Genomic DNA, 55,576 nt, shown 5'->3' on the forward strand with positions numbered 1-55,576 from the left:
TCTTCATCGTGCAGCGCTCCTTCTACGCGCTCTCCGACACGCGTACGCCCTTCATCTTCACGACGGTGCAGCAGGGCCTCTTCGTGGTGCTCGCCGTGGGCTGTCTGTTCGTGCCCGTTGAGGTGCGCGGCGCAGCTGTGACGATCGCGTACTCGGTCGCGACGACGGTGCAGGCCCTCGTCGCCACGATCCTCCTCCGCCGCAAGATCGGCCGCATCGACGGCCAGCGCGTGCTGGGCAGCCTGACCCGCTTCGTGCTCGCGATCATCCCGGCGATCATGGCGGGTCTCGTGACGAGCCTGCTGCTGCAGATGTGGGCGCCCGGCTACGGCGTGCTGCAGGCCTTCCTCTTCGCAATCGTCGTCGGCTGCGCCGTGGGCGTGGTCTACCTGCTCGCGCTCCTCGCGATGCGCTCGCCCGAGGTCGGCGAGGTGCTGGGCGTGCTCCGCAGGAAGCTCGGCAGGGGCTAGTTCGCGGGGTGGTTCCTGGTATTGGAGCCCAGCTGCCTGGCTGCCTCACGCCCCTCGCCCCTGGCCCCTCGCCCCTCGAACTTTGTGTGAGTTTGCCCCGGTTTGGGTGGCCGGATCCGGATCAAACTCGAACTTAGTTTGAGGCCGCATCGCTCGTCCCCGCGGAGTGCGGGATCAGGCGTGCGTCGGTGCGGGATTGCCTGCCTTTGCGCCCCCGGTTTGCGCCTAGGAGCAGATCGGGGCGAGTTTGATCCGCTATGAGGTGCTGATTCCGGATCAAAGTCGACCGAATCTGCCCAGGGGTGCAGGGGACCGGGTGGCTCGGTGCCCCGTGGGTCTCGCGCTGCCGGGTGTGCCTGTATTTGGGTGAGTTTGATCCGGTATGGGGTGCCGAATCCGGATCAAAGTCGAACAAATCTGCCGATGGGTGCGAGGGGACCAGGCGCGATGGGTCAAGGCACCAGGGGAGCCCAGCCCCGGCCCCAGCGCACCCGGCCTAGTACAGGCCGATGTCCTGGTACTTCGAGCGGTGCAGCTTCGCCACCACGCGCTCGCCGATGCGCTGCCAGATCCGGTACGCCCCGGAGCGCAGCGGCAGGTCGAAGGCGCCGATGTAGTCGGTGCGCTCGCGCGCGAACGAGAGCTTGAAGAGGCCCAGCCCGTAGGACGGGTGGTCCGCAGTGCTCGTGGCCCAGGCGGGGGCGATCCCGACGAGATCGATCTCGGTTGCACCGGCCTCGCGGGCGTCGAGCATCATCTGCCAGATCAGCAGGTTCGACATGCCGGGGGAGACGCGGTCGCGCTCGGAGCCGCCGTCCTTGTAGAAGGCGCGCTTGCCGATCACGATCATGTAGCTCATCACCGCGGGCGTGCCGTCGACGTCGATCGCGTAGAACCGGCCCTGCCCGGCGTCGGCGAAGCCGCGCCACAGCGATTCCGTGTACGCGCGGGGGCGCAGCGCGAGGTTCGCCGTGCCGCCGCCCACGAGCCGCATGAGCCGGTGCATGTGGCCGAACGTCTCCTCGTTCGCGGGGAGGGTGTGCACCGAGGCGCCGTCGCGCTGGGCGCGGCGGATCATGTTGCGGCACTTCTTGTCGAAGCTTGCGATGAGCTCGTCCTCGCTGCGCTCGAGCGAGACGATCGCGGTGCTGGCGCTGCCCTGGATCGCGGGGCGCCGCACGGCGCCGAGCGCGGCCAGGGGAGCGGGGGCGGGGCCCTCGAGCTCGCTCGGGTCGCTCGCGGCGATCGGCGGTTCGAACGTGATCGCGAAGACGCTGCGCGCGGTGTCGCGGGCGAGGTCGCGGAGGGCCGCGAGGTGCTCGGCGAGGCCGTCGAGCTCGGTGGCCGCGGGCCCGCGGGTCACGTACCAGAGCCGGCCGAGCAGCGGGATCCGTCGCTCGAGCACGAGCGTGACGCTCACGCGGGCGTCGCCGCGCTCGAACACGACGTAGCGGGGGTGCCAGGCGACGGTGCGCTTGGTCTCGGCGAGGGTGGTGGAGACGAGGAAGTCACCCCCGTCGGGGTTCTCTCCGAGCAGAAGGTCCCAGGAATCGATTTCTTGAGGCGTCGCGTAACGGGCGCGAAGCGCGGGTGCACTCATGACGATCGATTCTAGCCGCACCCGCGCTCCGGGGCCTCGGAACCCGCGATTCCGGGCCGGTCGGAGCGTCATCTCGCGAATGTCGGCGGTCGATCGTACCCTGAATGCATGGCCAGTAAAGCTTCGTCGCGCTCGAAATCGGAGAGCACCGGCTCGCGGGGATCCCGCGGGCAGGCTTCTCGGGCGACCGCGAAGACGAAGGTGCTCGCCGAGCCGGTCCACACGGACGGGGTCGTGGTGCGCGCCTGGAACGGGCTCGCGCACGCGGTCGGCGGCGCTGCCCGGGCGTTCCGCGTCGAGCCGCTTGCACCCGAGGATCGCCGCGACGGCGTCCCGCTGCTTCTCGTGCTCCTCGCGGTCGTCGGCGCCGTGATCGAGTGGTTCCTCATCGGCAACCCCGTCGCGGTGCAGCTGGACGCGTGGTCGTTCGGCGGTCTGCTCGGCCGCGTGGCCTTCGGCCTCCCGATCATCATGGCGGGCTTCGCGCTCTGGCTCTTCAACCACCCCTCCAGCGTGACGGACAACCGGCGGATCGCAATCGGCCTGTTCCTCGCGGTCACCGCGGTGGCGGGCCTCACGCACATCTACGGCGGCCAGCCGCACCCCCGCCAGGGGATGGCCGCGCTCGCCGAGGCCGGCGGCCTGCTGGGCTGGATGGTCGGCACGCCGCTCCTCGCGCTCACCGTCTGGGTCGCGACTCCGTTCTTCTCGCTCCTCCTTCTTTTCTCGGTGCTGATCGTCACGAAGACGCCGCCCGGGCGGATCGTGCGCCGGCTCCGCGAGGCGTACGTGTTCCTGTTCGGCGTCGTCGAGCCGGAGCCCGGCGCCGAGCCCGAGCCGCAGCCGCAGCCCAAGGGCAAGGCGAAGAAGGATCGCAGCATCGAGCAGACGCTCTTCGACATCGAGGATCAGGATCCCGAGCCGGGCGCCCTGCCCTGGTGGCGGCGCAACGCCTCCGGTCGCGAGGAGGATCCGGCGTACGCGGGGGACCAAGCGGGCCTTGACGCCGCACTCGACGGCGGCGCATCTGAGCCGGAGGTTGCCGAGACGCCGGCCCGCGCGGTCGCCTTCGACTCTGCGCTCGCGCCCGAGCCGGAACCGGCGACGGACGTCTTCGCCGACGGACTCTTCGACGAGCTCGATCAGGCCGAGGCCGCCGTCGAGCAGCTCGGCGCGGGCCCCGCGTCCGGGCTGGGCGATGACTCGTGGGACGATTTCGCGCCCGCTGCCCAGGCCTCCGACGCCGCGGCTGCCGCGCCCGCGGCCCCCGCCGCGCCGTTCGCCGTCGCGCCCGCGCACGATCCCGCGCAGCAGCTCGAGTACCGGCTGCCCGACCAGGGGGCGCTCTCCGCGGGTGACGCCCCGAAGACGCACACGGAGGCGAACGACGCGATCATGGCCGCGATCGCGCGCGTGTTCGAGGAGTTCAAGGTCGACGCGCGGGTCTCCGGCTTCTCCCGCGGACCGACGGTCACGCAGTACGAGGTCGAGCTCGGCCCGGGCGTGAAGGTGGAGAAGGTCACGGCACTGTCGAAGAACCTCTCGTACGCGGTCGCGTCGAACGAGGTCCGCATCCTCTCGCCCATCCCCGGCAAGAGCGCGATCGGCATCGAGATCCCGAACAAGGACCGCGAGAACGTCGCGCTCGGCGACGTGCTCCGCTCCAGCCGCGCGCAGCGCAGCACCCACCCGATGACGATCGGCGTGGGCAAGGACGTGAAGGGCGGCTTCGTCGTCGCGAACCTCGCGAAGATGCCCCACCTGCTGGTGGCGGGCGCCACGGGATCGGGAAAGTCGAGCTTCATCAACTCGATGATCACGAGCATCCTCATGCGCGCGACCCCGGCCGAGGTGCGCATGGTGCTCGTCGACCCGAAGCGTGTCGAGCTCACGGTCTACCAGGGCGTGCCCCACCTCATCACCCCCATCATCACGAACGCCAAGAAAGCCGCCGAGGCGCTGCAGTGGGTCGTGAAAGAGATGGACATGCGCTACGACGATCTGGCGAGCTTCGGCTTCCGCCACATCGACGACTTCAATGAGGCGGTCCGTTCCGGGAGCATTGTGCTCCCCGCGGGCAGCCAGCGCGTGCTCAAGCCCTACCCCTACCTCCTCGTCGTGGTCGACGAGCTCGCGGACCTCATGCTCATCGCCCCGCGCGATGTCGAGGACTCGATTCAGCGCATCACGCAGCTCGCCCGCGCGGCGGGCATCCACCTCGTCCTCGCGACCCAGCGCCCCTCGGTGAACGTCGTGACGGGCGTCATCAAGTCCAACGTTCCGAGCCGGTACGCGTTCGCGGTCGCCTCCGGAACGGATTCCCGCGTGATCCTGGACGAGGTGGGCGCCGAGCGCCTCATCGGCCAGGGCGACGGCCTGCTCCTGCTGAACGGCGAGTCCACGCCCATGCGCGTGCAGGGCGCGTGGGTGAACGAGTCCGAGATCGCCCAGGTGGTGGCCCACGTCAAGGCGCAGGCGCAGCCCGAGTACCGGGCCGACGTCGCGCAGGAGGCCGAGAAGAAGGAGATCGACGAGGACATCGGCGACGACCTCGAGGTGCTCCTCGCGGCGGTCGAGCTCGTCGTGACCTCGCAGTTCGGCTCCACCTCCATGCTGCAGCGCAAGCTCCGCGTGGGCTTCGCGAAGGCGGGGCGGCTCATGGACCTCATGGAGTCGCGCGACATCGTCGGCCCCTCGGAGGGCTCGAAGGCGCGAGACGTGCTCGTCACCCCCGAGCAGCTGCCCGAGGTGCTCGCCCGGCTGAAGGGCGGCGGTCCCGCACCGGCCCAGGCCGCACCGGCCCAGGTGGCACCGCCCCAGGCGGCCCCCGCGCAGTTCGCGCCCGGAGCGCCCGGAGGGCCCGGAGTGCCCGGAGCGCCGGTTCCCGGGCCCGGCCCGGCGGCCCCGGTGCACCCGGCGGCGGATCCCGCGTCCGCGTCGATGTCGCCCGCGAGCCCAGCGCCCGGAGACGGGACGGGAAGCGAAGACGGGCCGGAACAGCCCTCCGCATCCGACCCGGCGACCGCAGTGCTCGAGCCGCTCACCGATCGCGCGACGACCGCGCTCGACATCGTGGACGACCGCTACGACGATCCCATCGGGAAGTACCAGGCCGGCCTCGAAGAGGTCGACGGCGATGACGATGAAGACGCATGGCAGCTGACGGGACGGGACTGAGCGATGACTGAGCAGCGGGCGGCCGAGCGGCCGAGCAACTGGAACGCGCCGAACATCATCACGGGCGTGCGGATCCTCGCGACGCCGTTCTTCATCTGGATGCTGCTCGCCGACGGCGGCCAGCACGACGGGCTGCGGTGGGCGGCCGCCGCGTTCTTCGTTCTCGCCATCGCGACCGACGCCTGGGACGGCCACATCGCGCGCTCCCGGGGACTCATCACCGACCTCGGCAAGCTGCTCGACCCCATCGCCGACAAGTTCCTCACCGGGGCCGCCCTCGTCGGGCTGTCGATCCTGGGCGAGCTGCCCTGGTGGGTCACGATCCTCGTCCTCATCCGCGAGATCGGGATCACGATCCACCGCCTGATGATCGCGAGCGATGTCGTCGTCGCCGCCGCATGGATGGGCAAGCTCAAGACCGTCGCGCAGTCCGTGGCGATCACGCTCGCGCTGCTTCCGCTGAGCGACGTGCTCGGCTCGGCCGCCCCGATCGCGATCTGGGCGAACATCATCACGATGACGATCGCGGTCGTGCTGACCGTCGCGAGCGGCATCGACTACGTGCTCGCGTTCGTGCGCGCCCAGCGGGGCGGCGGTGCGCGCGCCTGAGAGCCCCCCGGACGGGGGAGCCCGGATCGCTGCGGCGAACGTCGTCGCGCGCGCCACGGGCGCGGGGGTGCGGATCGCGGTCGCGGAGTCGCTCACCGGCGGCGCGCTCGCGGCGGCGATCGTCTCGGTTCCCGGTGCGTCCCGCGTGCTCTCCGGGGGCATCGTTGCCTACGACACCGCGCTCAAGGCCTCGCTGCTCGGGGTGGATCGCGCGCTGCTCGCGCGGCGGGGACCCGTCGATGCGGAGGTAGCGCGGCAGATGGCGCTCGGGGTCCGCACGGCCTGCGCGGTCCCCGGCCCGGACGGGGCGCTCCGGCCCGCGGAAGTGGGGATTGCGACGACGGGAGTCGCCGGGCCGGATCCGGATCCCCAGACCGGGCAGGCGCCCGGCACCGTGTGGCTCGGCGTGAGCGCGGGGGAGCGCACGGCCGCGATTCCGCTCCGGCTCACGGGGGACCGCGCCACGATTCGGATCGCCACGGTCCATGCGGCGCTCGACGCCCTGGACGGCGTCCTCGAACGGGGCGTGAACGGCCGCATTCAGGAATACTTGAGTGCACTCGACTCAAGTTCAGGGAAGTTTCAGGAATAGTCGGGGTAGTGTCGGGGTTGTTCCCAGTGACGCCACCCAGACTGGGTGGAGTTCCCGCGAAGACGAGAAGCGTGTCAGCGGGTAGGGTGGATGCACAACCCGCAGGGAAGTGCAGTGAAGGAGGTTCCACATGGTGCTGATGCGTCAGGAGATCGGCGACGTGCTCCGTGACTTCCGCCAGCAGAAGGGCCGCACGCTGCGTCAGGTCGCCGGCGACGCGAGCGTCGCGCTCGGCTACCTGAGCGAGGTCGAGCGCGGCCAGAAGGAGGCCTCGAGCGAGATCCTCGCCGCGGTCGCCGATGCGCTCGATACGCCGCTGTCCGTGATCATGGGCGAGGTGAGTGAGCGACTCGCGATCGTCGAGGGGCTCTCGCTGCCGCTCGCGAACCGCGTACCGGACACGGTTCCCGCGGAACTCGTCTCGGGCTTCGCGCCCGAGCTCGTGTCCTAGCGCGTGCCGCAGGTAGGCTTCCGCGCGCGCGTCGCGCGGCCAGAGCGCCCGATCCCTCCGGGGTCGGGCGCTTCGCCGTTCCCGTGCGCTCTCGCGCGCCTGTGCGAGGCGGGTGCGGGATGCGGCTGAGCGAGTTTCGCCGCGCCTGCGCCGAGGAGTTCGGTGCGGAGTACGCGGGCGTCCTGCTGCGCGATCACTGGCTCGCGCCCCTCGGTGGGACGCCCGACGAGGCGCTCGAGCGCGGCGTGCCCGCGCGCGAGGTGTGGGCTGTGCTGTGCGCGGATCTCGGCGTGCCCGTCGAGCGCCGGCACGGGCGCGGCCTGATCGACCCGCGCGACTGAGCGGCGGATCGCAGCGACGTCGATCTGCCGCAACACGCCGAGGCCGTGTTCGAACATGTGTTCGATCGGTGCTACCTTCGTCCCCAGGTGAGCTTCGTGCAATTCGCTCCCCAGGATGCCGCCGCCCGGCGCGAATGTCGGAGGGTGCTTCTAGGGTGTGAAACACGAACACACCACATGCCTTGTCTGCCCCACGCGGGGCCGAGACAGTCGGTAGGCAGCACCGTAGCGGAGCGATCCGCCCACACAGAAGGAGCACGAAGATGGCAGCACCCAAGGACCGCGAGAAGGCACTCGAGGTCGCACTCGCCCAGATCGACAAGAACTTCGGCAAGGGCGCGATCATGCGCATGGGCAGCCAGGAGCGCGCCCCCGTCGAGGTCATCCCCACCGGCTCGGTCGCGCTGGATGTCGCGCTCGGCATTGGCGGGCTCCCGCGCGGGCGCATCGTCGAGATCTACGGCCCCGAGTCCTCGGGCAAGACCACGCTCACGCTGCACGCGATCGCCAACGCGCAGCGCGCGGGCGGTATCGCGGCGTTCATCGACGCCGAGCACGCACTCGACCCCGAGTACGCGAAGAAGCTCGGCGTGGACATCGATGCGCTGCTCGTCGCCCAGCCCGACACGGGCGAGCAGGCGCTCGAGATCGCGGACATGCTGATCCGTTCCGGTTCGGTCGACCTCGTCGTGATCGACTCGGTCGCGGCGCTCGTGCCGAAGGCCGAGATCGACGGCGAGATGGGCGACAGCCACGTCGGCCTGCAGGCCCGCCTCATGTCGCAGGCGCTCCGCAAGATCACGGGCAGCCTGAACGCGACGAAGACCACGTGCATCTTCATCAACCAGCTCCGCGAGAAGGTTGGGGTGTTCTTCGGCAGCCCCGAGACCACCTCGGGCGGAAAGGCGCTGAAGTTCTACGCCTCGGTGCGCCTCGATATCCGGCGCATTCAGACGCTGAAGGACGGCACGGAGGCCGTGGGCAACCGGACCCGCGTCAAGGTCGTGAAGAACAAGATGGCCCCGCCCTTTAAGCAGGCCGAGTTCGACATCCTCTACGGCATCGGGATCTCGCGAGAGGGCTCCCTGATCGACTACGGCGTGGAGCAGGGGCTCATCAAGAAGAGCGGCGCGTGGTTCACCTACGACGGGGATCAGCTGGGCCAGGGCATGGAGAACGCCCGCCGCTTCCTCATCCAGCACGCAGACATCGCGGCGGAGATCGAGGAGAAGATCCTCACGAAGCTCGGCGTCAACGGACGGGGCGAGGAGCCCGCAGCGGACTCGAAGGCGACGCCCGCGGAGGGCGCCGCGGCCGAGGCGCCGGCGAAGGCACCCGCCGCGGCGAAGGCCGCAGAGCGCGCGAGCGCGTAGCCGATGGCCGTCCGTTTCCTCCCGCCCCCCGGCGAGCCCGATGCGGGGGCGGGAGTGGACCGCGGTGACCTCGCCGAGGTGATCGAGCTGCGCGGACTGCTGCGGCAGCGGGCGTGGGCCGAACCGGCCGCCCCAGCGGAGGCTCCGGAAACATCGGCGGCCTCGGCCGCCCCCGCGGAGTCGGAGCGGATCACTGAGGTTTCGGAGGCCGCTGAGGTTTCGGAGGCTGCTGAGGCGACCAAGGCCGCTGACACCACGGAGGCTTTCGTGGCCACCGAGGCCGCTGAGGTCGACCCCGAGGTGTCCGCAGCCCCCGCCGCGGCTCGGTCCGCCGTCATCACGGCGCTCGGCGATCATCTCACCCGGGCGAGCGAGCTCACCCGGGCCGGGGGCCTGGGGCCGGCCGCGGCCGCAGGCCGGGGCGCCGAGCCGGTCCGTGACGCGGCCGCCGAGGACGTGGCGATGCCGGTCGAGGCACTGGACGCGGGCGAACCGGAGGGCGCGGAGGACGGCCTGCAGGCGGCCACGGACGACGGGGTGCGGCTGCTCGCCCGCCGTGCCCGTTCGAGCGGCGAGCTCCGCGAGGAGCTGCTGCGGCTCGAGCACGCCGCACTGGACGTCGACGCGGTCATCGCCGACTTCGAGGAGCGCCTCTACCTGGACGACGCGGGGCTCGCACGCGCCGTCACCGAGAAGCTCCGCGACACGAAGCGATCGAGCCGCTCGCAGATCCGGATGAAGCTCCGCGAGCGGCGCCTGCCGGACGCGGTGATCGAGGCCGCGCTCGGCGAGCTCGACGACGATGAGGAGTTCACGCTCCTCCGCGAGGCCGCGGTTGCCCGCGCCGGGAAACTCGGTGGGCTCGACCGCGCCGTTGCGGAGCGGCGCCTCCTCGGGTTCCTTGCCCGGCGGGGGTGGTCAGGCGAACCCGCCAGCCGCGCCGTGCGCGAGGCCCTCGATGGCGTCGGCGGCGGCTCGCGCCGGGGCCGCGGCGCGAGCGGCGTCCGCTTCGAATAGGGGAGCGGTTCTCCGCTGGGCCCCGGTGCAGGCGGCCCTGGAGAGCCTCGGTACACTGAGAATATGAGTCTCCCCTCGGCAGAACCCACCGTGATCGCTCCGTCGCCCGCGGCGCTCCGCGCTGACGGCAGCCCGCGCAGCTACACCGTGCGCACGCTCGGCTGCCAGATGAACGTTCACGATTCCGAGCGACTCTCCGGCTCCCTCGACGCCGCCGGCTATGTCGCCGCGGAAGACCCCGCCGCGGCCGACGTCATCGTCATCAACACCTGTGCGGTGCGCGAGAACGCGGCCAACAAGCTCTACGGGCAGCTCGGCCACCTCGCGGGCGTGAAGCGCGGTCGTGAGGGCATGCAGATCGCCGTTGGCGGGTGCCTCGCGCAGAAGGACCAGGGCACCATCGTGGAGAAGGCGCCCTGGGTCGACGTCGTCTTCGGCACCCACAACATGGGCTCGCTCCCGGCCATGCTCGAGCGCGCCCGGCACAACGCCGAGGCACAGGTCGAGATCCTCGAATCGCTCGAGGTGTTCCCGTCCACGCTGCCCACGAAGCGCGACTCCGCGTCGAGCGGGTGGGTCTCCATCTCCGTCGGCTGCAACAACACCTGCACCTTCTGCATCGTGCCTGCACTTCGCGGCAAGGAGAAGGACCGCCGTCCCGGCGACATCCTCGCCGAAGTGCAGGCACTCGTCGACGATGGCGCGATCGAGGTCACCCTGCTCGGGCAGAACGTCAACACCTACGGCGTCGAGTTCGGCGACCGGCAGGCCTTCGGCAAGCTCCTCCGTGCGATGGGCGAGATCGAGGGGCTCGAGCGCGTGCGCTTCACGAGCCCGCACCCCGCGGCCTTCACCGACGACGTGATCGCCGCGATGGCGGAGACCCACAACGTCATGCCGTCGCTTCACATGCCACTGCAGTCCGGCTCCGACGCGGTGCTGAAGGCCATGCGCCGCTCGTACCGCTCGAAGAAGTTCCTCGGCATCCTCGACTCGGTGCGGGAACAGATCCCGAACGCGGCGATCACCACCGACATCATCGTCGGCTTCCCGGGGGAGACCGAGGAGGACTTCGCCGAGACGCTCCGCGTGGTCGAGGCTTCCCGCTTCTCCAGCGCCTTCACGTTCCAGTACTCGATCCGCCCCGGGACCCCGGCTGCGACGATGGAGGGCCAGCTCCCGAAGGACGTCGTACAGGAGCGCTACGAGCGGCTCATGGCGCTCCAGGAGCGCCTCTCGCTCGAGGAGAACCAGGCCCAGATCGGGCGCACGGTCGAGGTGCTCGTCTCCGTCGGCGAGGGCAAGAAGGACGCCGCGACCCGGCGCCTCTCCGGCCGCGCCGAAGACAACCGCCTGGTCCACTTCGCCGTCCCCGAGGGGGCCGCGGAGCCGCGCCCCGGCGACGTCGTCACCGTGCAGATCACGGCCGCGGCGCCGCACTTCATCATCGCCGACGAGGTTCCCGGCGTCTACGCGGTGCGCCGCACCCGTGCGGGCGACGCCTGGGATCGCCGCCAGGCCGAGAGCTGCGGCGTGCCCGCCCCGACCGGTGACGCAGCGCCGCGCGCGGTGAGCCTCGGGCTCCCCGCGATCCGCACGCGATGAGCGCCCCCGGCCCGGCGGTCTGGGCCGTCGTCGGAGCGACGGGCACGGGGAAGTCCGCGCTGTCGCTCGACCTCGCCGAAGCGCTCCGCGAGCGCGGGCGCGCCGCCGAGATCATCAACGCCGACGCGATGCAGTTCTACCGGGGCATGGACATCGGCACCGCCAAGCTGCCCGTTGCGGAGCGGCGGGGCATCCCGCACCACCTCTTCGACGTGCTGGATCCGGCCGACGAGGCCACCGTCGCCTGGTACCAGCCCGCCGCCCGGGCCGCGATCGCCGCGATCCACGCGCGCGGCGCCGACGCGATTCTCGTCGGCGGATCGGGGCTCTACGTCTCGAGCGCGATTTTCGACTTCCAGTTCCCGCCGCGCGACGAAGAGATCCGCGCCGAGCTCGAGGCGGAGCTCGCCGCAGCCGGTGTGGCGCCGCTCCTCGCCCGGCTCGCGGAGCTCTCCCCGGAGACCGCGGCGAGCGTCGACGTGCAGAACCCCCGCCGCGTGGTGCGCGCCCTGGAGGTCGCCCTGCTCGGCGGCGACGCGCGCACGACGCTGCCCGCGGATCCCGAGCTCTGGCACCCCGCCACTCGGATCCTCGGCGTGCACCTCGACCGCGCCGAGCTCGTCGCGCGCCTGGACGCCCGCGTCGAGGGCATGTGGGCCGCGGGACTCCTCGACGAGGTGCGCGCCCTCGTGCCGCGCGGAATCGAGCGCGGGCCCACGGCCTCGCGCGCCATCGGCTACGCCCAGGCGCTCGCGGAGCTCGGAGGAACCCTCTCCACGGCTGACGCGATCGCCGAGACCCAGGCCCTCACGCGCCGCTACGCGCGCCGCCAGGTGAGCTGGTTCAAGCGCTACCCGGGGATCGAGTGGCTCGCGCCCGGGGAGCTGCCGGATCTCGGCGGACGACCGGAGTAGCCCCCCGTCCGGAGGGGCGCCCGGCTGGAGGAGCGCCCGCTCGGCGGACGGCCCGCTCGGCGGAGCGCCTGATGACACAGCGCCGGTGCGGCCTCAGCCGGTCGGGAGCGCGATCCCGCGAGCGCGCGCGTGCAGCGCTCGGATCTCCGCCGTGAGCTCCGGCGCGGGGCCCGCGACCGGCACTCCGGGCGCCACCTCCTGCACGGGCAGCGGGGCGACCGGGCCGGCGGCGACGCCCCACTCGGCCAGCCAGGCGCTCAACTGCGCGGTGCTCGCCGCGTAGACGATCCGGCCGAGCCCGACCCAGCCGTGGGCGGCGGCGCACATGGGGCAGTGCTCGCCGGAGGTGTAGACCGTGCTCGCCGCGCGCGCCTCCGGGCTCAGGTGCGCGGCGGCCCAGCGGGCGATCTCGAACTCGGGGTGCCGCGTGGCGTCCCCGTCGCGCACGCGGTTGCGGTCGGCGAAGCGGACCTCGCCCGCGGGATCGACGAGCAGGGAACCGAACGGTTCATCGCCGGCGTCGAGCGCCTCCCGCGCAAGCTCTACGCAGCGGCGCAGGAACGGCAGGTCCGCTGCGGTGGGCGCGGCCGCTCGGGGACGTGGGGGCTGCGAGGTGGACATGGCCCCACGGTAGCAGCGCGGCCAGGCGCTCGATAGGGTGAGAGCTCCGCGCGCTGCGCGCGGCCGAGAGGAGCTCGTCGTGCCGTTCACGATCCGCCCGTTCGCCGAGCGCGACACCGCCGCCGTCATCGCGCTGTGGGAGGCGCGCGGCCTCACGCGCCCGTGGAACGATCCGGCGGCCGACATCGCGGCCAAGCTCCGGGTGCAGCCCGAGCTGTTCCTCGTCGCGGAGGAGGGCGACGCGATCCTCGGCTCCGTGATGGCGGGCACCGATGGGCACCGCGGCTGGCTCTACTACCTCGCCAGCGCGGCCAGCCGTGCGGGCGAGGGGATCGGGCGCGCGCTCGTCGCGGAGGCTGAGGCGCGCCTCGTGGAGCTCGGCTGCCCGAAGGTGCAGCTCATGGTGCGATCGGAGAACGCGGAGGTCATCGGCTACTACCGCGCGCTCGGCTACGCGGACTCCGATGTCGTCGTGCTCGGCAAACGGCTCGACGCAGCCCCGTAGACTGAGAGGCATGACGACCCTCGCGTTCACCAAGGGCCACGGCACGGGCAACGACTTCGTGCTCTTCACCGATCCCGACGGAGAGACCACCCTGTCGCCCGAGCAGATCCGCTTTCTCTGCGACCGGAACTTCGGGATCGGGGCCGATGGCGTCATCCGCGCGGTGCGCTCGCGCGCGCTGCCCGAGGGGGCGGCGAGCCTCGCGGAGGAGCCTGAGGCGGAGTGGTTCATGGACTACTGGAACGCTGACGGGACGCCCGCCGAGATGTGCGGCAACGGGATCCGTGTCTACGCCCACTACCTGATCTCGGAGGGCCTCGTCGCCCCCGAGCGCCGGGACACGCTGCCGATCGGCACGCGCGCCGGTGTGAAGGACGTGCTCGCCGGGGTCTCGGGCTACACCGTGGATCTGGGGCGCTGGCGCCTCGCACCTGAGCGCCTCGTCGCGGCGCACGGCCTGCCCGTCGCGCGCCCGGGGCTCGGGATCGATCTCGGGAACCCGCACCTCGTCGCCGCGCTCGCCCATGTGGACGAGCTGGAGGGCCTCGACCTCACCCGCGCCCCGGCGCTGGAGCCCGCGCCTGCGGACGGCGCGAACGTCGAGTTCGTGGTGCCCGAGGACCCGCTCGTCGTGGACGGAGTCGCGCGCATCCGCATGCGCGTGCACGAGCGCGGCGTCGGCGAGACGCTCTCCTGCGGCACGGGTACGGCTGCCGCAGCGCTCGCGTTCCGGCACTGGGGCGGCGCCGGGATGCCGAACCACTGGCGCGTCGATGTGCCCGGTGGGCGCCTGGCCGTGCGCATGTTCCCCACGGAGGAGGGCGAACACGTCTCGCTCAACGGGCCGGCGGAGCTCGTCTACTCGGGCGTGATCGAGCTGCCCGCGGCGTAACGCCGCCGAGCTGCCCGCGGCGGAGCGCCGCCAAGGTGCCCGGGCGGAGGGTTAGTCCCGCTCCGCCCGGATCACGTGGAACCCCTTGTCGCGGGCCGCGCGGTCGACCGCGAGCTCCGGGAACTCGGTCGCGATCCAGCGCTGCAGCGAGTCCGCGCCGAGGTGCTTCGCCACCACGAGGTGCGCCGCGCCGCCGGGCGCGAGCCGCGGCAGCCAGAGCTGCAGCATGCCGTGCAGCACCTCCTTGCCGACGCGGATCGGCGGGTTCGAGCGGATCTCCCCGAACGTGAGCTCGGCTGGCACGTCCTCCGGGGCGGCGACACGCACCCCGGGCAGGCCGAGCCGCGCGGCGTTCGCGCGGGTGAGCTCGCGCGAGCGCTCGTTCACGTCGACCGCCCAGACCTCGCGCTCGGGATCCTCGAGCGCCGCGGCCAGCGCGATCGGGCCCCAGCCGCAGCCGAGGTCGAGCACGGCGCCAGGGCGGGGATCCTCGGCCCGCTCGAGCGTGCGCAGGAGCACCTCGGTGCCGCGGTCGAGGTGCTCGGGGCTGAAGACGCCCCCGGCGGTGTGCACCTGGCGGGGGGCGCCCGCGAGCACCACCTCGATGTCGCGCGGGCGGAAATCGCCCGTGGGGGCCTCGGAGAAGTAGTGCTCGGTCACCCACCCAGTATCGCAGCCCGCGCGCGCTGCGGTCCGCCGTGCCTGCGCCGTCGGCGAACGACCCGTGCGGTGCGGACGCGCCCGACGTACACTGGAGGCCAGATGACGAAACGTGTTCCCGCAGATGCCGACCAGGAATTCACCGACGAGCCTGCGATCGACGACGCCCCCGAGACCGCCTCGGATCCGCTCGCGCGGCTGCTGAGCCGCGCCGAGCGCGCCGAGTCGGCGACGGTGATCCGCGACCTCACGGGCGGCGCGCAGGCGCTTGGCGATGCCGAGCACGACGAGCTCGGCGCCGACGTCGATGCGATCCGGATGGAGCGCGAGGATCGCGCCTCCCTGAAGCGCGTGGTGGGGCTCTCCACTGAACTCGAAGACGTCACCGAGGTCGAGTACCGGCAGCTGCGTCTTGAGAATGTCGTGCTGATCGGCATCTACTCGGAGAAGTCGGCCGAGAACGCCGAGAACTCCCTGCGTGAGCTCGCGGCGCTCGCCGAGACCGCGGGCGCGAACGTGCTCGACGGGCTCCTCCAGCGCCGGCAGAACCCCGATCCCGCCACCTACCTCGGCAAGGGCAAGGCTCAGGAGCTCGCCGAGCTCGTGGCCGCCGTCGGCGCCGACACCGTCGTGGCCGACACCGAGCTCGCTCCCTCCCAGCGCCGTGCGCTCGAGGACGTCGTGAAAGTGAAGGTGATCGACCGCACTGCCGTGATCCTCGACATCTTCAGCCAGCACGCGAAGAGCCGCGAGGGCAAGGCCCAGGTCGAGCTCGCGCAGCTCCAGTACCTGCTGCCGCGCCTGCGCGGCTGGGGCGAGTCGATGTCCCGCCAGGCGGGCGGCCAGGTCGGCTCGGGCGGCGCGGGCATGGGCTCGCGCGGTCCCGGCGAGACGAAGATGGAGCTCGACCGCCGGAAGATCCACACCCGGATGGCGAAGCTGCGCAAGCAGATCGCGGGCTTCGCTCCCGCGCGCGAGGCCAAGCGGGCCAACCGCAAGCGCGGCGAGGTGCCCTCGGTCGCGATCGCGGGCTACACGAACGCCGGCAAGTCGAGCCTGCTGAACCGTCTCACCGGTACGCAGGAGTTCGTGCAGAACCAGCTCTTCGCGACCCTCGACACGGCGGTGCGGCACGCGGAGACCGAGGACGGCCGCAGCTTCACCTACGCCGACACCGTCGGCTTCGTGCGCGCCCTGCCGCACCAGCTCGTGGAGGCGTTCCGCTCGACGTTCGAGGAGGTGGGCGAGGCCGACGTGATCCTGCACGTGGTCGACGGCTCGCACCCCGATCCCGAGGCGCAGCTCCGCACCGTCCGCGAGGTGATCGCGGAGGTGGACGCGCAGGGGATCCCCGAGATTGTGGCCTTCAACAAGTCGGACCTCATCGACGACTCGCAGCGCCTCGTGCTGCACGGGCTCGTGCCCGACGCGGTCTTCGTGTCCGCGCGCACGGGCGAGGGGCTCGACGAGCTCGCACGCCGAGTGGACGCGGCGCTCCCGGTTCCGGATCGCGAAGTGACCGTCGTGGTGCCCTACGACCGCGGCGAGCTCGTCGCCGAGCTGCACGAGCGCAATCGCGTCCTCGAGACCGAGTACGTCGAGACGGGCACCCGCGTGCGCGCCTACGTGACGCCGGAGATGCTCGCGAAGCTTGAGCCGTACCTCGGGGCGCCCGAGGGTGCGGCCTCGGCGTAGCCGCGCCGTCACGCGGCGTAGCACGCCGTAACACGGCGTAGTTCATACGCCGAAACATGCGCGCGGTGCGGGGCCGCCCGAGGTTAGCGTGTGAGAGCCCGGGGCACCCGCCGGGCCTCGCCCCGCACGTTCCCGGAGGATCCCATGACCGCTCCCGCCCACCCCACCGCGCCCGCCGGCGTCACCCCGCTGCCGCAGGCCACGATCCTCGGCTACCCCCGGATCGGCCGGCGCCGCGAGCTCAAGCGCGCCGTCGAGTCGTTCTGGAAGGGGAACCTCTCGAAGGACGAGCTCCTCGCCGCGGCCCGCGAGCTCCGCGCCACGACCCGGAGCCGCCTCGTCGAGCTCGGCCTCCCCGCGGCGGGCGGCGCGGTGCCCGAGAGCTTCAGCTTCTACGACCAGGTGCTCGACGCGACGCTCGCGCTCGGCGCGATCCCGCAGCGCTTCGCCGACATCGCCGAGCAGGGCGACGACCTCGCGAGCTACTTCGCGCTCGCCCGCGGCGACGAGGCGCACCAGCCGCTCGAGATGACGAAGTGGTTCGACACGAACTACCACTACAGCGTGCCCGAGATCTCCGCGACGACCCCGCTCGCGGCGAACCCCGCAGCGCTGCTCGCGCAGCACGTCGAGGCGGCGGAGCAGGGGATCGAGTCCCGCCCCGTGCTCGTCGGCCCCGTGACCTACCTGCTCCTCGCGAAGCCCGCCCACGACGCGGGCGAGGGCTTCGCACCGATCGACCGGCTGGACGAGGTCGTCGCCGTCTACGCCGAGCTGCTCCGTGCGCTCGCCGAGGCGGGCACCGCGTGGGTGCAGCTCGACGAGCCCGCCCTCGTCTCGGATTCCCTGTCCGTGCCGCGTGAAGAGGTGCTCCAGCTCGTGGAGCGCGCCTACGCCGTCCTCGGCGCGGCCGAGGCGGGCGCCGAGCGGCCCGCGATCCTGATCACGGCCCCGTACGGCGACTCGTCGGCAGCGCTCGCGCGCCTGGGTGCGCTCCCCGTCGAGGCGGTGCAGGCCGACCTCGTGCGCGGCACGCTGCCCGAGGCGGCGCTCGCCGACGGCTCGCTCGCCCGCGCCTTCGCCGGGACGCAGCTCGTCGCCGGCGTGATCGACGGCCGCAACATCTGGCGCACCGACCTGCGCGCGGCGCTCGCGACCGCGGCCCGCATCGCGGACGCGGGAATCGCGACCGTAATCGGCACGTCGAACTCTCTGCAGCACGTGCCCCACGACGTCGCCGACGAGACTCAGCTCGACGCGCGCCTCGCATCCTGGCTCGCCTTCGCCGACCAGAAGGTGGAGGCGGTCGGCGTGCTCGCGCGCGGCCTCGCCGAGGGCGCCGCGGCGGTCGAGACCGAGCTGGCCGCCACCGAGGCGGCTCTCGCCGACCGCGCCGCAGCGCCCGGCGTGCGCGTGGACGGGGTCCGCTCCCGCGCGGCCGCGGTCACCGCAGCCGACCGCAGCCGGGCCGACGAGGCGGATCGCCGCGCAGCCCAGGAGGGCATCGGCGTACCCGAGCTCGCCACCACCACGATCGGCTCGTTCCCCCAGACGACCGAGATCCGCAAGGCCCGCGCCGCCTTCGGCCGCGGCGAGATCGACCAGGCCGCGTACGATGGCTTCCTCCGCGAGGAGATCGCCCGCGTGATCCGCCTCCAGGAGGAGATCGGCCTCGACGTCCTCGTGCACGGCGAAGCCGAGCGCAACGACATGGTCCAGTACTTCGCCGAGCTGCTCGACGGCTTCGCGGTGACCGAGCACGGCTGGGTGCAGTCGTACGGCACCCGCGCGACGCGGCCCTCGATCCTGTGGGGCGACGTCTCGCGCCCCGCGCCCATGACCGTCGCGTGGTCGGCCTACGCGCAGTCGCTCACCGAGAAGCCGGTGAAGGGCATGCTCACGGGCCCCGTGACGATCCTCGCCTGGTCGTTCGTGCGCGACGATCAGCCCCTCGCGGACACCGCCGAGCAGGTGGCGCTTGCGCTCCGCGACGAGATCGACGACCTCGTCGAGGCGGGCATCAAGATCGTGCAGGTCGACGAGCCCGCTCTGCGCGAGCTGCTCCCGCTCGATGCGGACCGTCAGGCCGCGTACCTCGACTGGTCGGTCGGCGCGTTCCGCCTCGCGACGAGCGGTGCCGCGAGCGACGTGCAGATCCACACGCACCTCTGTTACTCGGAGTTCGGGGAGATCATCGGCGCCGTCGACGGTCTCGACGCCGACGTGACGAGCATCGAGGCGGCCCGCAGCCGCATGGACGTCGTGGACCCGCTGGGCGACCACGGCTACTCGCGCGGGATCGGCCCCGGCGTCTACGACATCCACTCGCCCCGCGTGCCGAGCGCCGCGGAGCAGGAGGAACTGATCCGGATCGCCGCCGCGCGGATCCCGGGCCAGCAGCTCTGGGTGAACCCCGACTGCGGCCTCAAGACCCGCGGCTACGACGAGACGGTCGCGAGCCTCACGAACCTCGTGCAGGCCGCCCGCGCCGTGCGCGGAGCGTAGCGCCGTGGCCCAGGGTTCCTTCGCGCCCTGGCCTGCCGACGGCCTCCCCACGGAGGCCGTCGGCTCCCTGCCGCGCCCGGCCCGCCTGCAGCGGGCCGTGCTCGACGCGGACACGGGACTGGCCACGGCCGCGGAGCTCCGCGCGGAGCAGGATCGCGCCGTCGCCGACACCATCGAGCGCTTCGCCGCGACCGGCTCCCCGATCGTGGGAGACGGCGAGCAGCGGCGCGAGAGCTTCGCGAGCTACCCGCTCGGCACCGAGGACCTCTCGGCCGGGCCGGTGTTCGCCGTGTTCGCCGACGGTCACCACCGGGTGATCCCGAGCCTCGCGAGCGCGCCCTTCCGCTTCCAGGCCTGGGCTGCGGAGGACGTGGCCGCCGCGCGCGCCCTCACCGAGCTGCCGCTCAAGCAGGCCGTGATCTCCCCGTCGATGCTCTCGCTCATGGTGCCCGAGGGCGGCGTGGGCGAGTACCGGCGCGAGGACTTCCTGGAGGACGTCGTCGCGGGCTGCGCCGAGGACATCCGCCGCTCCTTCGCGGCGGGCGCCTCGCGCGTCTCGATCGACTTCACCGAGGGGCGCCTCGCGCTCCGGCGCGACCTCCGCGCCCCCTGGGCGGGGCCGCAGGCGCTCGGGGGCTTCATCGAGCTCATCAACCGGGTGCTGGATCGCCTCACCCCGGAGGAGCGGAGCGCCGTCGGCGTGCACACCTGCCCGGGCAACGACAACGACTCGGCCCACAGTGCGGACATCGACTACGCCGAGCTGCTGCCGGAGCTGTTCCAGATCGAGGCCGGCTACTTCCTCGTGCAGGCCGCGGGGGAGAAGGAGCCGGATCGCGTGGCTCGGCTCGTGGGCAGGCAGCTGCGCGGGCGCACGCGCGCCGCCGCCGAAGCCGGCACGGGCGGCGCGGTGCCGCGCGTGCTCCTCGGCGTGACAAACCCCACGAACCCGAAGCTCGAAACCGCCGAGCAGGTGCGGGATCAGCTGGTGCGCGCCGCCCGCTTCATCCCGGCCGAACTGCTCGGCTCGACCGACGACTGCGGTTTCTCGCCCTACCTGATCGATGAGAAGCCGCGGCACGGCTCGCCCGATTTCGCGCGCGACGTGGCGTTCGCCAAGATCGCCGCCCGTGTGCGGGGCACGGCGCTCGCCGCAGAGGAGCTCGCGGGAAGCCCGGGTCTCGCTGGGGCGGGGATCTCCTACGCCGGGTACGGCGCGACGGGGAAGCCCGCCGCCGGAGCGGCCGATGAGGGTGCGGGTGCCGCTGGCGCGCCCGGTGCAGGCGGTGACGGCGGTGACGGCGGGGCCGATCCGGCACCCGCGGTTCCCGCCGCTGCGCGCGAGGGGGCCGGCGCATGAGCCCCGATCTCCTGACCGGGAGCGCGCCCACCCGGGCGCGCTTCTCCTTCGAGGTGTTCCCCGCGCGGAGCGGCGCCGCCGCGCTCGCGCTCGGGCACGCTGTGCAGCACCTGTCCGCGGCGGGCCCCGACTTCATCTCGGTCACCTACGGCGCGAACGGCTCCAACCGGGACGCCTCGGTCGACCTGCTGAAGTACCTCCGTGATCACACCGACGCGCTGCCGCTCGCCCACCTCACTACGGTGGGGGAGTCGCGCGAGGCCGTGCGGCGGGCGATCCACGGCATCATGGACGCCGGCGTGCACGACTTCCTCGCGCTGCGCGGGGACCCGCCCCGCGGCCGCACCGAGGCCGATCCGGAGGTGTCCGGCTCGCTCTCGGCGCTCGAACTCGTCGAGCTCGTTGCCGAGGCGCGCGCCGAGCGCCCCGCCCTCACGAGCGTGGGCCGCACGGCGGTTGCGGCGTACCCGAACGGGCACCCGCTGTCCCGCTCGCGAGCGGAAGACATCGAGTGGCTCATCGCCAAGCAGGAAGCGGGCGCGCAGTTCGCCATCACGCAGCTGTTCTTCGAGGCGGACGAGTACCTGTCGTTCGTCGCCGATGCTCGCTCCGCCGGCCTGCGGATCCCGGTGCTGCCCGGGCTCATGCCGGTGTCGACGAGCGCGCAGCTGCGCAAGGTGGCCCAGCTCGCGGGCCGGCCCGCGCCGGGGCTGCTCGCGGCCGAGCTCGCCGAGGCGGGCGGCTACGCCCCCGAGCTCGGCGTGGAGCACACGGTCGAGCTCGCGCGGCAGCTCCTCGCTGGCGGGGCGCCCTCCGTGCACCTGTACACCTTCAACCGGCACGAGCAGGTGCTGGCGGTCCTGCGGGAGCTTGACCTGCTCACCCCGTCCCCGCTGGGGTAGGGCGGGAGGCTCGGCGCAGCCGCAGCCCCGCCCCGAGGCGCCTCTGTTCTCGGAGAAATCTCAAATCTCGGAGCCTGCCCCGTGAAAAGCTCCGAGATATCGGATTTCTCCGAGGAATCGGGGAGCCGCGGAATCAAGGAGCCGCGGACCCAAGAACCCGCGGGAACCCGAGCGCTCGCTCACACCGCCTGGGGGAAGTCGGCGGCCGCGCGCTCGGCGAGGTGCTGCAGATGCTCGGGCACCTCGCGCCCCGTGCGCAGCATGGTCTCGGCCCAGAGCCGACCCGCGCGGTACGAGGACCGCACGAGCGGGCCCGCGAGCACGCCCGAGAAACCGAGTTCCTCGGCCTCGGCCTTCAGTTCCACGAACTCCTCGGGACGCACCCAGCGGTCGATCGGGTGGTGGAGCGTCGTGGGCCGGAGGTACTGCGTGAGCGTGAGGATGTGGCAGCCGGAGTCGCGCAGCTCGCGCATGGTCTCGGAGATCTCGGCGCGAGTCTCGCCCATCCCGAGGATGAGGTTCGACTTCGTGATCATGCCTGCCGCGCGGCCCTCGGCGATCACCTCGAGCGAGCGCTCGTAGCGGAAGCCGGGGCGGATCCGCCGGAAGATCCGGGGCACGGTCTCGAGATTGTGCGCGAACACCTCGGGCTCCGCGGCGAAGACCTGCGCGAGCCCGTCGGAGCGGCCGCCGAGGTCGTCGACGAGCACCTCGACGCCGGATCCCGGGTTGAGCTCGTGGATCTGCCGGATCGTCTCGGCGTAGAGCCAGGCCCCGGTGTCGGGCAGATCGTCGCGGGTCACGCCCGTGATGGTCGCGTAGCGCAGCCCCATGGTGCGCACGGATTCCGCGACCCGGCGCGGCTCATCGCGGTCGAGGGGCAGGGGTTTTCCCGAGGTGATCATGCAGAAGTCGCAGCGGCGCGTGCAGATCGACCCGCCGATCAGGAACGTGGCCTCGCGGTCCTCCCAGCACTCGTAGATGTTGGGGCAGCCCGCCTCCTGGCAGACGGTGTGCAGCCCCTCCGATTTCACAAGGTCGCGCACATCGCGGTATTCGGGACCGGTGCGGGCGCGGGTCTTGATCCACTCCGGCTTGCGCTCGATGGGCGTCTGCGCGTTGCGCGCCTCGACGCGGAGCAGCTTCCTGCCCTCGGGCTCGGGGCGCGTGCCGGTCGAGGGCAGGATCCGGGCGCTCATGCGGTGATCCCCTCGAGCGCGCGGAGGAGGGCGGAACGCAGGTGGGGCGCCGCGTCCGCGGGGGTGATGGTGCGGCCGGCGAGCTCGCTCAGTGTGCTCACGCCGGCGTCGGTGATCCCGCAGGGCACGAAGTTCGCGAAGGGGTCGAGCGAGTTGCTGCAGTTGAGTGCGACACCGTGCGTAATGATCCCCGCGCTCGCGTGGATCCCCACCTGGCCGAACTTGACGGGAGCGATTCCGGGAGCGGGCGCTGCCCAGGCCCCCGCGCGGCCGTCGATCCGGATCCCGGTCACCCCGAAGGCGGCGGCGGTTTCGAGCAGCGCGCCCTCGAGTACGCGCACGCAGTCGACGACGCCCACGCCGGTGGCGAGCCGCACCACGGGGTAGCCGACGAGCTGGCCGGGACCGTGCCAGGTGACTTTCCCTCCGCGGTTGACGGGCACGACCGGTGTGCCGTCGACGGGGAAGTCGGAGGGATCGGATCGCCGCCCGGCGGTGTAGACCGCCTCATGCTCGAGCAGGATCAGCGTGCCGTGATCCGTGCCTGCCACGAGCCGGTCCGCCGCCGACTCCTGGAGGAGCAGCCCGTCCGCGTAGGGCACGGGCGTCGCGAGGCGCTCGGTGACCCTGATGGCCGGGGGCGCGGGGCGCACGGATTGGGGCGGGATCGAGGTCCCGTGCGGCGGATGCGCGGCGAGCGCGGCGCGGGCGCGCTGGGGCGGGGTGGCGGTGTGAACGGCGTGTGCGATCATGGCGCCATATTAGATGTACCCGGTTCAACAAATCAACATCGCACAAAAAAGGGCCCCTCCGTGGAGGGGCCCTGAGGGGCGCGGGCGGACGTGCCGCCGCGGCTCAGACCGAGCGGAAGACCGCGACGACTTTGCCGAGCACCTCGGCGTGATCGCCGACGATCGGCTCGAACGCGCTGTTGCGGGGGAGGAGCCAGGTGTGGCCGTCGCGCCGGCGGAACACCTTGACCGTAGCCTCGCCGTCGAGCATGGCGGCCACGATGTCGCCGTTCTCCGCTTCGCGCTGCTGGCGCACCACCACGAAGTCGCCGTCGCAGATCGCGGCGTCGATCATCGACTCGCCCACAACGCGGAGCATGAAGAGCTGGCCGTCGCCGACGAGCTGGCGGGGGAGCGGCACGATCTCCTCGACCTGCTGATCCGCGGTGATCGGCACGCCCGCGGCGATCTGCCCGACGAGCGGGACATAGGCGGCCTCCTCGGGCTGGGGGCCTGCGCCGTCCCCGAGGGCCTCGCTCGTGCTCGCGAGCTCGACCAGGATCTCGAGTGCGCGCGGCCGGTTCGGATCGCGGCGGATGTAGCCGCCCAGCTCCAGCCGGCTGAGCTGGTGGGTGACGCTGGACAGGGAGGAGAGGCCGACGGCGTCGCCAATCTCGCGCATGCTCGGCGGGTAGCCGCGGGTCTCCACCGAGCGTGCGATGAACTCCAGGATGGCCTGCTGCTTCTCGCTCAACGGCTTCCTGGGACGGGCTGCTGCGACGTCGCTCATGGCGGTCCTTTCGCGCCCGGAGGGGCGGGGCTCGTGGCGGGGATCGATGAATGTCTGAGGTGCCTGATTCAGTGATCTCGTTGTCGAAACCCTAGCCCCGCCCTCGCGGCGGGGGCAAACATCTGTTCGAGTGTCGTTCGAAAAGATCGAAACTGATCTTCGAAGCAGGGCTTGCGGTTTCGAATACTCGAAGATATATTCGAAACAGATGTTCGCATGGCGCCAGCCCGCGGGCGTCGCGACGAAAGGAAGTCCCATGAGTGCCGCAACTCTCACCGGATCCCGGATCACCGCTCCCGCGTCCGTTGCCGCCGAGCGCGCAGTCGCGCTCGCAGCTCCCACTCGCCTGCGGCTGACCCGTCGCGGGCGCATCGTGCTGGGCGCGCTCGCCACGGTGGTCGTCGCCGCGGCACTCGCGCTCCTCGCGACGTTCGCCGCTCCGCAGGCGAGTGCGGCAGATCCTTCCGAGGGCGGCCAGGAGTTCTCCTACGTCGTGGTCACCCCGGGGTCCTCGCTGTGGGAGGTCGCCACCGAGCTGGATCCGACGGCGGATCCGCGCGATCTCGTCGCGGAGATCGTCCACCTGAACCAGCTCGTCGACTCGGGCGTCGACGCCGGTCAGCCGCTCGCCGTTCCGCTCCGCTACGCGGACAGCCCCGCCACCATCCCCGCCGCAGAACTCGGCCTCCCGGAGTAGGGAAGCGTGCGTCCGTCGGGGCCTGGGCCTGCGCCTCGGCCTGGTCGCTCGGACGGCGCTCCTCGCTCACGCGAAGTACCGCACGAAGTAAAACTAGACTGGGGCTGTGACCAGCCTCAGTGATCTCCCCCTCCGCGACAACCTCGTCGGCCAGCAGCCGTACGGAGCCCCGCAGGATCCGGTGCCCGTCAGCCTCAACGTCAACGAGAACACGCATCCCATCCCCGACGAAGTCGTCGAGGACATCGTGCAGTCGCTGGCCCGCGCCGTCCGCGGGGTGAACCGCTACCCGGATCGCGAGTTCCTCGAACTCCGCGAGTCGCTCGCGGGATACCTCGGTCACGGCCTCACCGCCGAGCAGCTCTGGGCAGCCAACGGGTCGAACGAGGTGCTGCAGCAGATCCTGCAGGCATTCGGCGGCCCCGGCCGCTCGCTGCTCAGTTTCAGCCCCACCTACTCGATGTACCCGCTGCTCGCCGCCGGCACCGACACTGCCTGGATCGACGTGCCCCGCCCGGCCGACTACGTGCTCACCCCCGAGCTCGTCACCGCGGCGATCGCCGAGCACGCCCCCGACATCGTGATCCTCTGCGGCCCGAACAACCCGACCGGCACGGTGCTCGACCGCGAGGTCATCCGCGCCGCCTCCGAGGCGAGCGCCGGCATCGTCATCGTCGATGAGGCGTACCAGGAGTTCGACGCCGAGACGGAGAGCGCCGTCGCGCTCCTGCCGGGCCGCCCCCGGCTCCTCGTCTCGCGCACGATGAGCAAGGCCTTCGCCTTCGCCGGGGTGCGCCTCGGCTACCTCGCCGCAGACGCGGCGGTCGTCGACGCGCTCCGACTCGTGCGCCTCCCGTACCACCTCTCCGCGCTCACCCAGGCGGCGGCCACCGCCGCGCTCCGCCACTCCGGCGCCATGCTCGGTGCGGTCGCCGAGATCCGCTCCGAGCGCGACCGCCTCGACGCGGCACTCACCGAGCTCGGCTACCAGGTGCACCCCTCGGGCTCGAACTTCCTGCTCGTCGGGGGCTTCGCCGACCCGGCGGCTACTTTCGAGGCGCTCCGTGCTCAGGGGATCCTGATCCGCAACCTCAGCATCCCCGGCCACCTGCGCATCACGGCGGGGACCCGGGAGGAGACGAGCGCGGTGATCGACGCCATCGCGGCGCTCGGCCCGGGCGGCGCACGAGCCTGAGAGTTCGGTGAGGGTGCGCTTCGGGCGCCGGATAGCCTGGAGGCATGCCTCAGCCACCCGAAGCCCTGCCCCGTCATGAGCTCGAGCGGAAGCTCCGCCGATCCCGCACGCTGAACCTCGCGCTCGGCGCGGTCGCGATCGCCGGGCTCGTCTTCGGGGGCGTCCAGCTGGCGCAGGCTGGTTCGGGCGGCTCCGGCTCCGCCGCCGGGAACGCGGCAGGCAGCGGCGCGGGCACCTCTGGGGATGGCGCCTCCGGCTCGGGCGGCGATGCCACGGGCGCGAGCCTTGAGCGGCGCGACCCCGACGACACGATGGCGATCGGCGACATCGATGCTCCCGTCGTGATGAGCGAGTGGATCGACTTCCGCTGCCCGTTCTGCGCCGTCTACTCCCGGGACACCCTGCCGGTGCTCATCGAGGAGTACGTGGAGACCGGCAAGGTCCGGATCGAACTGCACGACGTCGCCTACTTCGGCGAGCAGTCGACGCGCGCCGCCGTGGCCGCCCGCGCCGCGGGGGAGCAGGGCAAGTACTTCGAGTTCGTGCAGGCGATCTACGAGGCTGCCCCCGAGAGCGGCCACCCCGAGCTCCCGGCCGAGGAACTCCTCGCGTTCGCGAAGCAGGTGGGCGTGCCCGACCTCACGAAGTTCGAGGCCGACATGACCCGCGCGGATCTGCAGGAGGCCGTCGCGCAGAGCACGGCACAGGCGCAGCAGCTCGGGGTGAGCGGCGTTCCCTTCTTCGCGGTCGACGGGCAGGCGCTGAGCGGCGCCCAGCCGGTCGACACCTTCCGCGCGCTGCTCGACGAGGCCGTGGACGCCGCGAAGTGACTCGAGCCCCGCGCACCGAGATCCCGGCGGCGCGCCGCGCAGCGCCGCACACCGGGCTGCGCGCGCAGCGGCGCGAGGCGCGCTGATGTCGCTCAGCCTCCTCGGCGCGTTCCTCGGCGGCGTGCTCACACTGCTGAGCCCCTGCTCGGTCATGCTCCTTCCGGCGTTCTTCGCCTACGCGTTCTCGAGCCCGGGCGCGCTGCTCGCGCGCACCGGCGTCTTCTTCCTGGGCCTCGCGACCTCCCTCGTGCCGCTCGGGCTGCTCGCCGGGACGCTCGGAGCCTGGGTGAACCAGAACCGCTTCGCGCTCGTGACGGTCGCCTCCGTGCTCGTCATCGTGCTGGGCGCGGCCATGCTGCTCGGGATCCGGATCCCCGGGGTCGTCCCGCAGCAGGGCGCGAAGAGCGCGTCGATCGCCTCGGTCTTCGCCCTCGGCACGGTCTACGGCCTCGCGGGCGTGTGCGCGGGCCCGCTGCTCGGCGCGGCGCTCGCGTTCGCGGCGTTCGGCGGCAACCCGCTCCTCGGCGGCCTCGTGCTGCTCGTGTTCGCCGCGGGGATGACGGTGCCGCTCGTGCTCCTCGCCCTCCTCTGGGACCGGGTGCCCGCGGTGCGCCGCCTGGTGCGCCCGCGCGAGCTCGTGATCGGGCGCTGGCGCAATGCGTGGACCAACGTGATCGGCGGGCTCCTCACGATCGGGATCGGCATCCTGCTGCTCGTCACGCAGGGCACCACCTCGCTCGGGGGCGTGCTCGGCGCGACCGCGCAGGCGCAGCTCGAGGCCCAGGTGATGGGCTGGGCGAATGCGGTTCCCGGGTGGGCGGTCGCGATCGTGTTCGCGCTCCTCGTGGGGATCTGGCTCGGGGTGTTCCTCGGGCGTCGGCGCCGCGGGCGCCGGGCCGCGGCCTGACCCGGAAGCCGGATAGACTGGCGGCATGACCGCAGCCACACGCACGGCCTCGCTCGAGCGCTCCACGAGCGAGTCCCAGATCAGCCTGAGCCTTGACCTCGACGGCACCGGTGCCTCCGACGTCCAGACCGGGGTGCCCTTCTTCGACCACATGCTCACCGCGTTCGCGCGCCACTCGCTCACCGACCTGACGGTGCGCGCCCAGGGCGACGTCGAGATCGACGTGCACCACACGGTCGAGGACACCGGAATCCTGCTCGGCCAGGCCCTCCTCGAAGCGCTCGGCGACAAGCGGGGCATCTCCCGCTACGGCGACGCGCTCGTGCCCCTCGATGAGGCGCTCGCTCAGGCGGTCGTGGACATCTCCGGGCGGCCCTACCTCGTGCACTCGGGGGAGCCGGCCGGCTTCGAGTTCCACCTCATCGGCGGCCACTACACCGGCTCGATGGTGCGGCACTTCTTCGAGGCGCTGACGCTCAACGCGCGCCTCACGGTGCACCTGAAGCTCATCGAGGGGCGCGATCCGCACCACATCGCCGAGGCGGAGTTCAAGGCCTTCGCACGCGCGTTCCGCCAGGCCAAGGCGCTCGATCCGCTCGTCACGGGCGTGCCCTCCACCAAGGGCGCGCTGTGAGCGCAGCGACCGGGGCACGCCCCCGCGTCGCCGTACTCGACTACGGCTCGGGCAACGTCCACTCCGCCGTGAAGGCCCTCGCGGCCGCCGGCGCCGAGGTCGAGCTGACGCGGGATCCGCGCGCGGTGCAGGAGGCCGATGGCCTCCTCGTTCCGGGCGTCGGCGCATTCGACGCCGTGATGCAGCAGCTGCGCGCGGTGCGCGGGGACGAGCTGATCGACCGTCGACTCGCGGGCGGGCGCCCCGTGCTCGGCATCTGCGTCGGCCAGCAGGTGATGTTCGCGCGCGGGATCGAGCGCGGGCAGGAGACCGAGGGGCTCGACCAGTGGCCCGGCACGGTGCGCGAGCTGCGCGCTCCCGTGCTGCCGCACATGGGCTGGAACACCGTCGATGCCCCTGCGGACTCGCGGCTCTTCGCCGGGATCTCCGACGAGCGGTTCTACTTCGTCCACTCGAACGCCGCGACGGAGTGGGAGATCGAGGGCCGCAGCGCGGCCACGAAGCCCCGCGTCACCTGGGCCGAGCACGGCGAGCGCTTCATCGCCGCCGTGGAGAACGGGCCGCTGAGCGCGACCCAGTTCCACCCGGAGAAGTCCGGCGAAGCCGGCATCCAGTTGCTGCGCAACTGGCTCGCAACGTTCTGACCCCACCAAGGAGCACACCACACATGAGCGAGTTCACCGAGGGACCGAAGCTGCAGCTGCTGCCCGCGATCGACATGGTCGACGGGAAGGCCGTGCGCCTCACCCAGGGCGAGGCCGGCACCGAGACGAACTACGGCAGCCCGGTCGACGCCGCGATGGACTGGATCGAGCAGGGCGCGGAGTGGATCCACCTCGTCGATCTCGACGCGGCCTTCGGGCGGGGGAGCAACGTCGCCGTCGCCCGCAAGATCATCAAGCGCGCCGGAACCGCCGTCAACATCGAGTTCTCGGGCGGGATCCGTGACGATGCGAGCCTCGAAGCTGCGCTCGAGATGGGTGCGCGCCGCGTGAACCTCGGTACCGCAGCGATCGAGAACCCCGAGTGGACCCGCGCCGCGATCGCCCGCTTCGGCGATCAGATCGCGGTCGGCCTCGACGTGCGCGGCGAGACGCTCGCGGCGCGCGGCTGGACCGAGGACGGCGGCAACCTGTGGGACGTGCTCGCGCAGCTCGAGGACGCGAACTGCTCGCGCTACGTCGTGACCGACGTGACCAAGGACGGCACGCTGCGCGGCCCGAATCTCGAGCTGCTGCGCGAGATGTGCCAGCGCACCGAGCGACCGGTCGTCGCCTCGGGCGGCGTCTCGAGCCTCGACGATCTCGTCGCGCTGCGCGAGCTCGTGCCGCTCGGCGTCGAGGGCGCGATCATCGGCAAGGCGCTCTACGACGGCGCGTTCACGCTCCCCGCGGCCCTCGACATCGCGGGTCGGCCCGAGTCCGCGGGCGCCGGCGCGAACGCCTAGTCCGAGGCGAGCGGAGAGGGGAACCCACGCGGTGGCGATCAAGAAGCTCCCGTCGACCGGCGATGCGCCGCGCTCGACCGGCGTCCCGGAGAGCCTCGTCGCCGGCGGCGCGGCAGACTCCGCGGGCTTCCCGTGGGAGGGCCGCACGTTCGACCATCACGGCACGGCGTTCTCAGACGACGCCGGGGAGACCCCCGTCCACGTCGCCGAGGCGGTCGGCCGCCTGCGCGCAGCGGCCCGCGCCGCCGCCGAGGCATCGAGCGCCGAGGCGCACTGGGCGGCCGTCGCCGAGATCGCCGCGGCGCACGGCGACGTGATCGCGGCCCTTGCGACGGCGCGGGTGCTCGTGCCGATGCTTGCCGAGGCGGGCGACCTCGGCCTCACCCCCGAGGGGAAGACGGTCGAGAAGACCCAGGAGCTCTCGATCGTCACGGTCGCGGCCCCCGACGGGCGGCGCGTGCTGCCCGTGTTCAGCTCGGTCGAGACGCTCGGCCGCTGGCATGACGAGGCGCGTCCCATCCCGGTGCCGGCGACGCAGGCGGCGCTCGCCGCGGTGCAGGAGGAGACCGACCTCCTCATCCTCGACGCCGCGACGCCCGAGGCCGAATACGGTGTGCGGCGCCCCGCGCTTCGCGCCCTCGCGCTCGGGGAGCCCTACGTCCCCGCGTGGGCCGACGACGATGTGCACGCCGCCTTCCGCGCGGCGACGGCCGAGGAGCCCGCCGTGGTGGAGCTCTGGCTCGCGCCGGGTGACCCCGAGGGGCGCCTGCTCGCCCCCGAGGTCGACGTGCACCTCCGCCTCGCGCCGGGCCTCGACCGCGCCGCGCTGAGCGGGCTGCTCGAGCGCCTGCAGGGCCGCTGGGCGAGCGCCGAGGTGATCGCGGAGCGCGTCGACTCGATGCGGGTGCGGCCGAGCGCCGCGTAGCAATCCGTTCGGGTTTCCGCCGCGCGGGCGCGACGGCCTGCTACGCTCTCGGGGTGCCTCCGGCGCCGCGCAGCCCCATTGCGCGGCGTCGACCTCCGACGAAGCGAGAACGATGACGCAGACCACCTCAGCCCCCGCCGCGCCGCAGCGCGCCGAATGGACCGGCCAGATCGGCTTCATCATCTCGGCGATCGGTTCCGCGGTCGGCCTCGGCAACATCTGGCGCTTCCCCGGCGTCGCGTACGAGAACGGCGGCGGGGCCTTCCTCATCCCGTACATCGTCGCGCTGCTCACCGCGGGCATCCCGATCCTCTTCCTCGACTACGCGATCGGCCACCGCTTCCGCGGCTCCGCCCCGCTCGCCCTCCGCCGCCTCGCGGGGAAGCTCGGCGAGGGCATCGGCTGGTTCCAGGTGATGATCTGCGTCTTCATCGCGATCTACTACACGGCCGTGCTCGCGTGGGCGTCGAGCTACTTCGTGTACTCCTTCGACCTCCGCTGGGGCGACGACGCCGCCGGCTACTTCACGGGGGAGTACCTGCAGCTCTCGGCCGAGCCGTTCAGCGGCACCTTCGTGCCCGCCGTGCTGATCCCGCTCGTGATCATGTGGATCGTGGCGCTCGTCGTCCTCGGCGCCGGCGTCGTCCGCGGCGTGCAGCGCCTCAACATGGTCGCGATCCCGCTCCTCGTGGTGGGCTTCCTCGTGCTCGTGGTGCGCGCCCTGTTCCTCCCCGGCGCGGCCGAGGGCCTGAACGCGCTCTTCACCCCCGATTTCGCGGCGCTCGCCGATCCCTCGGTCTGGGTGGCGGCCTACAGCCAGATCTTCTTCTCGCTCTCCGTCGCCTTCGGCATCATGATGACGTACGCGTCCTACCGCCGCCGCCGCTCGAACATGACGAGCCCGGGCCTCGTGGTCGCGTTCGGCAACTCGTCGTTCGAGATCCTCGCGGGCATCGGCGTCTTCGCGACGCTCGGCTTCTTCGCGCACCAGCAGGGCGTCGCGGTCGCCGATCTCGAGGGCCTCAAGGGCGTCGGCCTCGCGTTCATGACGTTCCCCGCGATCGCCGCGGAGATGCCCGGCGGCGAGATCTTCGGCGCGCTCTTCTTCGGGGCGCTCACGCTCGCCGGCCTCACCTCGATGATCTCCATCATGGAGGTGATCCTCGCGGGCGTGATGGACAAGTTCGGCCTCACGCGCCGCAAGGCCGTCTACGGCATCGGCGGCGTGCTCGCGGTCATCTCGGTCGTGCTCTTCGGCACCCAGTCGGGCCTCACCGCGCTCGACACGATCGACAATTGGGCGAACAACATCGGCATCGTCTCCTCGGCCGTCGTGATGACGATCACGGTGCTCTGGATCCGCCGCGCGGGCACCGAGCTCTCGGGTCACCTGAGTATCCTGTCGACCTTCCGCGTCGGCCGCACGTGGCTCTTCTTCGTGTCGGTGCTCGGGCCGCTCGTACTCGGCTACATGCTCATCGCCACCATCGTCAACCTCGTGCAGGAGCCCTACTCCGGCTACGACACGGGCTACCTCCTCATTGTGGGCTGGGGCTCGGTCGCGCTCATGATCATCGGCTCGATCGTGCTCACGCTCACCCCGTGGCGCTACGATCCGGACCGCTTCACCCCCTGGCCGCCGGTTCCGGCCGCGGTGCGCACGGCGTCCCGCGCGGACGCAGCCGGCCCCGACGCAGCTGAGGAGCGCGCACGATGACCCCGATTGCCATCACATTCCTGACCCTCGCCCTCGTCATCATCTGGGGCGGGCTCATCGGCAGCACGATCTTCCTGTCCCGCCGCCCGGAGGTCGAGGAGTACCCGGCCGGCGGCGAGGATAGCGTGCACGAGCGGCTCGAGTAGTCCGCGGCCGCCCGCTGCGTGCTGTTAGAGCAGGTTGAGCAGCAGCACGTAGCAGGCGGTGCCCGCCGCGATGCTGAGGAGCGCTCGGCGCTTCCCGAGCAGGTGCACCGCGACGGTGACGATCGCCGCCACGGCGACCGCCCAGGCCTGCTCGGGGCGCTTCGCCACCTCGTCGCGCAGCACGACGACGGCGAGGATCAGCATGATGCCGGCGGGCATCCAGCGTCCGAGCGCCTGCACGAACTTCGACTTCCGCAGCGGTTTCAGGATTGCGAAGGGGAGCGCGCGCAGCGCGAGCGTGATGAGCCCCGCGACCACGACTCCGGCGACGAGGTACCCGACTTCAGGCACGTTCGGCCCCTCTCGTGATGACGTAGCGCACCCCGAGGGCGGCGGTGAAGATGAGCAGCGCGGCCAGCAGCGCCTGGCCGGGGAACGCCACGAGGGCGACCGTGACCGCGAGCCCCGCGAGTACGGCTGACGGCACCTCGCGGCGGCTGCGGAGCGCGTCGAGCGTCATGACGATGAACAGCGCGACGAGCGCGAACTCGAAGCCCTCGATGGGCGCCGGGAGCGCCGCGGCGATCGCGACGCCGACGAGCCCGCCGCCGACCCAGTACGCCTGCATGGCGAGCTGGCCGCTCACGATGCGCGCGGACGAGAGCTTTTCCGGCGGCATGAGGACGTAGGTCGCGTAGGCCTCGTCGACCATCGCGTAGGTCGAGTAGGCGCGGGGGAGCCCACGGCGCACGCGCTGCACGGGGAACGAGAGCGCGTAGAACACGTGGCGGAAGTTCACGGCGAACACCGTCACGGCGATCGTCACGAGCGGGGTGGCCGCTGCGAGCATGCCGACGAGCAGGAGCTCGACCGATCCGGCGAACACGCCGATGGCGAGGGCTGGGGAGAGCCACCAGGGGAGCCCGGCCTGGACGACGAGCACGCCGAGCGCGATGCCGAGGGGGAAGATCCCGATCCCGACGCCGAGGGAGTCTCCGAGGCCCGCGCGGATCTGGGCGGCTCGGGTCTGCGGCACCCCCGGGGGAAGTGCGTCGCCGTGCGGATCGGCCGGGGGTTCGTGCATGGAACTATATTCGCGGAGATTCCGCGCAATGTGCATGCGTGATCGTGCCTGATTCGCGGAGTTGGTGCAAGATAGCTGCATGGATGCTCTGGATCGCGCAATTATCGACGAGCTGGTCCGCGATGGCCGGATCACGAACGTGGATCTCGCGTCCCGGGTCGGGCTCACGCCGGGCCCGTGCCTGCGCCGCGTGCAGCGACTCGAGGCAGAGGGTGTGATCCGGGGCTACCGGGCGATCGTCGACCCGCACGCGGTGGGGCGTGGCTTCGAGGTGATCCTCCACGTCGATCTCGTGACGCAGGAGGCCTCGGTGGTGACCGGCTTCGAGCAGGAGGCCGCCGGGCTCCCCGAGGTGTCCGAGTTCAAGCGGCTCTTCGGCACGCCGGATTACTACCTCCGGATCGCCGTCGCCGATCTCGCGGGGTACGAGGAGTTCCTCACGCAGCGGATCATGTCGATCCGCGGGGTGGGCAAGGTGAGCTCGCACTTCGCGATGAAGAACATCAAGTAAGCAGCTGCGCCCGGGCGGGTGCGCCGGGTCGGGGCCCGCCTGCCCGGGCAAGTCCGCCCGGGCGGGATCCGTCCGCCCGGGCGTCGACCTCAGTTGACGGGGCCGGTGTACTTCTCGCCCGGGCCCTTGCCCGGGGCGTCGGGGATCGCGGAGGCCTCGCGGAACGCGAGCTGCACCGAGCGGAGGCCGTCGCGGAGGCTGCGGGCGTGCATGTCGCTCACCTCGGGGGCGCCCGCGGTGATGAGCCCGGCGAGTGCGTTGATGAGCTTGCGCGCCTCGTCCAGGTCGGTCTGGGTCTCGGGATCGTCCGCGAGGCCGACCTTCACCGCCGCGGCGCTGAGGAGGTGCACGGCCGCCGTGGTGATGACCTCGACCGCGGCGACATCCGCGATATCGCGCGTCGCCTGGGCGACGTCGTCCTGTCCCACGCCCTGCTGCGCCTGAGCTTCGGGGCCCGAATCCGCTGCTGCGGGCTCGGTCTGCGGCTGATCGCTGGGGTTCTCGCTCATGCTGTCCTGACTGTTGCTGCGGTGATGTGCTAATATTGATTCGGTTCTCGGCATTTTGCTGAGACGCGGAAGAGGAGATTCTCCCACCCGGCACCAGTTCTAGGTTATCGGGTTGTTGACACCCCGCCTCCCAGGAGGCAGCAGTGAAGGGTGTGGGGCGGCGCGTGCGCGGTCCCGGTCTTCCTCTCCGTGACTCCCGCCAGGGAGCGTCCACGGTTCTCCCGAACGGGAGTGGCCACACTGAAGCAGAGGAGCCGGCGATCAGCGATCCCCGTACGAATGACAGAATCCGCGTCCCCGAGGTGCGACTGGTTGGTGCCAGTGGCGAGCAGGTCGGTGTCGTGCCGATCGAGACCGCACTGCGCATGGCTGCCGACGCCGATCTCGATCTCGTTGAGGTTGCCCCGAACTCGAAGCCCCCGGTGGCCAAGATCATGGACTTCGGCAAGTTCAAGTACGAGGCTGCTCAGAAGGCCAAGGAAGCTCGCCGCAACCAGGCGAACACGGTCCTCAAGGAGGTCCGCTTCCGCCTGAAGATCGACAAGCACGACTACGAGACCAAGACGAAGCGCGCCGTGGGCTTCCTGTCGCAGGGCGACAAGGTGAAGGCCATGATCCTGTTCCGCGGTCGTGAGCAGTCGCGCCCCGAGCAGGGTGTCCGCCTGCTGCAGCAGTTCGCCGAAGACATCGCCGAGTTCGGCACCGTCGAGTCGAACCCCCGGATCGATGGCCGCAACATGGTGATGGTCATCGCCCCGCTCAAGAACAAGTCCGAGGCGAAGGCGGAGCAGAACGCTCGTCGCGCCGAGGAGAAGGCCACGCGGAAGGCGGACAAGGCTTCCGGGCCTGCCGATTCCGACGACTAATTGTCGGCGCAGCGTGCGCCTCGCGCCGCAGCAGCCGTGCACAACGCAGCCCTCGGGCGCGCACACAACAAGGAGAAATCGATGCCAAAGCAGAAGACCCACTCGGGGGCCAAGAAGCGCTTCAAGCTGACCGGCTCCGGCAAGCTGATGAAGCAGCAGGCCGGCATGCGCCACAACCTCGAGGTGAAGTCCTCGCGCCGCAAGCGCCGCCTGAACGCTGAGCAGGTGCTGTCCAAGGGTGACGCCAAGCAGGCGATGAAGCTCCTCGGCCACTAAGCCGCGAGCACCACGCTTTTCATCACAGATTTTGTAAGGAAGAACTGAAATGGCAAGAGTAAAGCGGGCAGTCAACGCCCACAAGAAGCGTCGCGTCATCCTCGAGCGCGCCGAGGGCTACCGCGGCCAGCGTTCGCGCCTCTACCGCAAGGCCAAGGAGCAGGTCACCCACTCGCTGGTCTACTCCTACAACGACCGTCGCAAGAAGAAGGGCGACTTCCGTCGCCTGTGGATCCAGCGCATCAACGCTGGCGCCCGCGCCAACGGCCTCACCTACAACCGCTTCATCCAGGGCCTCGGCCTCGCGGGTGTCGAGGTCGACCGCCGCATGCTCTCCGAGCTGGCCACGAACGAGCCCAAGGCCTTCGCCGCGCTCGTCGAGGTCGCGAAGCAGGCGCTGCCCGAGGACACCTCGGCTCCCAAGGCTGCGTAACGCACCGGTACTCGTCAGAACGCCCCGTCCCTGCGGACGGGGCGTTCTGCGTTTCCGGGGCTCGGTAGACTTGCGGGGTGATTGAGAACCCGAAGTCGATGCGTGTGAAGCGGGCCGCGGCGCTCGCGAAGAAGAAGGAGCGCACGGCGCAGGGGCGCTTCCTCGTCGAGGGGCCGCAGGCGGTGCGCGAGCTGCTTGCCCACCGAGCGGAGCTCGCCGAGGTCGTCTTTGCCACGATGGGCACCGAGCCCTGGCAGCACGAGCTGGATCGGCTCGCCTCCGATGCGGGCGTGCTGCTCGAGCGGGTCACGGAGCCCGTGCTCGCAGCGATGGCCGAGACCATCACCCCGCAGGGCGTCATCGCCGTCGCCCGCACCTGGGACACCGCGCTCGAGGAGGCGCTCGCGGACGCACGCCTGGTCGCGATCCTGCACGAGGTGCGGGATCCCGGCAATGCCGGCGCGGTGCTGCGCGCCGCCGACGCGGCGGGCGCCGACGCGGTGATCTTCGCGGGGGAGAGCATCGACCCCTTCCACCCGAAGGTGGTGCGCTCCACGACGGGCTCGCTCTTCCACCTGCCGGTCGCCGTGGCGCCCGACCTGGCCGCCGCCGTCGACGCGGCGCGCGCCGCCGGCCTCACGACGCTCGCCGCAGACGTGCGCGGCAGCGACCTCCTCGCGGCGCGGGCCGAGGGCGCGATCGCCGGTCCGGTCGCCTGGGTGTTCGGCAACGAGGCGCGGGGGCTCTCCGAGGACGAGCGCGCGCTCACCGACCGCAGCCTGAAGCTGCCCATCTACGGCGCCGCCGAGTCGCTCAACCTGGCGACGGCCGCGAGCGTGCTGATCTACGAGACGGCGTTCGCGCAGCGCGGCTAGCGGCTGGCTGGTCTGCGTCCTCGCGCCTTCCCTGTCTCGTCCCGTCCCGCCTGATTCTCGGAGAAATCACGAATCTCGGAGATCTTGAGGGGCGTGGCTCCGAGAAATCAGATTTCTCCGAGGAATCGTGGGCGCGCAGGCGAACGTGGGCGCGCAGGCGAACGTGGGCGCTGACGCGAAAGTGGGCGCGCAGGCGAACGCAACCGCGCAACCGCGCAGGCGAGCGCAGCCGCGCGAGCCCTCGGGGCGGGGCCGCCGCGCCGGAACGCGGCGGCCCCACGGCGCGCTACTGGAGCAGCGCGGCACCCAGCGTCTCACCCGGGCGGAAGCCGGGCAGGATCGCGAACACGGCCGAGCCGGTGTGCGTCACCCACTCGTTCAGCAGGTCGAGCTCGTCGAGCCGCTGCTGGATCGGCACGAACTGCGTGCGGGGATCACGCTGGAAGCACGCGAACAGCAGCCCGGACTCGCCGCCCTCGTCGTAGTTCGCCGCCCGTCGGAAGATCCGCTCGGACGGGTCCGTCGAGTGCGCGCGGCGGATGTGCGCGTAGCTCGGGATCACGGGGAGCCCGAGCGCGTTCTTCGCCTCGAAGTCGACGGGGGTGTGCTCCGAGCCGCCCGTGAGCGGGGCGCCGTCGTCGAGCGTGCGCCCGATCGTCTGCTCCCGGCCCGGCCGGTCCACCTGGTCCCAGGTGTCGAGCTCCATCCGGATGCGCCGCAGCACGAGCGCGGAGCCGCCGGCGAGCCAGTCGCCGCCCGCGGAGTCGCCCGTCGTCACCCAGACGAGGTCCGTGAAGTCCTCGTCCTTCGGCGCCGGGTTGATCGTGCCGTCCACCTGGCCCATGAGGTTCCGCATGGTGGTGCCGGACGGCTCCGAGCCGCGTGCCTGCCGGAAGCCCTGCTGGCTCCAGGCGAGCTCGGCGAAGGCCCGCAGATCGCGCTCGAGCATGCGCGCGGCGTGCGCGAGGGGGAGCGGATCGTCGGCCTGCAGGAGGAGCAGCAGATCGCCCCCATCGTGCGTGCCGGCGAGCCGGTCGCGCGAGAACGCGGGGAGCGGCGCGAGCCACTCGGGGCGGCGGGCGGGATCCACCCGGTCGACAAGTTCCGGCCCGACGCCGACGGTGATCGTCAGGCGCGAGGGCCGGGCGGCGAGCTCGGGCTCGGGATCGGCGAGCGGGGCGCTCCCCGAGGTGAGGCCCTCGACATCGCCCGTGAGGATCCGGAGCATGCGGCGGATTCCGTCGCGGTCGGTCTCCGGGCGCAGGGTGTAGGCGAGGTAGCGCACGTGCGCGGTCGGCGGGGTGACGATCCCCGCCTGGTGCGCGCCGTGGCAGGGGAGCGCTTCACCGCCGAAGTCGGCGTCCGCTCCGGACCCGGCGGGGGCAGCGGCCTCGCGCAGCGCGGGGATGCCGAGCGCTGCGCCGAGGCCGAGCGCGGCGCCGAGCCCCGCGCCGACGGCGCCCCCCGTGAGGAGCGCACGTCGGCCGATCCGGCGCGACTCGGGCGCCCCGGAGTCCGCGGGCGCGGCCCCCGAGCCGGGAGCCGCAGGCGCGGCCCCCGAATCGGGGGCCGCGCTGCTCGAAACGGGAGCCGGCTCAGTGCGCGGCATGCTCATCACTCGCGGCGTCGCCGTGATCCATGTCGCCGTGGTCCATCTCGCCCTCGGTCGTGTCCTTCGACCCGCCCTCGTAGTTCTCCTGGGCGCCCTCGGTCGCCTTCGCGAGCACGGTGACCTCGGCGGTCGAGCCGTCGTCGAAGCGGAGCGTGAGCGCCACATCGTCGCCGGGCAGGATCGGCTTCGGCATGTCCATGAACATGATGTGGTTCCCGCCGGGGGCGAGCTCGAAGGAGCCGCCAGCGGGGATCACGAAGCCGCCCTCGACCTCGCGCATGGTCGCCGTGGCGCCGGAGGTGACGGTCTCGTGGAGCTCGACCATCTTCGCGGCGGGGCTCTCGACGCTCACGAGCGTGAGGTCGGTCTTGCCGGAGTTCTTCAGGGTGCCGAAGACGCCCGTCATGCCCTCCTGCGCCTTGACCCAGCCGCCCTCGATCGAGAACGCCGAGTGGCCGCCCTGCTCCGCTGCGGCCTCCTGGGTCGTGTGCTTCGCCGCTGCGTCCTGGGCGGGCGCGCTGGTGCAGCCGCTCAGGAGGAGCGCCGCGGCGAGGGCTGCCCCGGAGAGCGTGAGCGTGCGCGCGCCGATCGTGCGGGTGCGTGCGATGGCGTGTGCGGAGGCGATGCGGGTCACTGGGGGTCTCCCTCGGTCGAGGTGGTGTCGGTGAAGTTCTGGGTGGAGGCGGCCATGCCGTTTGCGCGGCGGCGGCGGCCGATGACGGCTGCGGTGACGCCGCCGGCGACGACGATCACGCCGCCTGCCGCGGCGAGGATCCCGCCGAGGGGGAGGCCGGAGCCGGTCTCCTCCGTGCCGTGCTCGTGGTCGGGGCCGTGCTCGTGAGCCTCGGCCTCGTCTGCGTGCTCGTGGTCGTCCGCGGCGCCGGGCTGAGCGGCGTCGATGCCCGCGGCGTCGACGATCTTGCCGGTGCCGTCTGCGGCGATCGAGATGCCGAAGGCGCCCTCGATCGGGTGGCCGTCGCTCGAGACCACGCGCCAAGCGGCGGCGTAGTCGCCGGGCTCGAGGTCGTCGCGCAGGTTCTGCGTGACGACGGGGCCGGCGATCTCGGGATCGCCGTCGCGGGCATCCGCGCCGTCGGGGCCCGTGACGACCATCTCGGTGCCGACCTCGATGATGCTGTTGTTGAACTTCAGCTCGAACGCCTCGACCGCGCCGGTGCTCGCGTTCGCGACCACCTCCGTGGCGATGAGTTCGTCGTGGGCGAGCGCGGGAGCCGCGACGCCGAGTGTTGCTGCGCCCGCGAGGAGCGCGACCGCTGCGGCGGCGAGCGAGGCGCGTCGTCGAGCAGTCTGGGGGATGGTGTGAGACATGGTCTCCTGATTCTCTCCGGCAAGCGCCGGTCCGTGGTGCGCCGCTGCCCCGGGCGCGCGGGTGCGCGGACGGAGCCCGCGAGGGTGGGCGCGGGAAACGATGAGGTGAATCAGGCGGGGAGCGGCGGGCCGCGGCGGGTGATCGCGCCCGCGGTGAGGAGCCGATCGAGCAGCGCGCGGGGCGCGGCGAAGCGCGCGGCCGGGCGGAGCGCGCGGGGGAGCGGTGCGAGCTGGCGCGGGCGCTCGGTGAGCACGCGGCGGAGCGCGCGCCCGAGGGCGAGGAAGGCACGCTCTCCGCGGGCGAGCAGCACGGTCGTGAGCACGGCGGCGATGAGGTGCCAGATCCACATGGCGGTGTCGGCGGTCCCGGCCTCGGCGAGTCGCGGGGAGAAGCTCTCGAGCGCGGCGAGGTGCGCCGCGTGCGGGGAGACGGGCGTCGCACCGGCAGCGCCCGAGGCGCCGGGGCCGGCGACGCCGAGCCCGGCGAACGTCCAGTGGTAGAGGAACTGCGCCGCGGAGACGGCGAGCGCGAGGCGCCAGACGGAGCCGACGCGGCCAGCGAGCGCGACGCAGAGGGGGAGCGTGAGCACGACGGTCGCGGCGACCGAGGCCCACGTGATCACGCCGCCCGCGATGCCGTGGGAGGCTGCGGCGAGGAGCACCGCGACGGAGGCGCCGAGCGAGCCGCGGAGTACGCGAACGCCGCGGGTCATCCCCGGAGCGGGGGCGACCCGCGGGGATCGCCGCGAGCTCTGCATGCGGCCCAGTCTACGCGTCCGCGCGGCACCGATCCGCACAGGCTAGACTTGACCCCCGTGTCAGACCTCAATCCGATCACCCAGGAAGCCGCCGACGCGGCCGTCGCGGAAGCGCTCGCCGCGTTTACCGCAGCCGACTCTGTCGCGGCGCTGAAATCCGCTCGCACGGCGCACGCCGGCGACGGTTCGGCGATCGCGCAGTTGAACGCCCGCATGCGCGAGGTGCCGAAGGACGAGAAGGCGGCGACGGGCAAGCTCATGGGCCAGGCCCGCGGCCGCATCGAGGGCGCCTACAAGGCCCGCGAGGCCGACCTCGTCGCGCAGGAGGCCGCAGCCCGCCTGATCGCGGAGACCGTCGACGTGACGGCGGCTCCGACGCGTCAGCGCGCCGGATCGCGGCACCCGCTCGCCCAGCTCCAGGAGGAGGCCGCGGACATCTTCGTCGGCATGGGCTGGGAGATCGCGGAGGGCCCCGAGGTCGAGCACGAGTGGTTCAACTTCGACGCGCTCGGCTTCGATCCGGATCATCCGGCGCGCGCCATGCAGGACACCTTCTTCGTCGAGCCCGCCGACCGGCATCTGCTGCTGCGCACGCACACCTCGCCCGTGCAGGTGCGCTCGCTGCTCGGCCGCGAGCTGCCCGTGTACGTGGTGGCCCCGGGCCGCGTGTACCGCACGGACGAGCTCGATGCGACGCACACCCCCGTGTTCCACCAGATCGAGGGCATCGCGATCGATCGCGGCCTCACGATGGCGCACCTGCGCGGCACGCTCGAGCACTTCGCCCGCCAGATGTTCGGCGAGGAGGCGAAGATCCGCCTGCGCCCCAACTTCTTCCCCTTCACCGAGCCGTCCGCCGAGATGGACGTGTGGCAGCCGAACGCAAAGGGCGGCGCGCGCTGGGTCGAGTGGGGCGGCTGCGGCATGGTCGACCCCCGCGTGCTCGACGCCGCGGGCATCGACTCGTCCGAGTTCCAGGGCTTCGCCTTCGGCATGGGCATCGAGCGGACCCTGCAGTTCCGCCACGACATCAATGACATGAGAGACATGGTGGAGGGCGACGTCCGCTTCAACCGTCAGTTCGGAGGACTGGTCTAATGCGCGTTCCACTCAGCTGGCTGGGCGAATCGGTCGAGCTCCCCGCGGGAGTCACCCCCGAGCAGGTGCACGCCGATCTAGTGCGCGTCGGCTTCGAGGAGGAGGACATCCGCCGCTTCGACGTGACGGGTCCCGTCGTGGTGGGCGAGGTCCTGTCGCGCGAGCCCGAGGAGCACTCGAACGGCAAAGTCGTGAACTGGTGCCAGGTGCGCGTGGCCCCCGCGGGCGAGCGCGCCGCCGACGGCGGCGAGGACGTGCGCGGGATCGTCTGCGGCGCCCACAACTTCGAGGTCGGCGACAAGGTCGTCGTGACGCTGCCCGGCGCGGTGCTGCCCGGCGGTTTCGCGATCGCCGCACGCAAGACCTACGGTCACGTCTCCGACGGCATGATCGCCTCCTCGCGCGAGCTCTCGCTCGGCGACGACCACGACGGGATCATCGTGCTCTCGCGCCTCGGCCTCGATCCGGAGCCCGGTGCGGACGCGAAGGCGCTGCTCGGCCTCGACGAGACCGCGGTCGAGATCAACGTGACCCCGGATCGCGGCTACGCGTTCTCGATCCGCGGCGTCGCCCGCGAGGTCTCGCACGCGACGGGCGCGGCGTTCCGCGATCCGGCGACGGCCGTGACCCCCGCGAGTGCGTCGGGCTTCCCCGTGACGATCGACGACCGGGCGCCCATTCGCGGCCGCGTCGGCGCGGCGGGCCTCATCGCCCGCGTCGTGCGCGGCATCGACCAGTCGCGCCCCACTCCCGCGTGGATGGTGGCGCGCCTGCAGCTCGCCGGGATCCGCAGCCTGTCGCTCGAGGTCGATATCTCGAACTACGTGATGCTCGAGCTCGGCCAGCCGCTCCACGCCTACGACCTCGCGAAGCTCACGGGCGGGATCACGGTCCGCCGTGCGGCTGCGGGCGAGACGCTCGTCACGCTCGACGGCCAGGAGCGCGCGCTGCACCCCGAGGACCTCGTGATCGCCGACGAGTCGGGCGCGATCGGGCTCGCGGGTGTGATGGGCGGCAACTCGACGAAGGCTGACGAGACGACGCGCGACGTGCTGATCGAGGCGGCGTCGTTCGATGCGATCTCGATCGCCCGGACCTCCCGCCGGCACAAGCTGCCGAGCGAGGCGTCGAAGCGCTTCGAGCGCGGCGTCGACCCGCTCGTGGCCCGCGCGGCCGCGCAGCGCATGGTCGATCTGCTCGTCGAGCTCGCGGGCGGCACCGCCGACGAGCTGGGCGCCGAGCTCCCCGCCCCGTGGGAGGCGCCGGAGATCGAGCTGCCGCTCGCGCGGATCAACGGCCTGCTCGGCACCGACTACACCGATGCCGAGGCGCGCGCCGCGATCGAGCTCATCGGCTGCACGGTGGCCGAGGGCGCGGAGGGCGCCGCGGTGCTCCGCGTCCTGCCGCCCAGCTGGCGCTCGGACCTCACGCGCGCCGCCGACCTGATCGAGGAGGTGGCACGCGTCGTCGGTTACGACCGGATCCCGTCGGTGCTCCCCGTGGCCCCCGCGGGCCGCGGCCTCACGCGTGCGCAGCGGCTGCGCCGCCGCGCGGCCAATGTGGTCACGGCCGCCGGGCTCGACGAGGTGCAGAGCTACCCGTTCGTGAGCCGCGCGCAGCTCGAGGCCTTCGGGGCGGGCGCGGAGCCCGCGATCCCCGTGCTCGACGGCGTCGCGCAGGCCGATGCCGCGAGTGGCCCCGTCACCGCGGTGAAGCTCGCGAATCCGCTCGACGGCGAGTCGCCGTTCATGCGTCGCTCCCTGTTGCCGGGTCTCGTGACCGCGGCGCAGCGCAACGTGTCGCGCGGGCTCACGGATCTCGCGCTCGTCGAGTTCGGCTCGGTGTTCGAGCCGCGTGCGGAGCTCGGTACGGAGACGGTTCCGCCGCTCGCCGAGCTGCCGGACGCGGAGACGCTCGCAGCGCTCTACGGCTCGGTGCCGAACCAGCCGCGTCGCGCCGCCGCGCTCCTCATTGGCGACGCCGTCGCGAAGCAGGCGGGCGAGACCGCGCGGCCCGTGGACTGGGCCGACGCGCTCGATGCCGCGCGCATCGTCGCCGGCGCGGTCGCGGCGGAGCTCGTGGTGACGCAGGGTGCGCACCGCGCGTTCCACCCGGGGCGCACGGCCGAGCTCAGCATCCGCGTCGCCTCGGACATCGACGGCGAGGACGGCGGCCTCGAGGTCGTCGGCGTCGCCGGTGAGCTGCTGCCCGAGCTCGTCGCCGAGCACCACCTGCCCGGCCGCGTCGCCGCGTTCGAGCTCGACCTCGACCGGATCATCGAGCTCGCCCCGCGCGAGCCGGAGACGCGTCAGCTCTCGACCTACCCCGCAGCCACCCAGGATCTCACGCTCGTCGTGAACGCCGAGGTGCCCGCGGGCGACGTGCTCGCGGTCGTCATCGCGGGCGCGGGGGAGCTGCTCGAGCACGCTCGGATCGTCGACGACTACCGGGGCACCGGCATCGCCGAGGGGCAGAAGGCCCTCACGTTCGCGCTCCGCTTCCGCGCCGAGGATCGCACGCTGAAGGCGGAGGAGGCGAGCGCGGCGAAGCTCGGCGGCGTCGCCGCGGCGGAGCTCGCGTTCGACGCGAAGCTGCGCGACTAGCTCCGCACCCGATCCGGCAGATCCCGCCCGCGCGGCACCCCCTTGTGGTGGGCGCCGCGCGGGCGGATACTTGCGGCAGAACCGCCGCAGCCCACGCGTCGCGGTGCGAACGAGGGAGCCGGAAGATGAACGAGCAACTGGCGCAGCGCATTGTGCCGAACATCTGGTGCAACGGGACCGCCGAGGAGGCGGGCGCGTTCTATGCGGGCGCGCTGCCCGATACCGAGTACGCCGTCGAATCGCGATACCCCACGGAGGGCCTGCTCCCGTTCCAGGAGCCGCTCGCGGGGCAGCCGTTGACGGTCGCCGTAACGCTCGGCGGCACCCGCCTCGTCCTTGTCAACGCGGGGCCCGAGTTCCGGCCGAATCTCGCCCTCTCGCTCATGCTGAACTTCGACCCCTCCCGGATCTCCGGCGGGGCGCTCGCCGCGCGCGAGCAGCTCGACGCCGCGTGGGACGCGCTCAGCGCGGACGGCGAGGTGCGCATGCCGATCGGGGAATACCCCTTCAGCCCGCGCTACGGCTGGGTCGAGGACCGCTACGGCGTGAACTGGCAGCTCATGCTCACGAACCCGGACGGGGATCCGCGCCCGAACGTGGTGCCGTGCCTGATGTTCGGCGGCCCCGTGCAGAACCGGGCGGGCGAGGCGATCGACTTTTACACGAGCGTGTTCCCCGATGCCGGCCCCGGGCAGCGGGTGCCCTACGGCCAGCCGACGGGCCCCGCCACGGCGGAGGCGCTCATGTTCGGCGAGTTCCGGGTGGGCGATCAGTGGTTCGCGGCGATGGACTCGGGGGCGGAGCAGGAGGAGACCTTCAGCTGCGGGGTGTCGCTCGAGGTGCAGTGCGCCGACCAGGCCGAGATCGACCGGCTCTGGGACGCGCTCTCCGCGGTCCCCGAGGCTGAGCAGTGCGGCTGGCTGGCCGACCGCTTCGGCGTGAGCTGGCAGATTGTGCCGGAGAATATGGGCGAGCTCATGGCGCACCCGGGTGCGTTCGAGCGGATGCTCGAGATGAAGAAGCTGATCATCGCCGAGCTCTGACCGGCCGGGCGTGCGGGCTCCCCGCTAGACTTCCTGAGTCCAGTGAGAGCGGCGGAGGGGAGCACCCGTGCAGGTGAGCGCAAGCGGAGTGAGCAAGGGGCCCGCCGGTCGCGCGCTGCCCCCGACCGATGTCGAGATGACCTCGGGACGGGCCGTCTTCGTCGAGGCGGAGACCGCGCAGCGGCCCACCGTCCTCGGGCTGATCGTGAGCGGGCGCATGCGGCCCGACGCGGGCGAGGTGCTCATCGACGGCGAGCCCGGCGCGCGTGCCCTGCGCCGGCGGGTCGCGCTCGTCGATGCGCCCGACGTGAGCGAGCCGCACGGCGACGTGCGGCTCGAGCACGTGGTCGCCGAGGAGCTGATGTTCGCGGGCGAACCGCCCCGTCCGCTCGCCGCGCGGCGCGAGCTCCGCGCCCTCGGCTTCGCCGATCATGCGCGCACACCGATGGCCGAGCTCGCCCCCGAGGTGCGGGTGCGGGTGCTGTGCGAACTCGCGCTGCGCCGCCCGGGCGTCGAGGGCATCGTGCTCGTCTCGCCCGATCGCCACGGGGGCGACCCCATGGGGTGGTGGGGGATCGCGTGCGAGCTCGCGGAGCGGGGGAACGCGGTGCTCGTGATCGCCGGGCTCGCCGCCCGGGCCGCGATCGACGCGCACCCGGACGGGTGGCGCACGGGGGAGGTGACCCCGCTGCGCGGCGGTACCGGAGCCGCGACGGGTGCCGCGACGGGTGCCGAGACGGGCGCCGCGAGCGCGGGAACGGAGGACGCACGATGAAGGTGCTCCAGATGGTCCGGGCCGAGTTCGCCCGACTGTGGGCGACGCCCATGGCGCGGCTCGCGTTCATCGCCCTCATGTGCGTGCCGCTCCTCTACGGCGGTCTGTACCTGTGGGCGAACCAGGACCCCTACGCGAAGCTCGACCAGATCCCCGTCGCGCTCGTGGTGGAGGACTCCGGCGTCGCCTCGGGGGACACCGTCCGCTCGATCGGCGAGGAGGTCGCGGACAACCTTGTCGAGGACGGCAGCTTCGACTGGCACCGGGTCTCTGCGGCGCAGGCGGAGCGGGGCATCGCGGAGGGGGCGTACGACTTCACGCTCACGATCCCGGGCGACTTCACCGAGTCGCTGCAGTCCTCGCAGACGAAGGATCCACACCAGGCCGAGGTCGTGCTCACGACGAACGATGCGAACAGCTACCTCGCGACGACGATCGGCGAGCAGGCCGTGAAGCGCGTGCAGGCTCAGATCGTGCAGTCGGTGGGCCGTGAGGCGTCGCGCGCGATGCTCGACGGGCTCGCCGACGTGCGCTCCTCCCTCGGCGAGGCGCGCGACGGCGCGGGGAAGCTCGCCGACGGCGCGGGGACGGCGCGCAGCGGCGCGGAGACCCTCGCCGAGGGGCTCGGCACGGCGCACACGGGCTCCTCCGCGCTCGCCGAGGGGCTGGGCACGCTGCGGGATCGCACGGGTGCGCTCCCGGACCAGTCGGCGCAGCTCGCCGACGGCGCGGCCCGCGTCTCGCAGGGGAACGCCGCCATCGCCGAGCTCGGGCGCGAGGTGGCCGGTGCGAGCCAGGGCGCGACGGATCGGCTGGCGGGCGAGCGCGAGGCCATCCTCGCCGAGCTCGCCCAGGCCGGCGTCGATCCGGCCGTGATCGACGCCGTGAGCGCGCGCCTCGGCGAGGCCGACGCCGTGCTCCGCGACGCGAACGCGCGCGTGCAGGGCGCGAGCGGCCAGCTCTCGGAGCTCGCGGCGGGATCGCAGCAGCTCGCGGACGGCGCGCGGGCGCTCGCGGATGCCGCGCCGCAGCTCTCCGCGGGGATCCGCGACGCCGCGAGCGGCGCGGGCACGCTGAACGACGGCATCGGGCAGCTCGCCGATGGCGCGCCGCAGCTCGAGAGCGGGATCGCGCAGCTCGCCGACGGCAGCGCGCAGCTGCGCGACGCGCTCGGCGCCGGGGTCCAGAAGCTCCCGGAGAGCACGGCCGAGCTGCGCGCCAAGCAGGCGGCGAACATCGCGGACCCGGTCACCGTCGTGACGGACAAGGTGACCTCGGCGGGCACCTACGGCGCGGGCCTCGCCCCGTTCTTCGTGAGCCTCGCCGCCTGGATCGGCATCTACGCGCTCTTCCTTATCCTGAAGCCCGTCTCGCGGCGCGCGGTGACGGCGCTCCACGCTCCGCTGCGCGTGACGCTCGCGGGCTGGCTCACGCCGGCCCTCCTCGGTGCGGCGCAGATGCTCGCCCTGTTCGGGATCGTCGCGGGAACGCTCGGCTTCCAGGTGGCCCACCCGATCCCCGCGTACGGGATGATGGCGCTCGCGTCGGCGACGTTCGCCGCGATCATCCTCGCGCTCAACGTCTGGTTGGGGAGCGTCGGTCAGTTCATGGGTCTCGTGCTCATGGTGCTCCAGCTCGTCACGGCGGGCGGCACCTTCCCCTGGCAGACGCTTCCCGAGCCGCTCGCCACGCTGCATCACTTCCTCCCCATGTCGTTCGCGGTGGACGGGCTGCGGCAGCTGATGTACGGCGGCGATCTCGGCCACGCGGGCCTCGACGCGCTCCGGCTCGGGCTGGTGCTCGTGATCGCCGTGCTGGTCGCGGCGCTCGGGGTGTCGCGGACGATGCGATCACGCACGCTCCGGGACCTCCAGCCGAGCCTCATCGGATAGCCCAACGTATACATTATTCGGGACTATCCCGGATTTCCTTGAGTCTTCGGCGGTTTGTGTATACGCTGGCGGTGATCGAGGGAGACACGGATGCGAGCGAGCGAGCGGGCCTACGCGGGCCTTGTCGAGGAGATCCAGAGCGGTGCTCTCGCGCCGGGCGCCGTGATCGGCGAGGTTGAGCAGGCCGCCCGCCTCGGCGTGAGCCGCACCCCTATGCGGGAGGCGATCGCCCGCCTCACCGCCGACGGGCTCGTGCAGCAGCAGTCCGCGCGCGTCCTCGTGGTCGCGGGCTTCGACGCCGACCACATCCGCGCGCTCTTCGAGGTGCGCCGCGCGCTCGAGGAGAGCGCCGCGCGGCTCGCCGCCCTGCGCGGCGACGCGGGGGCGTTCCGCGCGCTCGCCGCGGACTTCCGCGCCGCGCACCCCGAGTCCGGTGCCGGGGCGGCGGATGCGTACTACGCGCTCATCGCCCGCTTCGACGCCGCGATCGACGACGCGGTGCAGAACGACTACCTGGCCCAGGCCCTTCGGCCGATCCGTGCGCACCTCGCGCGTGCCCGGCGCCTCACCCGCGATGACGCGGCGCGACTGCGCGATTCGGTCGCCGAGCACGCGCTCATCGCCGAGGCGATCGCGGCCCGCGATCCCGAGCTCGCCGCGCACGCTACCCACCTCCACCTCCACCACGCGCTCGCCGCGATCCTCGCCGCCATCGGCGGCGCGACGGACGCGGCGCACGACTGACCCACCCCTCCAACGAAGGAGCACCCCGATGACCGTTCTGCATCACGTCCGCGTCTTCCGCAGCGAGGAGCCGCTGCCGCGCGAGGAGCAGCTCGCCTGGAAGATCGCGGAGGTCGCCGCCGATCCCGTCTCGGTCGATGCCGAGGCGAGCGACATGATCATCAACCGGATCATCGACAACGCCGCGGTCGCGGCGGCCTCGCTCACGCGCGGCCCCGTCGTCGCGGCGCGCGCCCAGGCGCTCAGCCACCCCGTCTCGCGGGGCGGCGCTGGGGCGACCGTGTTCGGCCTCGCCGGCGGGCCCGCCGCGGACGGAGTGACCGGGGCCGCGCACCTCGCGAGTCCGGAGTGGGCGGCGTGGGCGAACGGCGTCGCCGTGCGCGAACTCGATTACCACGACACGTTCCTCGCTGCCGAGTACTCGCACCCGGGCGACAACATCCCGCCGATCCTCGCGGTCGCGCAGCACGTCGGCGCCGACGGCCGCGCCCTCCTCCGCGGGATCGCGACGGGCTACGAGATCCAGATGGACCTCGTGCGCGCGATCTGCCTGCACCGGCACAAGATCGACCACGTCGCGCACCTCGGCCCGTCCGCGGCGGCCGGCATCGGCACGCTGCTCGGGCTCGAGACGCCCGTGATCGCGCAGGCGGTCGCGCAGGCGCTCCACACCACCACCGCGACGCGGCAGAGCCGCAAGGGCGAGATCTCCACGTGGAAGGCGCACGCCCCAGCCTTCGCGGGGAAGATGGCGGTCGAAGCGGTCGACCGTGCGATGCGCGGGCAGACCTCTCCCGCCCCGATCTATGAGGGCGAGGACGGCGTGATCGCCTGGCTGCTCGACGGGCCGGATGCCGCCTACGAGGTCCCGCTGCCGGCGCCGGGCGAGGCGAAGCGGGCGATCCTCGACAGCTACACGAAGGAACACTCCGCGGAGTATCAGGCGCAGGCCTGGATCGACCTCGCGCGGCGGCTGCACCGCGAGCGCCCCGAGCTCACGGACCCCGCGAACGTGGCATCGATCGTCCTGCACACGAGCCACCACACGCACGCGGTCATCGGCTCCGGGGCGAACGACCCGCAGAAGTACGATCCTGCGGCCTCACGGGAGACCCTCGACCACTCGATCCCGTACATCTTCGCGGTCGCGCTGCAGGACGGCGGCTGGCACCACGTCGACTCCTACACGCCGGAGCGCGCGGGCCGGGCGGACACCGTTGCGCTCTGGCACGCGATCACCACCGCCGAGGATCCCGAGTGGACGCGCAGGTACCACTCCGAGGACCCGGCGGAGAAGGCATTCGGCGGGCGAGCCGAGATCGAACTGCGCTCGGGGGAGCGGGTCGTCGCGGAGATCGCGGTAGCCGATGCGCACCCGCTCGGCGCGCGCCCCTTCGCCCGGGCCGACTACGTCGCGAAGTTCCGGCTCCTCGCCGAGCCCGTCCTCGCGCCGGCCGAGATCGAGCGCTTCCTCGCGCTCGTGCAGCGGCTGCCCGAGCTCACCGCCGCGGAGGTGCGCGAGCTCACCATCGTCGCCGCACCGGGGGTCATCGACCTCGCGGCCGCACCGAAGGGACTCTTCTAATGCTCTACGCGCAGACCACGCCGGCCGAGAAGCGGCGGCGGTTCCGGGAGCGGCTCGCGAGCGGCGAGCTGCTCCGTTTCCCCGGAGCGTTCAACCCGCTCTCCGCGCGGCTGATCGAGCGCAAGGGCTTCGACGGCGTCTACATCTCGGGCGCTGTGCTCTCCGCGGATCTCGGGCTGCCCGACATCGGGCTCACGACGCTCACCGAGGTCGCCGGCCGCGCGCAGCAGATCGCCCGGATGACGGAGCTGCCCGCGCTCGTCGACGCCGACACGGGCTTCGGCGAACCGATGAACGTCGCGCGCACGATCCAGACGCTCGAGGACGCCGGGCTTGCGGGTGCGCACATCGAGGATCAGGTCAACCCGAAGCGCTGCGGGCACCTCGACGGGAAGACCGTCGTCGATGAGGCGACCGCGCTCAAGCGGATCCGCGCGGCCGTCGACGCGCGGCGGGATCCGGATTTCCTCGTGATGGCCCGCACCGACATCCGCGCCACCGCTCCCGGCGCGGCCGGGCTCGCCGCCGCCGTCGACCGCGCCCGAGCGCTCGTCGAAGCGGGCGCCGACGCGATCTTCCCCGAGGCCATGCGCACGCTCGCCGAGTTTGAGGCGGTGCGCAGCGCGGTCGACGTGCCGATCCTCGCCAACATGACCGAGTTCGGCAAGAGCGAGCTGTTCAGCGTGCGCCAGCTCGCGGACGTGGGGGTGAACCTCGTGATCTGGCCGGTGTCGATGCTGCGGATCGCGATGGGGGCGACCGATCGCGCGCTCGACGCGCTGATCTCCGAGGGCCACCTCACGGGAAAACTCGACGAGATGCAGCACCGCGCCGAGCTCTACGAGCTCGTCGACTACGAGGCGTACACGCGCTTCGACACGAGCGTGTTCAACTTCGAGGTGGAGCGCTAACGCCCCTCGCCGACGGGCACCACCGACACTCTTCGCAAAGGAGCGATCATGTCTGACACGGAAATCAAGAAGGGCCTCGCCGGGGTCGTCGTCGATGAGACGGCGATCTCGAAGGTCTCGCCCGACACGAACAGCCTGCTCTACCGGGGGTATCCGGTGCAGGAGCTCGCCGCGACGCAGCCGTTCGAGGCCGTCGCGCATCTCCTCTGGCACGGCGAGCTGCCCGATGCGCGGGAGCTCGCCGCGTTCGAGGAGCGTGAGCGCGCCCTCCGCGCGCTCGACCCGCGGACGCTCGCGCTGCTCGAGACCATGCCGAACGACGCGCACCCCATGGACCTCGTGCGCACGGCGGTGAGCCAGCTCGGCGCCTGCGACGAGACGCTCCACCTGCCGGACGGGTGGACGGACCCTGCCCTGGGCCTCGTGCGCGCCGAGCGCCTGTTCGCCCAGCTCCCGGCCGTCGTCGCCGCGGTGCAGCGGCGGCGGCGCGGGCTCCCGCTGATCGCTCCGCGCGACGATCTCGACTACGCGAGCAACTTCCTCTGGATGTGCTTCGGAGAGCTGCCCTCGCCGGCCGCGGTCGACGTCTTCCGGATCTCCCTCGTGCTCTACGCGGAGCACTCCTTCAACGCCTCGACGTTCACCGCCCGAGTGATCGCGTCGACGACCTCGGACATGTACTCCGCCGTGGTGGGCGCGATCGGCGCGCTGAAGGGGCCGCTGCACGGCGGCGCGAACGAGGCCGTCATGCACGTCCTCGCGGAGATCGGCAGCGCGGACAACGTCGTGCCCTGGCTCGACGCGGCGCTCGCCGCGAAGCGCAAGATCATGGGCTTCGGGCATCGCGTGTACAAGCACGGCGACTCTCGGGTGCCGACGATGGACGCCGCGCTCCAGGTGCTCTTCGCGGAGTCCGGTCGCTCCGATCTCGCCGAGCTCACGGCGACCCTCGAGCGCGAGTTCGTCGCGCGCACCGGGATCTGCCCGAACCTCGACTACCCGTCGGGACCGGCCTACCACCTGCTCGGCTTCGACACGGAGATCTTCACGCCGTTGTTCGTCGCGTCTCGGGTCACGGGGTGGACCGCGCACATCATGGAGCAGGCGGCCGCGAACGCGCTGATCCGGCCCCTCTCCGCGTACTCCGGAGTGGGGGAGCGGCACGTGCCGTGAGCCGGTCCGCACGGCCGCGCTGCGCCCGGCTGTGCGGGGCTGCGCGGCGCGCACCGCGCGGAGCTTGTAGCGTGGGGACTCCACCCGGCGCGGGGTGACCGCGCACACGGTTCCGAGAGAAGGCGACACCATGACGCAGACAGCGATGCCCGAGAACGCAGACGACCGCACCGTGCTCACCGAGGTCCGGGGCCGGGTGGGCTGGATCACCCTGCACCGCCCGGCCGCGCTCAACGCGCTGAACGGTCGGCTCGTGGGCGAGCTCATCGCCGCCGCGCTCGAGTTCGACGCCTCGCCCGAGATCGGCTGCATCGTGATCACCGGCTCCGAGCGCGCATTTGCGGCCGGAGCGGACATCAAGGAGATGGCCGAGCTCGGCTTCTCCGACATGTTCCTGAACAGTGCGTTCCCGAGCTGGGAGGGCTTCGAGCGGATGCGCACCCCCGTCGTCGCCGCGGTCTCCGGCTTCGCGCTCGGCGGCGGCTGCGAGCTCGCCATGATGTGCGACATCATCCTCGCGGCGGAATCGGCCAAGTTCGGCCAGCCCGAGATCAACCTGGGCGTGCTCCCCGGCTTCGGGGGCTCGCAGCGCCTGCCGCGCGCGATCGGGAAGGCGAAGGCCGCGGAACTCGTGCTCACGGGCCGGATGATGGGGGCCGAGGAAGCCGAGCGCTCGGGACTCGTCTCGCGCGTGGTACCGACCGAGGAGCTGCTCGCCGAGACCGAGCAGCTCGCCGCGACGATCGCCAGCAAGTCGCTGCCCGCCCTGTACGCGGCGAAGAACGCGCTCCAGGCGGCGCAGGAGGTTCCGCTCTCGGAGGGGCTGCGACTCGAGCGGCTCGCGTTCGCCGCGGCCTTCGCGACGGCGGACCAGAAGGAGGGCATGCGCGCGTTCACGGAGAAGCGCGACGCGGAGTTCACCCACCGCTAACCGGGACACCGGCGCCGCCCGCCACGGCCGCCCTGTGGAACGGCGCCGCGTGCGCCGCCCGAAGTGCCAGAATAGGGGGAGCGCAATCGGAAGGAGCGTCGATGACGTACAGCGTGGCGGTAGCGGGGGCATCCGGGTATGCCGGGGGTGAGATCCTGCGACTGCTCGCCGGGCATCCCGAGTTCGAGGTGCGCACGGTCACCGGCCACTCCACCGCCGGGCAGCCGCTCATCGCGTCACAGCCGCACCTGCGCTCCCTCGCGCACCTCACGCTCCAGGCCACGACCCCCGAAGTGCTCGACGGCCACGACATCGTCTTCTTCGCGCTCCCGCACGGCGCGTCCGGTGCGCTCACGGCGCAGCTGCGCGACGTGCGCCTCGCCGTCGACTGCGGCGCGGACCACCGCCTCACGAGTGCGGAGGACTGGGCGGCGTTCTACGGCGGCGAGCACCACGAACCCTGGACGTACGGGGTCCCCGAGCTCCTCGTCGCGGGGCAGGGGAAGCAGCGGGCCGCGCTCGTCGGGGCGACGCGCATCGCCGCTCCCGGCTGCAACGCGTCCACCGTGGCGCTCTCGCTCGCGCCGGGCATCGCCGCCGGCGTGATCGAGGCAGCCGACATCGTCTCCGTCCTCGCGGTCGGCCCCTCCGGCGCGGGCAAGGCGGCGAAGACCCACCTGCTCGGCGCCGAGCTCATGGGCACGGCGAACCCCTACGCCGTGGGCGGCACGCATCGGCACATCCCGGAGATCCAGCAGGCGCTGCGCGGCGCGGGCGCGCGCACGGCGGTGAGCCTGAGCTTCACTCCCGTGCTCGTGCCGATGAGCCGGGGTATCCTCGCCACCTCGACCGCGCGGATCGCTCCCGGCGTCACGGCGGCTGAGGTCCGGAGCGCCTGGGAGGACGCCTACGCGGAGGAGACGTTCGTGCACCTGCTCCCCGAGGGGACGTTCCCCCGCACGGCCGACGCGCTCGGGGCGAACACCTGCCTCATGGGCCTCGCTATCGATGAGGCGGCGGGCCGCGTCGTCGTGGTCGCCGCGCTCGACAACCTCGCGAAGGGCACGGCGGGAGCCGCGATCCAGTCCGCCAACATCGCGCTCGGACTGCCCGAGGCGACCGGGCTGAGCGTCGACGGCGTCGCTCCCTGACCCCGGCGCGGAGCCGGGCGCGACCCGTCGCGCGCGCCGCGCCACCACCCGACTTGCACACCCCACGATCCGCCGCGTTCGCGGCACCAAGGAGACACCGTGACCGTCACCACCCCAGCTGGCTTCCGCTCCGCAGGCATTGCGGTCGGCCTGAAGAGCACGGGCAAGCCCGACCTCGCGCTCGTCGTGAACGACGGGCCGGCTCCCGCGAGCGCGGTCGTGTTCACGAGCAACCGCGCGCAGGCGAACCCGATCCTCTGGAGCCGCACGGTCGCGGAGAACGGCGCCGCGCGCGCCATCATCCTGAACTCGGGCGGCGCGAACTGCTTCACGGGCGACTTCGGGTACGACACCACCCGCCTCACGGCGGAGGCCGTTGCCGCGGCGCTCGGGGAGCCCGAGGCGGCCGATCGCGTGCTCGTCTGCTCCACGGGCCTCATCGGCACGGGCGATCAGGTCTTCCGCGACAAGATCGTCGGCAACGTGCCCGCGCTCGTCGCGCAGCTGAGCGCCGACGACACGACGGCGCCCGCCGCGATCCTCACGACCGACTCGGTGGAGAAGACGGCCGTGCACGAGGGCGCGGGCTGGTCGATCGGCGCCATGGCGAAGGGCGCGGGCATGCTCGCCCCCGGCCTCGCCACGATGCTCGTCGTGATCACGACTGATGCGGCGCTCGACGAGGCGGCGCTCGATCGGGCGCTGCGCGCCGCGACCGCGCCGAGCTTCGACCGACTCGACTCGGACGGCTGCATGTCGACCAACGACCAGGTCACGCTGCTCACGAGCGGCGCCTCCGGCGTCACGCCCGACGAGGCGGAGTTCACCGCGGCGCTCGTGGCCGTCTGCGACGATCTCGCCGCGCAGCTGCAGGCCGACGCGGAGGGGGCGAGCCACGACATCGACATCG

At 72.2% G+C, this 55,576-nt stretch carries 56 protein-coding genes (2 of these 56 only partly in view); 43 read left to right on the forward strand and 13 right to left on the reverse strand.

The window, feature by feature from the left end:
• Positions 1–470: the 3' end of a murein biosynthesis integral membrane protein MurJ gene (murJ, locus tag U874_RS0103905; protein WP_025133239.1), read on the forward strand. It extends 1,132 nt beyond the left edge of the window; only the last 470 of its 1,602 coding nucleotides appear in the window; its start codon lies off the left edge, out of view; its stop codon occupies positions 468–470.
• A 496-nt stretch (positions 471–966) separates the two neighbouring features.
• Here the strand turns inward: murJ and U874_RS0103910 are convergent, their stop codons facing one another.
• Positions 967–2,070, reverse strand: coding sequence for a GNAT family N-acetyltransferase (locus U874_RS0103910; RefSeq protein ID WP_025133240.1), 1,104 nt, complete (start codon positions 2,068–2,070; stop codon positions 967–969).
• 108 nt (positions 2,071–2,178) lie between these two features.
• Here U874_RS0103910 and U874_RS0103915 point away from each other — a divergent pair, with 108 nt between their 5' ends.
• The 9 genes from U874_RS0103915 to miaA all read left to right on the forward strand — a co-directional run bounded on the left by U874_RS0103915 (position 2,179) and on the right by miaA (position 12,149).
• Positions 2,179–5,247, forward strand: coding sequence for a DNA translocase FtsK (locus U874_RS0103915; RefSeq protein WP_025133241.1), 3,069 nt, complete (start codon positions 2,179–2,181; stop codon positions 5,245–5,247).
• 3 nt (positions 5,248–5,250) lie between these two features.
• Positions 5,251–5,856, forward strand: a complete 606-nt coding sequence (gene pgsA / locus U874_RS0103920) for a CDP-diacylglycerol--glycerol-3-phosphate 3-phosphatidyltransferase (RefSeq protein WP_025133242.1) — start codon at positions 5,251–5,253, stop codon at positions 5,854–5,856.
• A complete protein-coding gene (locus U874_RS0103925; RefSeq protein ID WP_025133243.1) occupies positions 5,843–6,448 on the forward strand; it encodes a nicotinamide-nucleotide amidohydrolase family protein in 606 nt (201 codons plus the stop codon). Before pgsA ends, U874_RS0103925 begins: the two co-directional genes overlap by 14 nt.
• Positions 6,449–6,578: 130 nt before the next feature.
• Positions 6,579–6,899 (forward strand): helix-turn-helix domain-containing protein, encoded by a 321-nt coding sequence (locus tag U874_RS0103930; RefSeq protein ID WP_025133244.1) that lies wholly within the window; start codon positions 6,579–6,581, stop codon positions 6,897–6,899.
• Positions 6,900–7,018: 119 nt separating this feature from the next.
• The gene (locus tag U874_RS0103935) at positions 7,019–7,240 is read left to right on the forward strand and encodes a DUF3046 domain-containing protein (RefSeq protein WP_025133245.1); all 222 of its coding nucleotides are present in this window, start codon (positions 7,019–7,021) and stop codon (positions 7,238–7,240) included.
• 263 nt (positions 7,241–7,503) lie between these two features.
• Positions 7,504–8,613 (forward strand): recombinase RecA, encoded by a 1,110-nt coding sequence (gene recA, locus U874_RS0103940; RefSeq protein WP_025133246.1) that lies wholly within the window; start codon positions 7,504–7,506, stop codon positions 8,611–8,613.
• A gap of 54 nt (positions 8,614–8,667) precedes the next feature.
• Entirely contained in the window at positions 8,668–9,630 is a 963-nt protein-coding gene (locus U874_RS14660) for a regulatory protein RecX (protein WP_157834205.1), read from the forward strand.
• A 63-nt stretch (positions 9,631–9,693) separates the two neighbouring features.
• Positions 9,694–11,235 (forward strand): tRNA (N6-isopentenyl adenosine(37)-C2)-methylthiotransferase MiaB, encoded by a 1,542-nt coding sequence (gene miaB / locus U874_RS0103950; RefSeq protein ID WP_025133248.1) that lies wholly within the window; start codon positions 9,694–9,696, stop codon positions 11,233–11,235.
• On the forward strand, positions 11,232–12,149 hold the full coding sequence (gene miaA, locus U874_RS0103955) for a tRNA (adenosine(37)-N6)-dimethylallyltransferase MiaA (protein ID WP_025133249.1): 918 nt from the start codon (positions 11,232–11,234) through the stop codon (positions 12,147–12,149). The genes miaB and miaA overlap by 4 nt, the downstream gene beginning before the upstream one ends.
• Before the next feature lie 93 nt (positions 12,150–12,242).
• Here the strand turns inward: miaA and U874_RS0103960 are convergent, their stop codons facing one another.
• On the reverse strand, positions 12,243–12,770 hold the full coding sequence (locus U874_RS0103960; RefSeq protein ID WP_025133250.1) for a nucleoside deaminase: 528 nt from the start codon (positions 12,768–12,770) through the stop codon (positions 12,243–12,245).
• A 79-nt stretch (positions 12,771–12,849) separates the two neighbouring features.
• On the opposite strand from U874_RS0103960, the gene U874_RS0103965 reads away from it, so the two are divergent.
• Together U874_RS0103965 and dapF are read left to right on the forward strand one after the other, a co-directional pair.
• On the forward strand, positions 12,850–13,275 hold the full coding sequence (locus U874_RS0103965; protein WP_025133251.1) for a GNAT family acetyltransferase: 426 nt from the start codon (positions 12,850–12,852) through the stop codon (positions 13,273–13,275).
• 10 nt (positions 13,276–13,285) lie between these two features.
• The gene (gene dapF / locus U874_RS0103970; protein WP_025133252.1) at positions 13,286–14,167 is read left to right on the forward strand and encodes a diaminopimelate epimerase; all 882 of its coding nucleotides are present in this window, start codon (positions 13,286–13,288) and stop codon (positions 14,165–14,167) included.
• A gap of 51 nt (positions 14,168–14,218) precedes the next feature.
• Here the strand turns inward: dapF and U874_RS0103975 are convergent, their stop codons facing one another.
• Positions 14,219–14,827, reverse strand: coding sequence for a class I SAM-dependent methyltransferase (locus U874_RS0103975; protein ID WP_025133253.1), 609 nt, complete (start codon positions 14,825–14,827; stop codon positions 14,219–14,221).
• A gap of 102 nt (positions 14,828–14,929) precedes the next feature.
• Between U874_RS0103975 and hflX the strand changes: the two genes are divergently transcribed.
• From hflX to U874_RS0103995, 4 genes are all read left to right on the forward strand, one after another.
• Positions 14,930–16,522: a GTPase HflX gene (gene hflX / locus U874_RS0103980; RefSeq protein ID WP_025133254.1), complete on the forward strand. Its 1,593-nt coding sequence runs from the start codon at positions 14,930–14,932 to the stop codon at positions 16,520–16,522.
• 144 nt (positions 16,523–16,666) lie between these two features.
• Positions 16,667–19,027, forward strand: coding sequence for a 5-methyltetrahydropteroyltriglutamate--homocysteine S-methyltransferase (gene metE, locus U874_RS0103985; RefSeq protein ID WP_025133255.1), 2,361 nt, complete (start codon positions 16,667–16,669; stop codon positions 19,025–19,027).
• 4 nt (positions 19,028–19,031) lie between these two features.
• Entirely contained in the window at positions 19,032–20,387 is a 1,356-nt protein-coding gene (locus U874_RS0103990; protein WP_025133256.1) for a hypothetical protein, read from the forward strand.
• Positions 20,384–21,289: a methylenetetrahydrofolate reductase gene (locus U874_RS0103995; RefSeq protein WP_025133257.1), complete on the forward strand. Its 906-nt coding sequence runs from the start codon at positions 20,384–20,386 to the stop codon at positions 21,287–21,289. The genes U874_RS0103990 and U874_RS0103995 overlap by 4 nt, the downstream gene beginning before the upstream one ends.
• A 179-nt stretch (positions 21,290–21,468) precedes the next feature.
• Here the strand turns inward: U874_RS0103995 and lipA are convergent, their stop codons facing one another.
• From lipA to lexA, 3 genes are all read right to left on the reverse strand, one after another.
• Positions 21,469–22,488: a lipoyl synthase gene (gene lipA, locus U874_RS0104000; RefSeq protein ID WP_025133258.1), complete on the reverse strand. Its 1,020-nt coding sequence runs from the start codon at positions 22,486–22,488 to the stop codon at positions 21,469–21,471.
• The gene (lipB, locus tag U874_RS0104005; RefSeq protein ID WP_025133259.1) at positions 22,485–23,240 is read right to left on the reverse strand and encodes a lipoyl(octanoyl) transferase LipB; all 756 of its coding nucleotides are present in this window, start codon (positions 23,238–23,240) and stop codon (positions 22,485–22,487) included. Before lipB ends, lipA begins: the two co-directional genes overlap by 4 nt.
• A gap of 103 nt (positions 23,241–23,343) precedes the next feature.
• Entirely contained in the window at positions 23,344–24,009 is a 666-nt protein-coding gene (gene lexA / locus U874_RS0104010; protein WP_025133260.1) for a transcriptional repressor LexA, read from the reverse strand.
• Positions 24,010–24,265: 256 nt separating this feature from the next.
• On the opposite strand from lexA, the gene U874_RS0104015 reads away from it, so the two are divergent.
• The 10 genes from U874_RS0104015 (at position 24,266) to U874_RS15295 (ending at position 32,507) form a co-directional block, all read left to right on the forward strand.
• Entirely contained in the window at positions 24,266–24,706 is a 441-nt protein-coding gene (locus tag U874_RS0104015) for a LysM peptidoglycan-binding domain-containing protein (RefSeq protein ID WP_025133261.1), read from the forward strand.
• A 106-nt stretch (positions 24,707–24,812) separates the two neighbouring features.
• On the forward strand, positions 24,813–25,901 hold the full coding sequence (locus U874_RS0104020) for a histidinol-phosphate transaminase (protein ID WP_025133262.1): 1,089 nt from the start codon (positions 24,813–24,815) through the stop codon (positions 25,899–25,901).
• Positions 25,902–25,945: 44 nt separating this feature from the next.
• On the forward strand, positions 25,946–26,731 hold the full coding sequence (locus U874_RS0104025) for a thioredoxin domain-containing protein (RefSeq protein WP_029987617.1): 786 nt from the start codon (positions 25,946–25,948) through the stop codon (positions 26,729–26,731).
• A gap of 85 nt (positions 26,732–26,816) precedes the next feature.
• Positions 26,817–27,638 (forward strand): cytochrome c biogenesis CcdA family protein, encoded by an 822-nt coding sequence (locus U874_RS0104030; RefSeq protein ID WP_025133264.1) that lies wholly within the window; start codon positions 26,817–26,819, stop codon positions 27,636–27,638.
• 25 nt (positions 27,639–27,663) lie between these two features.
• Complete coding sequence (hisB, locus tag U874_RS0104035; RefSeq protein ID WP_025133265.1) at positions 27,664–28,272, forward strand: imidazoleglycerol-phosphate dehydratase HisB; 609 nt, start codon at positions 27,664–27,666, stop codon at positions 28,270–28,272.
• Positions 28,269–28,916 (forward strand): imidazole glycerol phosphate synthase subunit HisH, encoded by a 648-nt coding sequence (gene hisH / locus U874_RS0104040; protein WP_025133266.1) that lies wholly within the window; start codon positions 28,269–28,271, stop codon positions 28,914–28,916. Before hisB ends, hisH begins: the two co-directional genes overlap by 4 nt.
• 23 nt (positions 28,917–28,939) lie before the next feature.
• Positions 28,940–29,719 carry a bifunctional 1-(5-phosphoribosyl)-5-((5-phosphoribosylamino)methylideneamino)imidazole-4-carboxamide isomerase/phosphoribosylanthranilate isomerase PriA gene (gene priA / locus U874_RS0104045; RefSeq protein ID WP_025133267.1) on the forward strand — a complete coding sequence of 260 codons (780 nt, stop codon included), beginning with the start codon at positions 28,940–28,942 and terminating at the stop codon, positions 29,717–29,719.
• 31 nt (positions 29,720–29,750) lie between these two features.
• Entirely contained in the window at positions 29,751–30,644 is an 894-nt protein-coding gene (locus tag U874_RS0104050) for an SseB family protein (protein WP_025133268.1), read from the forward strand.
• A 112-nt stretch (positions 30,645–30,756) separates the two neighbouring features.
• Positions 30,757–32,361: a sodium-dependent transporter gene (locus U874_RS0104055; RefSeq protein ID WP_025133269.1), complete on the forward strand. Its 1,605-nt coding sequence runs from the start codon at positions 30,757–30,759 to the stop codon at positions 32,359–32,361.
• A complete protein-coding gene (locus U874_RS15295; protein ID WP_115651489.1) occupies positions 32,358–32,507 on the forward strand; it encodes a methionine/alanine import family NSS transporter small subunit in 150 nt (49 codons plus the stop codon). Before U874_RS0104055 ends, U874_RS15295 begins: the two co-directional genes overlap by 4 nt.
• Before the next feature lie 24 nt (positions 32,508–32,531).
• On the opposite strand, the gene U874_RS0104065 is transcribed toward U874_RS15295, so the two are convergent.
• Complete coding sequence (locus U874_RS0104065; protein WP_025133270.1) at positions 32,532–32,858, reverse strand: branched-chain amino acid transporter permease; 327 nt, start codon at positions 32,856–32,858, stop codon at positions 32,532–32,534.
• Positions 32,851–33,591, reverse strand: a complete 741-nt coding sequence (locus tag U874_RS0104070) for an AzlC family ABC transporter permease (RefSeq protein ID WP_025133271.1) — start codon at positions 33,589–33,591, stop codon at positions 32,851–32,853. Before U874_RS0104070 ends, U874_RS0104065 begins: the two co-directional genes overlap by 8 nt.
• A 79-nt stretch (positions 33,592–33,670) precedes the next feature.
• On the opposite strand from U874_RS0104070, the gene U874_RS0104075 reads away from it, so the two are divergent.
• The gene (locus tag U874_RS0104075) at positions 33,671–34,102 is read left to right on the forward strand and encodes an Lrp/AsnC family transcriptional regulator (protein WP_025133272.1); all 432 of its coding nucleotides are present in this window, start codon (positions 33,671–33,673) and stop codon (positions 34,100–34,102) included.
• 89 nt (positions 34,103–34,191) lie between these two features.
• On the opposite strand, the gene U874_RS0104080 is transcribed toward U874_RS0104075, so the two are convergent.
• The gene (locus U874_RS0104080; RefSeq protein ID WP_025133273.1) at positions 34,192–34,611 is read right to left on the reverse strand and encodes a DUF1844 domain-containing protein; all 420 of its coding nucleotides are present in this window, start codon (positions 34,609–34,611) and stop codon (positions 34,192–34,194) included.
• A gap of 302 nt (positions 34,612–34,913) precedes the next feature.
• Here U874_RS0104080 and infC point away from each other — a divergent pair, with 302 nt between their 5' ends.
• From infC to U874_RS0104100, 4 genes are all read left to right on the forward strand, one after another.
• Positions 34,914–35,477, forward strand: coding sequence for a translation initiation factor IF-3 (infC, locus tag U874_RS14120; RefSeq protein WP_025133274.1), 564 nt, complete (start codon positions 34,914–34,916; stop codon positions 35,475–35,477).
• 81 nt (positions 35,478–35,558) lie between these two features.
• The gene (gene rpmI / locus U874_RS0104090) at positions 35,559–35,753 is read left to right on the forward strand and encodes a 50S ribosomal protein L35 (protein ID WP_025133275.1); all 195 of its coding nucleotides are present in this window, start codon (positions 35,559–35,561) and stop codon (positions 35,751–35,753) included.
• A 49-nt stretch (positions 35,754–35,802) separates the two neighbouring features.
• Positions 35,803–36,186 carry a 50S ribosomal protein L20 gene (rplT, locus tag U874_RS0104095; RefSeq protein WP_025133276.1) on the forward strand — a complete coding sequence of 128 codons (384 nt, stop codon included), beginning with the start codon at positions 35,803–35,805 and terminating at the stop codon, positions 36,184–36,186.
• Between the two features lie 77 nt (positions 36,187–36,263).
• Positions 36,264–37,061, forward strand: a complete 798-nt coding sequence (locus U874_RS0104100) for an RNA methyltransferase (RefSeq protein WP_025133277.1) — start codon at positions 36,264–36,266, stop codon at positions 37,059–37,061.
• Between the two features lie 286 nt (positions 37,062–37,347).
• Here U874_RS0104100 and U874_RS0104105 read toward each other — a convergent pair whose 3' ends face one another.
• The 4 genes from U874_RS0104105 to U874_RS0104120 form a co-directional block, all read right to left on the reverse strand.
• Positions 37,348–38,670 (reverse strand): Dyp-type peroxidase, encoded by a 1,323-nt coding sequence (locus U874_RS0104105; protein ID WP_025133278.1) that lies wholly within the window; start codon positions 38,668–38,670, stop codon positions 37,348–37,350.
• Positions 38,657–39,307 carry a copper chaperone PCu(A)C gene (locus U874_RS0104110; RefSeq protein WP_025133279.1) on the reverse strand — a complete coding sequence of 217 codons (651 nt, stop codon included), beginning with the start codon at positions 39,305–39,307 and terminating at the stop codon, positions 38,657–38,659. Before U874_RS0104110 ends, U874_RS0104105 begins: the two co-directional genes overlap by 14 nt.
• Positions 39,304–40,002, reverse strand: coding sequence for a copper resistance CopC family protein (locus U874_RS0104115; RefSeq protein ID WP_025133280.1), 699 nt, complete (start codon positions 40,000–40,002; stop codon positions 39,304–39,306). Before U874_RS0104115 ends, U874_RS0104110 begins: the two co-directional genes overlap by 4 nt.
• 110 nt (positions 40,003–40,112) lie before the next feature.
• The gene (locus tag U874_RS0104120) at positions 40,113–40,760 is read right to left on the reverse strand and encodes a hypothetical protein (protein WP_025133281.1); all 648 of its coding nucleotides are present in this window, start codon (positions 40,758–40,760) and stop codon (positions 40,113–40,115) included.
• A 57-nt stretch (positions 40,761–40,817) separates the two neighbouring features.
• Between U874_RS0104120 and pheS the strand changes: the two genes are divergently transcribed.
• From pheS to argJ, 12 genes are all read left to right on the forward strand, one after another.
• A complete protein-coding gene (pheS, locus tag U874_RS0104125; RefSeq protein WP_025133282.1) occupies positions 40,818–41,858 on the forward strand; it encodes a phenylalanine--tRNA ligase subunit alpha in 1,041 nt (346 codons plus the stop codon).
• The gene (gene pheT / locus U874_RS0104130) at positions 41,858–44,461 is read left to right on the forward strand and encodes a phenylalanine--tRNA ligase subunit beta (RefSeq protein ID WP_025133283.1); all 2,604 of its coding nucleotides are present in this window, start codon (positions 41,858–41,860) and stop codon (positions 44,459–44,461) included. Before pheS ends, pheT begins: the two co-directional genes overlap by 1 nt.
• A 125-nt stretch (positions 44,462–44,586) precedes the next feature.
• A complete protein-coding gene (locus U874_RS0104135) occupies positions 44,587–45,504 on the forward strand; it encodes a VOC family protein (RefSeq protein WP_025133284.1) in 918 nt (305 codons plus the stop codon).
• A gap of 67 nt (positions 45,505–45,571) precedes the next feature.
• A complete protein-coding gene (locus U874_RS0104140; protein ID WP_025133285.1) occupies positions 45,572–46,279 on the forward strand; it encodes a hypothetical protein in 708 nt (235 codons plus the stop codon).
• Positions 46,276–48,171: a YhgE/Pip family protein gene (locus tag U874_RS0104145; protein WP_025133286.1), complete on the forward strand. Its 1,896-nt coding sequence runs from the start codon at positions 46,276–46,278 to the stop codon at positions 48,169–48,171. The genes U874_RS0104140 and U874_RS0104145 overlap by 4 nt, the downstream gene beginning before the upstream one ends.
• A gap of 90 nt (positions 48,172–48,261) precedes the next feature.
• The gene (locus U874_RS0104150; RefSeq protein WP_025133287.1) at positions 48,262–48,915 is read left to right on the forward strand and encodes a GntR family transcriptional regulator; all 654 of its coding nucleotides are present in this window, start codon (positions 48,262–48,264) and stop codon (positions 48,913–48,915) included.
• A 28-nt stretch (positions 48,916–48,943) separates the two neighbouring features.
• Positions 48,944–50,500: an MmgE/PrpD family protein gene (locus tag U874_RS0104155; protein ID WP_025133288.1), complete on the forward strand. Its 1,557-nt coding sequence runs from the start codon at positions 48,944–48,946 to the stop codon at positions 50,498–50,500.
• Positions 50,500–51,411 carry a methylisocitrate lyase gene (prpB, locus tag U874_RS0104160; protein ID WP_025133289.1) on the forward strand — a complete coding sequence of 304 codons (912 nt, stop codon included), beginning with the start codon at positions 50,500–50,502 and terminating at the stop codon, positions 51,409–51,411. Before U874_RS0104155 ends, prpB begins: the two co-directional genes overlap by 1 nt.
• Before the next feature lie 48 nt (positions 51,412–51,459).
• Positions 51,460–52,584: a bifunctional 2-methylcitrate synthase/citrate synthase gene (locus U874_RS0104165; RefSeq protein WP_025133290.1), complete on the forward strand. Its 1,125-nt coding sequence runs from the start codon at positions 51,460–51,462 to the stop codon at positions 52,582–52,584.
• A 130-nt stretch (positions 52,585–52,714) separates the two neighbouring features.
• On the forward strand, positions 52,715–53,515 hold the full coding sequence (locus tag U874_RS0104170) for an enoyl-CoA hydratase-related protein (protein WP_025133291.1): 801 nt from the start codon (positions 52,715–52,717) through the stop codon (positions 53,513–53,515).
• Between the two features lie 101 nt (positions 53,516–53,616).
• Entirely contained in the window at positions 53,617–54,666 is a 1,050-nt protein-coding gene (gene argC / locus U874_RS0104175) for an N-acetyl-gamma-glutamyl-phosphate reductase (RefSeq protein ID WP_025133292.1), read from the forward strand.
• A gap of 99 nt (positions 54,667–54,765) precedes the next feature.
• Positions 54,766–55,576: the 5' portion of a bifunctional glutamate N-acetyltransferase/amino-acid acetyltransferase ArgJ gene (gene argJ / locus U874_RS0104180; RefSeq protein ID WP_025133293.1), read on the forward strand. It continues 350 nt past the right edge of the window; only the first 811 of its 1,161 coding nucleotides appear in the window; it begins with the start codon at positions 54,766–54,768; its stop codon lies beyond the right edge, outside the window.

This window comes from Leucobacter sp. PH1c (assembly GCF_000633415.1).
GTDB lineage: Bacteria > Actinomycetota > Actinomycetes > Actinomycetales > Microbacteriaceae > Leucobacter.

What these genes read in the sequence shown, in the direction of transcription:
- U874_RS0103910 (WP_025133240.1), bottom strand. Translation starts at nt 2,070, where the DNA reads ATGAGTGCACCCGCGCTTCGCGCCCGTTACGCGACGCCTCAAGAAATC.
- U874_RS0103915 (WP_025133241.1), top strand. Translation starts at nt 2,179, where the DNA reads ATGGCCAGTAAAGCTTCGTCGCGCTCGAAATCGGAGAGCACCGGCTCG.
- pgsA (WP_025133242.1), top strand. Translation starts at nt 5,251, where the DNA reads ATGACTGAGCAGCGGGCGGCCGAGCGGCCGAGCAACTGGAACGCGCCG.
- U874_RS0103930 (WP_025133244.1), top strand. Translation starts at nt 6,579, where the DNA reads ATGGTGCTGATGCGTCAGGAGATCGGCGACGTGCTCCGTGACTTCCGC.
- U874_RS0103935 (WP_025133245.1), top strand. Translation starts at nt 7,019, where the DNA reads ATGCGGCTGAGCGAGTTTCGCCGCGCCTGCGCCGAGGAGTTCGGTGCG.
- recA (WP_025133246.1), top strand. Translation starts at nt 7,504, where the DNA reads ATGGCAGCACCCAAGGACCGCGAGAAGGCACTCGAGGTCGCACTCGCC.
- miaB (WP_025133248.1), top strand. Translation starts at nt 9,694, where the DNA reads ATGAGTCTCCCCTCGGCAGAACCCACCGTGATCGCTCCGTCGCCCGCG.
- miaA (WP_025133249.1), top strand. Translation starts at nt 11,232, where the DNA reads ATGAGCGCCCCCGGCCCGGCGGTCTGGGCCGTCGTCGGAGCGACGGGC.
- U874_RS0103960 (WP_025133250.1), bottom strand. Translation starts at nt 12,770, where the DNA reads ATGTCCACCTCGCAGCCCCCACGTCCCCGAGCGGCCGCGCCCACCGCA.
- dapF (WP_025133252.1), top strand. Translation starts at nt 13,286, where the DNA reads ATGACGACCCTCGCGTTCACCAAGGGCCACGGCACGGGCAACGACTTC.
- hflX (WP_025133254.1), top strand. Translation starts at nt 14,930, where the DNA reads ATGACGAAACGTGTTCCCGCAGATGCCGACCAGGAATTCACCGACGAG.
- metE (WP_025133255.1), top strand. Translation starts at nt 16,667, where the DNA reads ATGACCGCTCCCGCCCACCCCACCGCGCCCGCCGGCGTCACCCCGCTG.
- U874_RS0103995 (WP_025133257.1), top strand. Translation starts at nt 20,384, where the DNA reads ATGAGCCCCGATCTCCTGACCGGGAGCGCGCCCACCCGGGCGCGCTTC.
- lipA (WP_025133258.1), bottom strand. Translation starts at nt 22,488, where the DNA reads ATGAGCGCCCGGATCCTGCCCTCGACCGGCACGCGCCCCGAGCCCGAG.
- lipB (WP_025133259.1), bottom strand. Translation starts at nt 23,240, where the DNA reads ATGATCGCACACGCCGTTCACACCGCCACCCCGCCCCAGCGCGCCCGC.
- lexA (WP_025133260.1), bottom strand. Translation starts at nt 24,009, where the DNA reads ATGAGCGACGTCGCAGCAGCCCGTCCCAGGAAGCCGTTGAGCGAGAAG.
- U874_RS0104015 (WP_025133261.1), top strand. Translation starts at nt 24,266, where the DNA reads ATGAGTGCCGCAACTCTCACCGGATCCCGGATCACCGCTCCCGCGTCC.
- U874_RS0104025 (WP_029987617.1), top strand. Translation starts at nt 25,946, where the DNA reads ATGCCTCAGCCACCCGAAGCCCTGCCCCGTCATGAGCTCGAGCGGAAG.
- U874_RS0104030 (WP_025133264.1), top strand. Translation starts at nt 26,817, where the DNA reads ATGTCGCTCAGCCTCCTCGGCGCGTTCCTCGGCGGCGTGCTCACACTG.
- hisB (WP_025133265.1), top strand. Translation starts at nt 27,664, where the DNA reads ATGACCGCAGCCACACGCACGGCCTCGCTCGAGCGCTCCACGAGCGAG.
- priA (WP_025133267.1), top strand. Translation starts at nt 28,940, where the DNA reads ATGAGCGAGTTCACCGAGGGACCGAAGCTGCAGCTGCTGCCCGCGATC.
- U874_RS0104055 (WP_025133269.1), top strand. Translation starts at nt 30,757, where the DNA reads ATGACGCAGACCACCTCAGCCCCCGCCGCGCCGCAGCGCGCCGAATGG.
- U874_RS15295 (WP_115651489.1), top strand. Translation starts at nt 32,358, where the DNA reads ATGACCCCGATTGCCATCACATTCCTGACCCTCGCCCTCGTCATCATC.
- U874_RS0104070 (WP_025133271.1), bottom strand. Translation starts at nt 33,591, where the DNA reads ATGCACGAACCCCCGGCCGATCCGCACGGCGACGCACTTCCCCCGGGG.
- U874_RS0104075 (WP_025133272.1), top strand. Translation starts at nt 33,671, where the DNA reads ATGGATGCTCTGGATCGCGCAATTATCGACGAGCTGGTCCGCGATGGC.
- U874_RS0104080 (WP_025133273.1), bottom strand. Translation starts at nt 34,611, where the DNA reads ATGAGCGAGAACCCCAGCGATCAGCCGCAGACCGAGCCCGCAGCAGCG.
- rpmI (WP_025133275.1), top strand. Translation starts at nt 35,559, where the DNA reads ATGCCAAAGCAGAAGACCCACTCGGGGGCCAAGAAGCGCTTCAAGCTG.
- rplT (WP_025133276.1), top strand. Translation starts at nt 35,803, where the DNA reads ATGGCAAGAGTAAAGCGGGCAGTCAACGCCCACAAGAAGCGTCGCGTC.
- U874_RS0104105 (WP_025133278.1), bottom strand. Translation starts at nt 38,670, where the DNA reads ATGCCGCGCACTGAGCCGGCTCCCGTTTCGAGCAGCGCGGCCCCCGAT.
- U874_RS0104115 (WP_025133280.1), bottom strand. Translation starts at nt 40,002, where the DNA reads ATGTCTCACACCATCCCCCAGACTGCTCGACGACGCGCCTCGCTCGCC.
- U874_RS0104120 (WP_025133281.1), bottom strand. Translation starts at nt 40,760, where the DNA reads ATGCAGAGCTCGCGGCGATCCCCGCGGGTCGCCCCCGCTCCGGGGATG.
- pheT (WP_025133283.1), top strand. Translation starts at nt 41,858, where the DNA reads ATGCGCGTTCCACTCAGCTGGCTGGGCGAATCGGTCGAGCTCCCCGCG.
- U874_RS0104135 (WP_025133284.1), top strand. Translation starts at nt 44,587, where the DNA reads ATGAACGAGCAACTGGCGCAGCGCATTGTGCCGAACATCTGGTGCAAC.
- U874_RS0104145 (WP_025133286.1), top strand. Translation starts at nt 46,276, where the DNA reads ATGAAGGTGCTCCAGATGGTCCGGGCCGAGTTCGCCCGACTGTGGGCG.
- U874_RS0104150 (WP_025133287.1), top strand. Translation starts at nt 48,262, where the DNA reads ATGCGAGCGAGCGAGCGGGCCTACGCGGGCCTTGTCGAGGAGATCCAG.
- U874_RS0104155 (WP_025133288.1), top strand. Translation starts at nt 48,944, where the DNA reads ATGACCGTTCTGCATCACGTCCGCGTCTTCCGCAGCGAGGAGCCGCTG.
- prpB (WP_025133289.1), top strand. Translation starts at nt 50,500, where the DNA reads ATGCTCTACGCGCAGACCACGCCGGCCGAGAAGCGGCGGCGGTTCCGG.
- U874_RS0104165 (WP_025133290.1), top strand. Translation starts at nt 51,460, where the DNA reads ATGTCTGACACGGAAATCAAGAAGGGCCTCGCCGGGGTCGTCGTCGAT.
- U874_RS0104170 (WP_025133291.1), top strand. Translation starts at nt 52,715, where the DNA reads ATGACGCAGACAGCGATGCCCGAGAACGCAGACGACCGCACCGTGCTC.
- argC (WP_025133292.1), top strand. Translation starts at nt 53,617, where the DNA reads ATGACGTACAGCGTGGCGGTAGCGGGGGCATCCGGGTATGCCGGGGGT.